Below are 57671 nucleotides of genomic sequence, written 5' to 3'. Positions count from 1 at the left end.
CGGCGAGCGGCAAGACAATCAAAGGCTTGGTGAAGGGCTCTGCTACACTGAAGGGAACCTACTCCAACAAAACGATCAGCATTCCGGTGACTATTGAGCAGAAGATTACGAAGCTGCTGGTGGAACCAAGTACACTTGAGATGAATCTTAGAGGCTCCAAGACCATTAAGGTTACCGGAGTTTTCACTAATGGCAAAACGGCGGTGTTTTCCGGGGCAATGAACTGGGAATCATCCAATCCGGCTGTTGCTACTGTTACTGGCGCTACTGTAAGAGCTGTTGCCGAAGGCACAACAACGCTGACCGGATCCTATCAAGGAATCTCCGCAACCGTCAAAATTACTGTAGTTCCCAAGCTGACCAAGCTGACCGTCAGTGAAAACAGGCTGCAACTGGCACCGGGAGCCTCCCAGGGCATAGTGGTAACGGCGCAGTATGATACCGGTAAAACGGAGATTGTAACAGGAGCCGTAGCATGGACAAGCACTAAGCCTTCCGTGGCCAGAATCAATACCTCTGGGACGATTACGGCAGTCAGCAAAGGAACTACCTCATTCAAAGGCAAGTTCAACAACAAAACAGTGTCGGTTTCAGTTACGGTTAAATAACCTAAGTTACAGCGTGAATCCGCAATAAAACATCAGGACCTGCAAAGCCTCTTCACGGCGGTTTGCAGGTCTTTTTGTGCTCATAAAAATTCTCCTCCCCTATAGTAATCCCTACTAAACCAATGTATAATATCTGAAAAAGTACATAACAAATCTATTTAGGGGAGATGAAGCAGGTGGCCAAGCAAAAGGTATTATCCATCAAAACGATTGTAGCAATTGGCATCGGTTCGGCGTTATTTGTAATCTTGGGGCGGTTCGGCTCCATTCCTTCCGGCATTCCCAATACCAACATTGAGACTACATATGCATTGCTTGCGCTGTTCGCTCTTTTGTACGGACCGGTTGCAGGACTGCTGATCGGCCTGATCGGGCATACGCTGAAGGATGCGATTTTCTACGGATCACCTTGGTTTAGCTGGGTTATTTCCTCCGGGCTGGTCGGGTTGATCATCGGGCTGCTTGTGACGAGAATAGCAATTCATGACGGGGAATTCGGCAGAAAAGAGATCATTAACTTCAATCTGGCCCAGATTGCGGCCAACGCCATCGCCTGGTTCGTAGCAGCCCCGCTGCTCGACATTCTCATTTATGCAGAGCCGGCTAATAAAGTATTTACGCAGGGACTGATCGCCGGAGCGTCCAACATCGTCACGGTGGCAGTCATCGGTACGCTGCTTGCGGCGGCATACGCTAAGACGCGGACAAAGCAGGGTAGCCTCAGAAAGCTTGGATGAATTATAATAATTATCGAAGGCCGGTGCCCGTCACCGGCTTTTCTGTTTTTACAATACTGCACGCAGGCAAAGAGGAAGGTCATTCATGAGTAAAACGGTACTCGAATTCAAGGATTTCACGTTTAAATATCGTGCCCAGCAGGAGCCAACCTTGCGCGGAATTAACCTTCGGATTCACGAAGGGGAGAAGGTGCTGATTGTCGGACCTTCCGGCTCAGGCAAAAGCACGCTGGCTCACTGCATTAATGGCCTGATCCCTTTTGCTTATGCAGGGGAAATGAGCGGAGCCTTGAAGCTCATGGGGCAGGACACCAAGGAACTGGGGATCACCCAGCTTTCGAAAGCCGTTGGAACGGTGCTGCAGGACCCGGATGGGCAGTTTGTTGGTCTCACGGTTGGAGAAGATATTGCCTTCAGTCTGGAGAATGCGGCAACTCCGCAAGCTGAGATGAAGGATAAGGTGGCGGCTGCAGCCAGAGCTGCCGATATTCAGGAGCTGCTGTCAGCATCCCCGCAGGAGTTATCCGGCGGACAAAAGCAGAAAACGATGCTGGCCGGAGTGCTTGTCGGCAATGTGGATATTCTGCTGTTCGATGAGCCGCTCGCCAGCCTTGACCCGTTCACCGGCACCAAAGCCATTGAACTGATTGACCGGGTGCAGCGGGAGACCGGCAAGACGGTCATTATCATCGAGCATCGCCTCGAAGAAGTACTGCACCGTGCGGTTGACCGGATCATCGTCATGAACGACGGAGCGATAGCTGCGGATATGCCGGCTGCTGAGCTGCTCTGCTCCGGCCTGCTCCCGGAAACGGGCATTCGCGAGCCTCTCTACATAACTGCCATGAAATATGCCGGCTGCAGGATTACGCCGCAAATACAACCGCAGCATTTGCACGGGCTTGACCTGGAAGAAAGTGTGGACATGCTCAGACAGTGGTATGACAGCAGCAATAATACACCGGAAGTCCGGGAGAATCCCCCGCTGCTTGAGCTGAAGGAGGTTTCCTTCGGCTATGACAAAAACACTCCGGTTCTGCAGCGGCTTTCATTCAGCGCCCGCCGTGGCGAGATGCTCTGCATCGCCGGAAGGAACGGCGCAGGCAAGTCCACTGTATCGAAGCTGATTTGCGGCTTTTACCGGCCTTCTTCCGGGTCGATTCTGCTGAACGGACGTGATATTGGCCGGGATACGATTAAAGAGCGGGCAGAGCATATCGGCTTTGTGATGCAGAATCCGAATCATATGATCTCCAGAACGCTGATCTATGACGAGGTGGCCCTGGGGCTTCAATTGCGGGGCGTGGATGAAGAATTGATCAGGGAGCGGGTTCATGAAACTCTGAGAATATGCGGCTTGCATGCCTTCCGGGAATGGCCGGTTTCGGCGCTCAGCTATGGGCAGAAGAAACGTGTTACAATTGCTTCGATTCTTGTGCTGGAGCCGGAGGTAATCATCCTGGACGAGCCGACGGCTGGACAGGACTTCAGACATTACAACGAAATGATGGAGTTTCTGCTTGCACTTAGCGGCCGGGGGATTACGGTAATTATGATCACGCATGATATGCACCTGATGCTGGAGTATGCCCAGCGGACGATTGTGCTGGCGGAGGGCGTGAAGCTGGCGGACGACCGCCCGGAACGGATTTTATCGGACAAGAGTATTGTAAGTAGCGCCAACCTGAAGATGACCTCGCTGTTTGCTCTGGCAGAGAAGGCTGGAATGGAGCAGCCGGAGGAATTCGTCCGCCGTTATATCGCTCATGACAGGAAGGTGCGGCGCGGATGAAGGCCAAGATGCTGACGTTTACCAAGCAGGATTCACCTGTTCACCGGCTGACTGGGGCGACCAAGCTGATTGTGTTTACGGTCTGGTCGGTTTCAGCGATGGTCACCTATGATACCAGATGTCTGCTTGTAATGCTGCTGATCAGTCTGGCAATCTTTAGAATCTCCCGGGTCCGGTTCCAGGACTATGCTTTTGTGCTCTATTTTATATTGTTCTTTTTTCTGCTGAATCATCTTGCGATCTTTATATTTTCTCCTTTGGAGGGTACGCGGATTTATGGTGCGAGGCATGATCTCCTTCATTTAGGTGGACGATATACCTTGACGGCGGAGCAGCTCTTCTATCAGTTCAATATCGCTCTGAAGTATGCTGTAGTAATTCCAATGGCGCTTCTGTTCCTGCTGACGACAGACCCCAGTGAATTTGCGGCATCGCTGAACCGGGTCGGGGTGAATTACAAAATTGCTTATTCCGTCTCGCTGGCGCTGCGGTATATCCCGGATATTCAGCGTGATTATGAGAATATCTCATTCTCGGCCCAGGCGCGGGGAATCGACATTTCCCGCAAGGAAAAATTGCCGAGGCGGCTGAAGAACATCGTTTCGATTCTGATGCCCCTGATCCTGAGCAGCATCGAACGGATTGAGAAGATCAGCACTGCGATGGAGCTGCGCGGCTTTGGGAGCAATCGCAAACGTACCTGGTACAGTGCCCGTCCGTTCACCAGAAATGATTATGTGGTGGTTGCGCTGATTCTGGGAATGGCGGTGGCGGTCGCGGTGATCACCTTTTATGATGGCTCGCGGTTTTATAATATTTTTAAGTAGCGGGGCACTTGAAGTATAATGGTACAGCGATAATGTGCCCGGGCGGCAGAGCGCTGTGAAGCTCCAGGTCTTCCCTGAAGGCACGGCAGGATTTGCATGTCTATGTTTGGAGCCGTTTTTCCAGCCGGGTCCATACGGGCAGATAACACAGCGGCAGAACGCCAAGGGAGCAGACGACATTGAAGATCGTCTGGGCATGGGCGAGCTGTGCGGCGGGGCCGCCGCCGATCCAGGCCGCCACGGATTGCAGCGGCTGGATCAAGGGCAGGAACAGCAGTGCGCCGCCTACATTAAGCGCCACATGCGACCAGGCGACGAACACGCCGGAAGGCGAGCCGCCGATGGAGGCAATGACGGCGGTGACGCATGTGCCGACGTTTGCGCCAAGCACGATGGCGATGCCAAGCTCCGGCGGCATCACCCCGGAGGCGGTCAGACCCATCGCCATGGCGATGACCGCCGCACTGCTGTGCAGCATTGCGGTCAGGCAGGCTCCTGCCGCCAGGCCCCACAGCGCGCTGGTTGCGGCATGGTCCAGGAACCAGCGGAACAGCCCGCTCGCCTGCAGAGCGGGGCCGATCGACTGCATGACCGCGATGCCCCAGAGGACCATCGCGAAGCCGGCCACCGCCAGGCTGATGAACTGCAGCGGCGTGGAGAATCTGCGGCAGGCCTCCGCCGCACGCCGGGCACTGGCTGGCAGCTCGCCGAGCATGACGGCAGCAGCCCAGAGGCATAGCGAGCCCGCCAGCAGCGGCGTGGCCATAGAGCTAATCCGCAGTCCGATCAGCTCCGTGGTGAGGCAGGTGCCGATGTTGCTGCCGAGAATAATGCCCAGTGTGCGGGCATAGGAGAGCAGCCCGGCATTGACCATGCCAATGGTCAGCACGGTTACGGCCGTGCTGCTCTGCAGCAGCGCGGACAGCAGGCTGCTGGCGATCAGCCCCTTCAGCGGGGTGGCTGTTGCCGAATGCAGCCCCTTGGCCAGCAGCGGACCGGCCAGCCGCGCGAGCGCGGCTTCCATGAGCTTCATGCCGGCAAGGAAGATTACAAGACCATATATGACAGGGAACAGCACATCACGGATCATAGGGGGCAGGCTCCTTTGGCGCGGGGTTGTACACCAATATATGAATGGAATCATTGGGACATGTATGTAATCGCAGCATTTCACTGCAAATTAGAGAAATTCACAGATCATAAGGGAGTTGAAGTCATTGGCATCGGTTACTTTGGAGAAGAACCGCAAAAAAAGACTGGAGCAGGGCCATCCCTGGGTATATGCAGGGGAGGTAGCTTCGGTAGAGGGGGAGCCGCAGGCCGGAGGGCTTGTGGATGTCTTGAATCATCAGGGGCGTTTCCTGGCGGCAGGCTATTACAATCCGGCTTCGCAAATCCGGGTCCGCATTGTGTCGCAGGGACCGCTTGCGGCTATGGATACGGCATTTTTTGTGGAGCGTTTCACACAGTGCCTGCGGCATAGAGAACGCTTCCTGCCGGGGGCAGATGCGTACCGGCTCGTTTACGGGGAAGCGGATTTCCTGCCTGGGCTGATTGTGGACCGCTTCGGCGAGGTGCTGGTTGTTCAGTTGCTTACGCTTGGCATGGACAAGCGCCGTGCTGAGATTGTAGAGGCTCTGGTTCAGGTGATGGCTCCACGCGGCATCTATGAGCGCAGCGATGTCAGTGTCCGCGAGCTGGAAGGCCTTACGCAGACGACAGGCGTATTGTATGGAGAATGCCCGCGCCATGTGACGGTAAGCGAGAACGGACTGAAGCTGACCGTCGATATTGAAGAGGGCCAGAAGACGGGCTACTTCTTCGACCAGCGCGAGAATAGAGCCTCCATCGCTCCGCTGATGCTGGGCTGGGGCGGACGCAGCGGCATTGTGCTGCAGGAGATGGAAGGCGAAGACGGCCGGAAGATGGCCTTGCCGGTGAACAAAAGCGGCAAGGTGGTCACATTCCCGTATTGGGATGGGGCGACGGTGCTGGAATGCTTTGCCCATACGGGGAGCTTCACGCTGCATGCCTGCAAATATGGCGCCAAGAAGGTAACCTGTCTCGACGTCTCTGCGCATGCGATTGAGAGCGCCAAGACTAATGTGGAGCTGAACGGCTTCAGCGACCGGGTCGAATTTGTGGTGGACGATGCGTTTCAATATTTGCGCAATCAGGTGAAGGGCTTGGAGGAGCGGGCCGAGCGTGCTGCCGCCGGCAGTTCTGAGGGAGCCAAGAAGACTGATACGGCGAAGCCGATGACCGCAGGGGGAGGACGGACCTGGGATGTCGTTATCCTGGACCCGCCTGCTTTTGCCAAGACGAAAGGTGCGGTGGCCGGAGCCGTTCGCGGGTACAAGGACATCAATCTGCACGGGATGAAGCTGGTGAACGAAGGCGGTTATCTGGTTACTGCAAGCTGTTCTTACCATATGCAGCCTGATTTGTTCCTGGAGACGATTGCCGATGCGGCCAAGGATGCCGGCAAGGTGCTGCGCCTTATCGAATGGCGGGCCGCCGGCAAGGACCACCCGCAGATCCTTGGCGTGAACGAAGGACACTACTTGAAATTTGCCATCTTTGAGGTGCGCAGCAAGAACTAAATAAGTTGAATTTAGATTTTCATATTGGGGTCTGTTCGTACTGCGGGGAATGTTTGGATTTCCGGCCGCTGTTATGTTTGGATTTCCTGATTTAAACTGCTGGCCGCAGTAGAAATCCAAACATAGCCTATGCTTACGATGCCAGCTTTCCTACGGAAAGCTCTCAGGCGGACGCATTCGCTCCTCCAATTCCAAACTTCCCCTCCGTACTTTCCCCCTTTTTATGATTTTCAAATTTCATCTTATATAGCTTGTAGCCTAGTAGTAGAACAAGCAAAAGGAGCTGTCCCCAAATTAGATCTTTCTTAATTGGTTGACAGTCAAACATCAAAGATTGTAATCAAAAGTAAACAGGGCAGCGATTCTCCCGTTATTGGAGGATCGCTGCCTTGCTTTTTTGTTCGATGGAGGCTTGATTTCCCATGAGCAATCTTGAAGGCCGGTCAAAGATAGCGTTGTCCGATAGGTTAAATGGCGGCGTTCACCACAAGAACGAGGTGATTTTGGAAAGGTTTATAACTTTAGCGCTTAACCAGCGGAGCGGACGGAACGATTGTGGAAAAGCGGTAGCGGTCGCCTTGGTCTCCGGATTTTCACCGCTAAGGGAAATAAAAAAAATCTGGAGAGCACAGCGATTGGAACAACGTTCCGTTTGCGGAGCGTCCACGTAAGAGATAACGATGATCCAAGCCAAAACGCTCATTTTATATACTGCCTGCGGTACTGATAAGGAGTCACGCCATATTGATCCTTGAACAGCTTGATGAAATACTGGTTTTTCTTGTACCCGACCAGATGGGAGATATCGACTACGTGCAGGCTGGAATCTATTAATAGCTGTGAGGCCTTCTCCAGTCTTTTCATGGAAATGTAGGCGGACAGGTTTTCACCGGTTTCCTGTTTGTACAATTTGGACAGATATACAGGATGGAGGTGTACGATTTTGCCCAAATCCTCCAGGCTCAGGCATTCGCTGATGTGATCGGTAATATAGGTCTGAATCGTATGTACGATCTGATGATTGGCGCAGTCGGTGTTCTTGTTCCGTTCACTGATGCTCTGCATTATGGACTTAAAAGCCGTATCCGGCTCCGACAGTTGATGGAATAGTAAGGCCGCAGCCTCGGCAGGCTGCAAGGAGTCGGATGCATAATATACGGAATGGACGAATTCCAGAAGATAGAGCAGCTTTTGTTTTCTGGTGGTCAATTGGGCGAATTTCTTCAGCATATTTTTCCGCACAAGCTCCCACTGCGCAGCATCAAATTTGATGGGTAAATTCCAATCCTTCAATCGGGCAAAGTCACTGGCGTCCATATCCTCATGATGGAAAAAGCTATAAAAATGATGGCGTACCGTATTTCTTTTGGACAGCTCAAAGCTTGGGGAAAATTGAATATGCTCCACCTTGTCTTGCAGGCTGTTCATTCTGCTGGTTAAGACAAGCCCCGCCAATCCAGACGGCGTCCGCCAAATAAAAGCCTCCAGACCATCGCAGTTGTCCCTAAGCGTGATTTCAGCCTGCCCCCCGCCACCCGGAACTTGAAAAAAACAAAAGGATAACGTGTTGAAGGAAGGATCAGCGTGGCTGCCAGAATTGGTTGAGGACTGCTGCTCGCTGATAGCGGACAGCAAATAACCCAGCCCATCAAGCTCCTCCTTGTCCGGGGGAGTCTCACCGATGTGCTTAACAACACTCTGCATGGCCTTCTCCATATCCTCTTTATCCACCGGCTTCAGCAAATAATCGAGCGCCCCCAGACGGATAGCGCTTTGGGCATAATCAAATTGGGAATAACCGGACAGGATAATCACCTTTGTTCTGAGCATATGCTTGTTCACATGTTCCAGAAGATCAAGGCCGGAGACCTCGGGCATACGAATATCCGTAATCAGAATATCTGTCTGGCCCTGATCCAGAATCTCCTTGGCTTCAATGGAGTTGGTGGTGGTCTCAATGTGGTCAACTCCGTATTTGCTCCAATCCAGCAGATGCTTTAAATATTCCACGATATAAAATCCGTCATCAACGATTAACAGTCTCATGCTGCCCCGCCCCCATCAAGTGAAAAGTCAATGTAAATCAGTACCGACAAGCCTCCCCAGTCATTATTGAAAAATCTCAGCCCGCTTAGCGGACCATACGCATTGATCAATCGCTGATTGATATTCCAGAGGCCAATTCCCCGGGTTCCTTCAGGCGGCGCTTCCTGCTTGATTGCGGCTGCGAGCTGCTGCATATCACCAGGCGTCAGCCCTTTGCCGTCATCGGCAATAATAATGAGCGCCCCGTCATCGAGAGCTTTGATATCTATGGAAATGCGGCAGGCGCCCTGGCGCTCTTCAATCCCATGCTGAATCGCATTTTCAACAATAGGCTGAATAATAAGCGGCATAATGCGGTGCTCCCCCAGCTCGGGTGGCAAATTAATTTCATATTGGATTCTTTTGCTAAGCGACATGATGGACAGATAATGCCCGGCAAGCTGCAATTCAGACCTGAGTGTGGCGTCGTGCGCATCCAGCTTGGTCAAATAGCGGTAGTACTCGGCGAGATGCTTGCTCATTTGCATGACAGCTTCCGGCGAGGACTTAGCCATCGACATAATAAAGAACAGACTGTTATACAGAAAATGCGGATTGATTTGCGCCTGAAGCTGCTTGATTTCCGCGTTCTTTCTTAGCTCTGTTTCAATTTTCAGGGATGCGAACAGGGTCTGGATTTTGCTGACCATGTGGTTGAAGCTTTTAAAAAGATTATGGAACTCATTGACCGGGTTAGCGCTGATTCGGGTGCTGTAGTTCCCTGCCTCTACTTGATTGAACTTCTTATCCAGCAAATACACATTCCTGAAAAAATTCCGGTAGAACATGAGAATCACAATAAGGCCGATGATCAGAATGACCAGAATGCTCACGAAGAAAACCTGCTGCTGCAGGTAGAGCGGATTCATTAATTCACTCACCCGTGTATAGGTGACGAGATAGGTATCGATAGGTTCGATGTACTTGGACAAGACATAATAATCTTCATGGTTGATATGATAATCAAATTTTAAAATGTTCTGCGGATCAGATGTTATCGTTGCCTTAGCCTTCTGTTCGATTGTGCGGTCCACCGCTTTGTCGCTGAGCAGGATGCTTTTGTTTACGAGAAAAAAGGCATTGGAGCTTTCGCCGTTCACCGCCTTGTTCAGCAGACTGGTGAGATAATCCGTATTCAGCTTAACGCCTACAACATATTGAATATTGGCCGGATTCTTGGGCTGATGGATATACGGATAGACAGAGAAATAATACAGACTGTTATTGACGGTTTGCCACCCCCGGCGCTTTACCTTCTCAAAAGGCAGCTTATCCAGCGGATTATGTCCAGTAGAGATAAAAGTACCCTCGGCCCGCCAATAGATCCCGATGGATTCAATAGCTTGACTGGAGAGAAGGGGCTCGGAGATCCGGTCAAAAATATCATTTTTTTTCATCTGGGCATCATAGTTGCTTAAATCCTGTATCCGGCTCTGATAGAAGCGCACGGAGTTGTCAGCTGTGAACTGAATGCCGTACAGACTGGCTTCCGATACTACGCCATCAACAATGCTCTCTGTATAAGCAAGCTGGTTTTTGGAGGCATTGATCAAGCTATCCTGAATGGTTTTGGTGCCCAAGGAGTTCAGAATGAAGAACAAGCCCAAGGTAAGCAGAAGGAAAAAAACGAAGAAGTATATAAAGCGCTTCATATTTACTTTTCTGATCATCAACACTTCCCAAGTAAAGGTATATGAATATAATAAACCCTAAATTCCAAAAGAAAAGCCTAATGCGTCCGATAAAATGAAAGCGCTTATAAAGTGATTAAAACATTGGCTATGATGTTTAGATTGAGACATTTTAGAATGAAAGCGCCTTTGTTATCATGAACCTTGAAAAGAAACAGACTACAGGGAATGGTAAAAAGGGGGTAAGGAAAATTACTCAGGAGATGAACGCCCAAGCTAAAAAAAATCCGTGGAGAAAGGAAGTCAGGAAGCATTGGCCTTTATATGTGTTATGTCTCCCGGCCTTGATTTTTGTGCTGATCTTTGCCTACGGCCCGATGGTTGGTCTCGTCATAGCATTCCAGGACTACAAGCCCTGGCTTGGCATCACCCGCTCAGCCTGGATCGGGATGGATAACTTCGCGAGAATATTCGAGTATAAGGAATCAACGCAGGCCATCATCAACACGCTTATTATTGCAGTCATCAAGATCATCGTGGGGATTATCGTTCCAATCATTATGGCCATTCTGCTCAACGAAATCCGCCATATCGGAACCAAGAAAAGCATTCAGACCTTGGTGTATCTGCCACACTTTCTGTCCTGGGTAACGATAGCAGGGATCATGATTGATATTCTGGGGCTCGACGGCGGGATTAACCATTTGCTGACCAGCATCTTTGGAACAAAGCCCATCTTCTTTCTTGGGGACCCGGCGCTATTCAGGCCTACCATTATTATCAGTGACCTCTGGAAAAACTTTGGATTTGGCATGATTGTCTATTTAGCCACCATCACAGGGATTGATCCTTCCTACTATGAAGCGGCTGAAATAGATGGTGCTTCGCGGAGACAACAGATCCGGCATGTTACGCTGCCCGGCATGATGCCGATGATCATTGTAATTGCCACGTTAAGTCTTGGCAGCGTTCTTGATGCGGGCTTTGATCAGATTTTCAACTTGTACAATCCGCTTGTATACAGCACGGGGGACATTATAGATACCTATGTGTACCGCTCATCCCTGTTGAATGGACAGTATGGCTTCGGTACCGCCGTCGGCTTGTTCAAGTCAGGCATCAGCTTTATCTTGATCGTCATTTCCTACCGGATCGCCTATAAGGCCGCCAACTACAAAATTTTTTAGGAAGGAGGAAGGAGTGTGTATCATAAGTCCAAGGGGTATAAGGTATTTTCAGTATTTAATTATATCTTTCTGATTCTTATCGCATTATCGTGCTTTCTTCCGCTGCTCCATTTGCTGGCGCAATCCTTCAGCAGCAAGGCGGCGGTCAACGGCAGCCTGGTATCCTTCTGGCCGGTTGATTTTAATACGGATGCTTATGCCAAAACCTTTAAAAACTCGAATTTCACGGGCTCAATGCAAATTTCAGTGATTAGAACGGTTCTGGGCACCTCAATCGGGATGCTGATCATTACGATGGCGGGTTATGCTTTATCCAAGGATTTTCGCGGGCGCAATGCGCTGATGTGGATTTTCGTATTCACGATGCTGTTCTCGGGCGGCTTGATTCCTTCTTATATCCTGGTCACTAAGCTTGGACTCAAGGACACGATTTGGTCGCTGGTGCTTCCGGGTGCTTTTGGAGCGTATAACCTGATCCTGATTATGAATTTTTTCAAAACCATTCCCAAAGCGCTCGAAGAGGCGGCATTCATTGATGGGGCTTCCTTCTTCGGTATTTTCCGGAAAATCTATCTTCCGCTGTCCCTCCCCGGCCTGGCTACCGTTGGCTTGTTTATCATGGTGGGGCACTGGAATTCATGGTTTGACGGGATCTTATATATGTCCAATACGAACAAGTATCCACTCGCTTCCTTTTTGCAGACGGTAGTTGTCCAGAGCAATGCCCAGAGCATGGCCATGAGCCAGTCAGAGGCGGCGGCGATGTCGGAGCAAAGCATAAAGGCCGCACAAATCTTCATCAGCACACTGCCGATTATTCTGGTGTACCCCTTCCTGCAGAGATATTTTGTCAAAGGGATTGTGCTGGGAGCCGTGAAGGAATAACCAAATTACTTAATAGAATAGGGGCCTAATTTATGAAAAAGACAGGGATAACGCTCTCCGCTTTACTGCTGATGACAGGACTGCTTGCAGGCTGTTCTTCGGACAATAAAGGGTCGAATTCGGCAGCCGAGGCAACGCTTAAGGACGGCAAATATGATCCGCCGATCAAGATCACCATCGCGAAGCAACTGGACGAAAATGCCGGCAAATATATCAATGGCGAAAGCCTGAACGATAATGTGCTGACCCGCTGGGGGACCAAGAATCTCGGGATCACTGTTGAAACGACGCTGCTGGGCGGTGATGCGGCTCAGTATAACACCAAGCTGCGGCTCGCGCTTACCGGCTCCGAGAAGCTCCCGGATGTTCTGCCTGTGTATGATACTTCGCTGGAGAATGATTTGATTCAATCAGGACTGGTCAAGGACATCACTGAAGACATCAAGAAATATATGCCGGACCGGTTAAAAGAAATCTATAAGCAGTATCCAACCACGTTCAATCCGGTGATCCAGGACGGCAAGGTGTACGGCATGGCGATTTCCCCCAACCTGACCGAAGGTGAAGTGATGCTGATCCGCCAGGATTGGCTGGATAAATTGAAGCTGAAAGCTCCAACGACCATTGATGAATTTGAAAAGGTAATTGCCGCCTTCACGAATGATGATCCGGACGGAAACGGTAAACAGGATACCTACGGGTTTGATTTCTCCGGTAAAGATTCATACAACACAGGTTGGGTCAGCGACCCGGTTATGATCTTCAGCGCATTTACAGGTAAGAATCTTCCGGGCTCATGGCATGAAGAGAACGGCAAACTTACCTACGGGTCGGTGGCGGAAGGCAATAAGGAAGCGCTGGCCAAACTCCGCGACTGGTATTCGAAGGGTTATTTGAATAAAGAATTGGCGACTCAGGGCGCTTGGGATGCTCTCGCTGACTTTACCGAAGGCAAAGCTGGGATTATTATTGGCCGTCCTTGGCTGTATGGCAGCGTGAAAGACGTTGAAGCCAATGTTAAGGGTGCGAAAATCAGCGCTTATCCAACGATCAATGGGGTTAGCGGAGACAAGACTTATCAATCGGGTCAATTGAATGACGGTGTGTTCATGTTCAATAAAGACTTCAATAATATGGAAGCGTTCTTCCTCTATTATGACAAGCTGTACGATGCCGCCTTTGGTACCGGGGACTTCAAATACGGTTATGCTCAAGGCTATGACTATGACATTGTGGACGGCAAGGTTACCTTTGACTCCAAGAAATTCAACACGCCTCTGGATGCTGTCCAAGGGGTAGGGAAGATGGCATTCACCAAAAATACGCCTAGTGTCGATGGTCCCGGGAAATCCTTCGATGAGCTTGCGAATGGCGCCAAGGCGGATACCGGAGTGCTGATGAGATCGGATGCACTGGATCAGACGATGAAGGACGGTTATGTGATTTCTTATAAGAACAGTGAGTCCCTGCTGCCAAGCGCGTTCAACGGTCCGCCAACCAAGACGATGCAAAGCTCATGGGAGCAGCTTACGACGATGGAAAAGGAAACCTTCACCAAGATTATCTACAGCAAGGAGCCGCTCAGCGCTTATGATGATTTTGTAAAACAATGGAACGAAAAAGGCGGTACCCAAATTACGGAAGAGGTCAACGCATGGTATGAAAACGCCAGCAAAGTTGATGTAATGTCCAATATGGGCTTGAAGTAAGCGGCATAGAAAATAACAGCGCGGCGCTGGCAGGTTGTCCCTTCTGGGAATGATCTGCCGGCGTTTTTTAATGCTTTTGTAAAGATATGGACTGTAAGTTTCTTGAATTTTGTGGCAAACGCACGTTCCGGTTATTGTTAGTATGCTATAATAATGGGACGAAGAAATGCAGAGCTACGGAAGGAGCTTGTCGTTATGCCGGTAACCTTGTTAACAGGCCGCTCGGGCAGCGGAAAGACTACGAAAATATGGAGAGAAGTAACCTCCGCTCTGGAGCAGGGGCCGCTGGGCGCGCCGATTATTGTGCTTGTTCCGGAGCAAGGCTCCTTTGGAGCGGAGCGGGGACTGCTGACAGCGGGGAAGGTGCGGGGAAGCGTCCGGGCACAGACGCTCAGCTTCTCGCGGCTTGCGTACCGGGTACGGCAGGAAACCGGAGGCAGTGCCAGTCTGCCCATTTCCGAGGAAGGCAAGAAGATGCTTATTTACAAAATCATCAGCCGCCGCAAGGAGGAACTGAAGCTCTTTGGCGCTTCGAGCGACAGACCTGGCTTTGTGGAGCGGCTGAGCCAGCTGCACACGGAGCTGAAGCGCTGCTGCCTGGGAGCAGCCGATCTGGAGGAGCAGTTGTCAAGGATGCGGGACTCCACCCTAAGAAGCCCGATTCTTGCCAGCAAGCTGGATGATCTGCATCTGGTGTTCAGCGAGCTGGAGCAGGAAATGTCCCGGCTGTACATTGACGAGGAAGACCGGCTGAATGAGCTGGCTGAGCATATAAAGGAATCCACATACATACGCGGAGCGGAGATTTGGGTGGATGGTTTTCATGGCTTTACTCCCCAGGAGTTTATCGTGCTCCGCGAGCTGATGCAGTATGCCTCCAGTGTGACGATAGCGCTGACCCTGGACCGCATTTATCCTTCGGGGATGCAGCCGCATGAGCTGGATCTGTTTCATCCTGCGGCTGTAACCTACATCAAGCTGCGTGGAATGGCCGAGGAGATGGGCCTGACGGTATGGGACGAGCAGCTCGCTCCGCCGGTGCTGCCGCGGTTTTCCGGAAGTCCGGTTCTCGCCCATTTGGAGCGGGGCTTTGGCCGCCGGAACCGCTGGAGCGGCGAGGCTGCAGAGGCTGCGGGTGCCATTACCCTCACTGCCGCAGCTTCTCGCCGGGCCGAGGTTGAAGGAAGCCTGCGGGAGATGATCCGGCTGGTTCGCGACGAAGGGGCGCAGTATGGCGAAATGGCTGTGTTTATGCGAAATATTGCCGATTATGAACAGCTTGTGGTTCCGCTGTTCCAGGACTATGGCGTCCCCTTCTTCCTTGACCAGAAGATGAATGAGCTGCATCACCCGCTGGTAGAATTTATCCGCTCTGCCATGGATGTGGTCCGCCGCCGCTGGCGTTATGAGGATGTGTTCCGCTGTGTGAAGACCGAGCTGCTGCTTCCGTTTGACCATAGCGTGACCCGTGAGGATATGGACGAGCTGGAGAACTATGTGCTGGCCTGCGGCATTCAGGGCTACCGCTGGACGGATGGACGTTCCTGGAAGGGAATTCCCAGCCTTTCGCTGGAAGGCGAGAGAGCTGTGGACGAAGCGCAACTGGCGAGAATGGAGGCCTGCCGGGCGATTATTACAGGCCCGTTGCAAGCCTTTGAGAAGCAGGTTAAGAAAAGCCGCAGCGGCCTGGATCTATGTAAAGCAGTATATGCCCTGCTGCAGGATACGGATGCGGCGCGCAAGCTGGAGCGGATGGGTGTGGAGGCATTAGAGGCTGGACGGCCTGAGTCGGCCCGCGAGCACAGTCAGCTCTGGGGAGCGGTGCTGGGGCTGCTGGATCAGATTGCCGAGATGATGGGCAACGAAAGAATGGAATTTGATGTTTTCGCCGGGGTACTGGAGACGGGGCTGGCTGAGCTGAAAATGGGGCTGGTTCCGCCTGCGCTGGACCAGGTGCTGGTCGGCAGTATGGACCGGACCCGGGTTTCGGGTGTGAAGTACGCCTTTTTGCTGGGGTTCAATGAAGGTGTCGTTCCCGCGCAGTTCAAGGATGACGGCATTCTCTCGGAAGGGGAGCGATTGCTGCTGGAGAATGCCGGAATGGAGCTTGCTTCGGGTTCATCCCGTAAGCTGCTGGACGAGCGTTTTCTGATTTACAATGCGCTCACTGCGGCAAGCGGCAAGCTCTGGGTAAGCTACGCTACTGCGGATGAAGAGGGCAAGGCCCTGCTGCCATCCGAGATTATTCGTAACTTGCAAGTGATGTTTCCGGGAGCGCTCAAGGAGCAGTTTGTTTCCGGGTTCCCTGCGGCTGGAGCGGCTGAGGAAGCCGGGATGGCCGAAGCGCTGCATATGAGCTTTGTCGGAGCGCCGGAGCAGACGCTGCGGATGCTGATTATGCAGCTTCGGCAGTGGCGCCAGGGCGCCCAGATTCCTGAATTGTGGTGGGATGTCTACAACTGGTTTATTGCGAGCAAGGAGTATGGACCGCAGTTGGAACGGCTGCTCGGCTCCCTGTTCTACCGCAATGAAGGAATCCGGCTGAAACGGGAGACCAGCCTGCGGCTTTACGGCGGAACCACGCTGCGCGGCAGCGTGTCCCGCATGGAGAAGTTCGCCGCTTGCTCCTTCTCGCATTTTGCTTCCTATGGCCTGAGATTGAGAGAGCGCCAGCTATACAAGCTGCAGGCGCCGGATATTGGGCAGCTGTTCCACGCCGCCCTCAGTGATATGGCGCAGCGGCTGCAGAAGCAGGGCCGCGGCTGGGGCAGTCTGACGGCGGAGGAATGCCGCCGTGAGGCGGGTGAGACCGTGGACAAGCTCTCGCCGCTCCTGCAGGGCGAAATCCTGATGAGCAGCAAGCGCTACGGCTATATCTCGCGCAAGCTCAAGAGCATCGTCAGCCGCGCCTCCGTCATTTTGGGCGAGCATGCCAGACGGGGCAGCTTTGAGCCGGTAGGGCTGGAGCTGGATTTTGGTCCCGGCAAGGACCTGCCGCCGCTGAGAATTACTCTGCCGAACGGTTGTGTCATGGAAGTGGTGGGCCGGATTGACCGGGTGGATATGGCTGAAGGCGAGCAGGGCATCCTGCTGCGCGTTATTGACTATAAATCAAGCCAGAAGGATCTCAAGCTGCATGAGGTCTATTACGGGTTGTCGCTGCAAATGCTGACCTACCTGGATGTGCTGCTTACCTATTCGGAGCAGTGGCTGGGCAAGACCGCCCTGCCGGCCGGAACGCTCTATTTTCATGTGCATGATCCGCTGCTGGCTTCGGCGAACGGCATGAACCGTGAGCAGGCGGAGCAGGAGCTGCTCAAGCGTTTCAAAATGAAGGGCCTGCTGACGGCTGACCGTGAAGTGGTTTCACTTATGGATACTACGCTGGACAAGGGTTATTCCTCGATTGTGCCGGTAGCGCTGAAGAGTGATGGCGGATTTTACAGCAGCGCTTCGGTGGCTACCCCCGAGCAGTGGGGACATTTGCTGTCTTCGGTGCGCAGCACGATTTCTGATATCGGGACACGCATTACCGAAGGCGATGTGGCGATTGCGCCTTACCGCATTCAGCAGGAGACGGCCTGCACCTTCTGCGCTTTCCGGCCGGTATGCCAGTTCGATGAGGCCGTGGAAGGCAATGCTTACAACAATCTGGGTAAGCCGGGCAAGGAAGTTATCTGGGATCTGCTGTCCCGCGAAGGAGGAGAGAAGCCATGAAGCGAAGAGCTGAAATAGAGCCCAAACCGGAAGGAAGCCTATGGAGCGACGACCAGTGGCGCGCCATTGCCGAGAGCGGTGACGATATCCTGGTCGCGGCAGCGGCAGGCTCCGGCAAAACGGCGGTGCTGGTGGAGCGGATTATCCGTAAAATCAGCAGCGGGGAGAGCGGGTTCAGCGTGGACCGGCTGCTGGTAGCCACATTTACGAAGGCTGCCGCCTCCGAGATGCGCCAGCGCATCCGTGAGGCGCTGGAACGGAAGCTGGAGGAAGCGGAGTCCGTGGATGGTGAAGGAAGCCAAGGCAATGAGCATCTGCGCCGCCAGCTTGCTCTGCTCGGCAAAGCCTCGATCACGACGCTGCATTCCTTTTGCCTGGAGGTGATCCGGCGTTATTACCAGCTTATTCCGATTGATCCGGGCTTCCGGATTCTGAATGAGCATGAGGCGGAGATGATGCGCCAGGAGCTGCTGGAGGAGCTGCTGGAAGAGAAGTATGGAGAAGTCCGCGAGGACGGGGAAGATACTGTCTTTGTACGGCTTGCTGACTGGTTCAGCGGCGAGCGCAGCGATGATGCCGTGCATGCACTGGTACAGCGTCTGCATGATTTTGCGCGCAGCCACCCCTGGCCGGCAGAGTGGCTGCGGGATACGGCTGCCGATTTCTCGCTGCCGGATACGGAGGCCTTAAGCCGTACGCCTTGGGTGCAGAGCATTCTGGCGGAGGCGAAGCTGACGCTGGACGGGGCTGCCAGCCAGCTCCGACAGGGCATGGAAATCGCTTTACAGCCTGGCGGACCGGCTCCTTATGCCGAGAATCTGGCGGCGGATCTGGAAATGGTCCAGTCGCTGCAAGAGGCGCTGGAGTTCCGCCCGTGGGCGGAGCTGTATGATATTTTTATAGAAATATCGTTTGGGAAGCTGAAGGCCTGCAAGAAGGATTCGACAGACCCCGGGCTGCAGGAGACGGTTAAGGAGCTGCGCGACAGCGTGAAGAAAAGCTTGCTGGAGCTGCAAAAGTCGCTCTTTGGACGTCCTGCCGGGACGTTCTTGAGAGAGCTGCATGAGGCGGCTCCGCTGATGCAGGAGCTGGCCGAGACGGTGATTGAATTCGGAGAACGGTACCGCGCCGAGAAAGCAGGCCGGGGACTGGTCGATTTCAGTGATCTGGAGCATTACTGTCTGCAGATTCTGCGTCATGAGGATTCTGTACCCGGCCATTCCGTACCTTCGGATGCGGCGATGGAATACCGTGACCAGTTCGACGAGGTGCTGCTGGACGAGTATCAGGATACGAACAGCGTGCAGGAGGAGATCGTAAGGCTGATCTCCCGCGAATCGCCGGGCAACCGGTTTATGGTCGGGGATATGAAGCAGAGCATTTACCGTTTCCGGCTGGCCGAGCCGGGATTGTTCCTGGATAAATACCAGAGCTTCGGTTCAGGCGGAGATGGCAGCGAAGCGGAGGAGGGTACTGGAGAAGGCGCTGGGCCGGTTAAGTCTGCTGGGGGCTCAGTCATTGATCTGGCCCGTAATTTCCGCAGCCGCCGGGAGGTTGTAAATGCTGTAAATATGATCTTCCGGCAGATCATGGACCGGACGGTTGCCGAAATAAGCTACGACGAGCGTGCGGAGCTGGTCTATGGAGCAAGCTTCCCGGGTGCGGAGGATAAGGGGCCGGATACTTATTTTGCCCCCGAGCTGCTCATTATCGACCGGGGAACGTCGTCCGCCGGACGCGCGGAGGAAGCCGCTGAGGATGGAGACCTTCCTCCGCAGGAGAATGAAGCCATTGAGAGCGAAACCGCTCAGCTTGAGGCGCGCGCCATTGTCCGGCGCATCTCGCAAATGACCGGCATGGCCGGCGGCGAGCCGCTGCTGATCTATGATAAAGCGCTGCGCATCATGCGGCCGGTTGTGTACGGCGATATCGTGATTCTGCTGCGGTCGGCGCGGATCTGGACACCGCTGATGATCGAAGAGCTGCGGCTTGAAGGCATCCCGGCGTATGGAGACCAGACGAAAGGCTATTTTCAGGCGACTGAGGTCGAAGTTGCCCTAGCGCTGCTGCAGATTGTTGACAATCCGCGCCAGGACATCCCGCTGGCTGGGGTGCTCCGTTCTCCTGTGGTGAACCTGCGCGAAGAAGAGCTGGCAGCGGTGCGGCTGTGCAGCAACGGTTCGTTCTTCGATGCTGTGCTGGCGGCTGCGGGAGTGCAGCCTGCGGCAGGAAATGAGACGGAAACGGCCCAAACCGGGACGGCTGCTGTAATAGATCACTTAATTGTAGCTGACGAAGCAAGAATCGCGGGAAGCAGCGGCGGCGTGGAGAATGCGGCGGGCGTTACAGCCATGCCGGAGATTTCCTTGAAGCTTCAGGCGAAGCTTAAGAAATTTTTGACGCTGCTTGAAGGCTGGAGAAATGCGGCCCGCCAGGGCAGTCTCAGCACCTTGATTTGGCGAATTTATGGAGAGAGCGGATATCTGGAATGGGTCGGCGGCCTGCCGGGCGGATTTCAGCGCCAGAATAATCTTACCGCTCTGTATGACCGGGCGGTACAGTTTGAAAATGACACTTCCTCGCGCGGGCTGTTCCGTTTCCTGGTATTTATTAACCGTCTGAGAGAAAACGGAGGGGACCTGGGAGTGGCCGGAGGAACGGGCGAAGAGGCCGGCGGCGTCAGAATTATGACCATTCACAAGTCCAAGGGTCTGGAGTTTCCTGTGGTATTTCTGGCCGGAATGGCTAAGCCATTTAACCGCCAGGATCTGCATTCCCCTTTCCTGATGCATAAGGAGCTTGGGTTTGGGCCGCGTTTTGTGGAACGGGAGACCCGGGTCAGCTATCCGACACTGCCCTATCTGGCTATTAACCGCCGTTCGCGTCTGGAGCTGCTCGCGGAGGAAATGCGTGTGCTCTATGTCGGGTTAACCCGGCCGCGCGACAAAATGATTCTCGTCGGCACGGTGAGAGATTTGCCGCGTACCCTCGCGGGCTGGAGCAGCGTGCAGGACCATGAGGAATTGCTGCTGGCGGATCATTTGCTGGCCCGTGGCCGCAGCTATCTGGATTGGGTGGGACCGGCGCTGATCCGCCATCCGGGTGCGGCTATTCTGCGCAAGCTGGCCGGAGCCGAAGGACCGGTATCTACAGTGCTGCATCGGGATGCTTCCAACTGGAGTATTTCAACCTTGAACGCCTCTGAGCTCAGCTCCGGGTCTATTCTGGCCAAGGATGGTAATGCGGAGACGGACGAAGAGCGGTATGTAAATCTTGAAGCCATGCGGCACGGCCGCCGTGTACCTTCCAAGAGTACTCCTGCAGAGGCGGAAATCACCGCAAGATTGAAGTGGAAGTACCCATATGCTGCTGCTTCAGGCATTCCGGCCAAAACCTCCGTAACGGAGCTTAAGGCCATGCTGTCCATGCAGGAGCAGCCTTCGTACGATTTGCTGGAGGAGGCTCGGCATACGGCAAGAGCAGGGGGGGCTGTGTGGAGTAGGGCAGGTGGAGACAGCCTGCATCTGCAGCGCCCGAAATTTATGGAAAAGCGGGGCTTGTCGCCTGCGGAGCGGGGAACGGCCTATCATACGGTTATGCAGCATGTTCCGCTGGAGGGGCCGGTGGTGGACCGAGCTGATCTGGAAGACACGGTGGCGCGCCTAACACGGCTTGCGATTCTTAGCGATGAGCAGGCCGAAGCGGTTGAGCTTGCTGAAGTAGAGGCTTTTTATAGTGCGGAAATCGGCCAGAGACTGCTGAAGGCTCCCTGGAAAAGAAGAGAGCAGCCCTTCAGCTACATGGTTCCGGCGAGTGAAGCCTACAGTGATCTTGCCTATCTGCGTGAAGCGGCTTCGGGACTTGAAGCTTCTGACGGCAGCACGGCCTTTGGGGAATCCGTCATGATTCAAGGCGTGATAGACTGTCTGTTCCGCGAAGAGGGACGTTTGATTCTGTTGGATTACAAGACAGATTCGGTAGAGAAGCAATTAGGCGGCTTGGAAGCATTGAAGGAGAAATACCGTTTTCAACTGGAGCTGTACAGCAAGGCGCTGCTTGATATTTTGGGCGAGCCGGTCAGTGAGATCTGGCTGTACTTTTTTGACGGCGGACATGCCGTGAGGCTGTGAAGATAGAATTGGGCTTGTCTAATAAAAAGGGTAGAAGTGTAGGGCTATCGCTTACGAAATGAACTAGAAACAGGTACAACAAGGAGAACCGTGAGTAGGTTCTTCGATCAGAAATAACGGCAGAAATGCAGTTGTTGGAGCGAGATTGGGTGGTCTGACCAGGAATAACGGTAGAAATGCCGTTGTTGGAGTGAGATTGGGTGGTATGACCAGGAATAACGGCAGAAATACCGTTGTTGGAGTGAGATTGGGTGGTCCGACCAGGAATAACGGCAGAAATGCCGTTGTTGGAGTGAGGAGGGGAAGTGGGGAAATTCCACCTCAGAACCTGGCAAATAGGATAAAAGCTTCCGCAACCATGTATTCCTGAAGCATTTGAGCACAGGTGTTCAAAAAAATCCGTAAGCGATTGACCTGGGTAGAAGTGACGGGAAGTTTGGATACTTACGGAGCGGCAGCGTTCGCCTGAGAGCTTTCCGTAGGAAAGCTGGCCGTATGATTAGGCTATATTTGGACTTCTACTGCGCCCAGCGGTTTCAATCAGGAAATCCAAATATAACAGCGGCCGGAAGCCCAAACATTCCCCGCAGTTACGACCAGACCTTAATAAGAAACTCTTAGTTCGATTTATGTAGGAATCTATTAATCTATCAATCTATTAATGCCGCGTGATTGGCGGGGAAAAGAGGGCGAACATGCGCATATTGCATACGGGGGACTGGCATCTTGGCCGGACGCTGGAAGGAAGAAGCCGGCAGAGGGAGCAGGAACAGTTCATTGATGAGCTGGTGGAGATTGCCGATTCCTCCCAAGCGGATCTTATATTAATGGCGGGTGACGTCTATGACTCAGTGAATCCTCCGGCAGCGGCGGAGCAATTGTTCTACGATGCTGCCGCCAGACTGACGGCGAACGGCAGGCCGCTCGTAGTAATCTCGGGCAATCATGATCAGCCGGAGCGCGTAGCTTCCGTGTCCCCGCTTGTCCGCAGACAGGGCATTACTCTGGTGGGCCTGCCTACCTCGGAGCCGGTGACGGTTCACGCTGTCCGCACAGGAGAAATCGCCAAAATCGCTGCGCTCCCCTATCCCTCCGAAGCCCGGCTCGGCGAACTGCTCGCCGGGGACAGCGCAGAGGAGGAGCTGCGTCTCGCCTATAGCGCCCGGGTCGGCAGGCTAATGAAGCTGCTGGGCCGGGAATTTTCGCCGCAGACGGTGAATCTGGCGATGAGCCATATCTATGTGCTCGGCGGCGTAGAGAGCGATTCGGAGCGGCCGATTCAGGTCGGCGGGGCGTACACTGTAGATCCCTCTGCGCTATACTGCGGCGCCCAGTATACAGCGCTTGGACATCTCCACCGCGCCCAGCGGGTCAAAGGCGATGGCATGATCCGCTACAGCGGGTCGCCGCTTGCTTACAGCTTCTCGGAAGCCGGGCAGGCCAAATCGGTGGCGATGATTGAGGTTGCTCCAGGCGGCGAGCCATCTTTTGAGGAAATCTATCTCCGCTGCGGCCGTCCGCTGGTGAGATGGAAATCCTCCGGCGGGCTGCAGGAGGTCTACAACTGGCTGGATGAAGGCAGGGATGCTGAGGCCTTTATTGATCTGGAGCTTCGCCTCACGGAAGCGATGTCGCTGAATGATATCCAGCGGCTGCGCAAATCACGCGAGGGGATTATACACATCCGGCCGATTTATCCGCAGATGGAGCAGGAGCTGGAGGAGCTGTCCCGTTCGCGTATGCCGGTGCAGGAGTTGTTCCGCAGATTCTACCAGCGGCAGACCGGCGGGGCGGAGCCAGAGGACAGCCTGATTGAGCTGTTCCTGGAGCTGGCGGAAGAAGACCGGCGCGAGCCTGCGGAAGGGGAGGAGAACTAAGGTGAAGCCGATTCTATTAAAAGTAGCCGGGCTGCAGAGCTATCGAGAGCAGCAGGAGATTGATTTTGAGAGCCTGACCGAGACCGGGCTGTTCGGCATTTTCGGACCGACGGGCAGCGGCAAGTCCAGTCTGCTGGATGCGATCACACTAGCCATGTATGGCAAGGTAGAGCGTGCGGTGAATGGGACTCAAGGCATCATGAATCATTCCGAGGATCAGCTTAGCGTGGCTTTCACTTTTGAGCTTGTTTCCTCTGCCGGGCCGCGCCGTTACCGGGTCGAACGTAAATTCAAGCGCACCGGAGATCAAACGGTCAGCAATACGATCAGCCGCTTCATCGAGGTTACAGCAGATGGCGACCAGGTGATGGCTGACAAGCTCGCGGATGTAACGAGATGTGTGGAAGAACATATTGGACTCAAAATGGATGACTTTACCCGTGCCGTGGTGCTGCCCCAGGGCAAATTCGCCGAGTTCCTGTCGCTGCGCGGTGTAGACCGCAGACAGATGCTTCAGCGTCTCTTTCATCTGGAGCAGTACGGCGACGGGCTGGCGCTGAAGCTCAGCCGCCGGGTCAAGGAGAACGAGGCGGCGCTGCGGGCGCTGGAGGCCGAGCAGCAGGGGCTCGGCAGCGCCGGGCAGGCAGATGTTGAGGCTGCGGCCGAACGCCTGCAGGCAGCGGTCCGCCATGCTGCGGATTGCCGCCTCAGATTGGATGAGGCTGTGCAGCGGGCGGAGCGCTACGCCCGAATCCGCGAGCTGCAGGATGAGCGCGTTCGCCGCGAAGGCCAGCGGCAGGTTTTGCTGTCGCAGGAGGCGGATATCCTCCTGCTCGAACAGAAGCTCGGCAAATCTGACGAAGCCGAGAAGATGCTGCCCGCGCTGAAGGCCTGGCGCAGCGCGGAAGAGGCCTGGAAGAGCCGTCTGGCCCGGGCCGAGGGCCAGGAGGCTTCCGCCGCCGCCGCCGAACGGCAGGCGGCGGGGCTGGCTGCGGCCGAAGCGGCGGCACAAGCCGCGCTGGCCGCAGAGGAGCCTGCCCTCCGGGAATCGGAGGGCGTGTACCGCCGCGCGCTCGAGCTGGAAGCCGAGCTTCGCGCGCTGCGGCAGGAGCGCGCCGCTGTGCTGGAGCGCCGCGACGAGGCCTCCCGCGGGCTGGCTGCCCGGCGGGAGGGCATGGCTCGGGAGCGTGAGCTTTTGGCCAAGGGCCAAAAGCGGCAGCAAGAGCTGCAGATGAGTCTGCAGCCGCTCGCGGTCCGCTCCCAGGAGCGGCAGTCGCTGCAGGATGCGATGCAGCGGCTGCAGGTCCTGCGTTCCGCCTCCTCCCAGTGGGAGATGGCGGAACGTGAGCGCGCCGAGCGCGCCGCGGTGCTCGCGGCGGCGGAGGCGCGCCTTGCTGCCGCCGAGGAACGGCGGCAGTCGCTGGAGGCGCAGCGCGGCGGGGGGATCGCCGCCGCAGCGCTGCACCTGGAGAAGCTGCGCGCCGGAGAGGCCGCAGCAGAAGCCGCCGTGGACAGCCTGGAGCTTCATGGAAGCACAGTGGCGGCGGCACTCAAAGGACAAGAGCTGCACAGGCTCTCGCTGTCGCTCGCCCGTGAACTTCAGGATGGGCAGCCTTGCCCGGTCTGCGGCAGCCTCCATCACCCCTTGCCTGCGCTGGAGGAAGACAGCGGCGCGCAGGAAGAACTGGAAGCCCGGCTTGAGCTCAGCCGGACCCTGGGCAGACGTGCGCTCGAAGTCCGCCATCAGTTCCATAACTTACTGGAGCAGACCGGGGCATGGCTGGAGCAGGTTTACGGCGAAGGAGCTGCGGAGCTCATGAAGTCGCCTGCCGCTGCAGGACTGGAGCGGAGTAGCGGAACTGAAGCTACAGTTCTTCCTGGTCTGTCGGCATCTCATGCACCATCTGATCTCTTAGTAGCAACTGATCAGTCAGCATCTTATGCATCTGATCTCTCAGCTTTGCCCGATGCTTCTGATCCGTCAGTCGCTGCTGCTCCTACCCATCTGTCGGCAACTCCAGCATTTCCTGATCTCTCAGTCGCCGCAGGTCTTTCCAATCTCACGGCAGGTTCAGCTTCTTCTGACTCCTCTGGAGTCTTTGTTTCTGATCCTTTCTCCACCACCTCACCTGTCCCAGATGAGGTGGCGCTGGCTCAGCTTGAAGCTGAGCTTGCCGGGCTGAAGGCCCGCTCCGGGGAGCTGCGCCGCACAGCGGTGGAGTGGCAGCGTTCTATGCAGGAGCAGCAGCAAATGAGACACAAGGAAGCTGCCGGGGTGGAAGCTGAAGCAGGCTGGCTGCAGGGCATCACTGCCAAGACCGGTGAACTGGGCCGGCAACTGGCAACGCTGCGTGAAGAGTGGAGCCGGCTCTTTCCTGAGCTGGAGCCGGATGCTGCGGAGCAGGCGTACCGTGAGATGCTGAAGAAGGACGAGCAGGCCGATGATATCAGAGGAAGGCTGGAGATCAGCGTCAAGTTCCTGGAGGAGAAAAGTGCTGCCGTGCAGGCTTTGCAGGAGGAAATAGCGAGTCTTGACAAGGAACTGGCCCAGTGGAATGCGCAGCTCGAAGGCAAAGAGGCGCTGGAGCAGGAGAAGGATCAGCGCCTGCAGCAATGGACAGGCGGCCGCTCCGCTGCCGCTTTGCTGGCGGAGTGTGAGAAGCGTCTGCAGGAGCTGCAGACTGCGCTGGAGAGCAGCAAGCAGGGCCACCGGCTGGCGGCGGAACAAGCGCAGGATGCGGTGAAGGAGGCGGCTATCGCCCGCCAGGCGGCGGAGTCTGCCCGCGAGCATTGCGCAGCCGCTGCTGCCCAGTGGGAGAACAGCTTGCAATCTTCTCTGTTTGCTTCGGCTTTGGAAGTGGAGGGTGCTGCCTTAACGCCGGAAGAACGCACCGGGGCCGCTGCCCGTGTAAAGGCTCATCGTGACGATGAAGCAGAGGTCGCATTGCAGCTTCGGAGCATAGAAGAGAAGCTGGGCGGAGCCTTCGTGAGCGGGGAGGAATGGCAGGAGAGCCAAGAGACCCTGCGCAGATGCAAGGAAGAAGACGAGAGTGCTTTGCAGAGCCGTGCGCGCGCGGAGCGTGATTTGGAGGACCTGCAGCACCGCCACATCCGCTGGATGGAGCTTGAAGGAGAACGTGTGGAGCATGCCTCGCTCCAGGATCGGCTGTCCAAGCTGCAGACAGTGCTGCGCGGTAATGCCTTTGTGGAGTACATTGCCGAGGAGCAGTTGATGCAGGTATGCCAGGCCGCCTCGCAGCGGCTGCGCTTCCTGAGCAAACAGCGTTATGCGCTGGAGGTGGACTCCGGCGGGGGCTTTGTCATCCGCGATGACGGAAACGGGGGAGTCAGACGTCCGGTCTCGACTTTATCCGGGGGAGAAACCTTCCTGACCTCCCTGTCGCTGGCGCTGGCCCTATCGGCACAGATTCAACTACGGGGACAGTATCCGCTGCAATTCTTTTTTCTGGATGAAGGCTTTGGCACACTCGACCCGGATTTGCTGGATACAGTTATTACTTCTCTTGAAAGATTGCATAATGATCAGTTGTCGGTCGGCATCATCAGTCACGTTCCCGAGCTGCGGGCCCGCTTGCCGCGCAAGCTGGTAATCGTGCCGGCAGAGCAGGGCGGCGGGGGTTCGCGGATTCTTTTGGAAAAAATGTGATGAGTGGGGTTGAGTGTGACATCTGTCACAGAGACACCTTCAACCCCCTGTTATAATACAGCTAAGCCGACATCATTTTGAAACACCTCGGCGGACGTATGACCGGGAATTTCCTCCTTTTCATACGTCCGCCGCCGAATCAGCTTTCTGAGCTGTGAAGGGTGTTTCTTTTTTTTGTCTTTTTTATTTTATTCACTTTGGAATGCCTGGATCAAAATAAACGGAAAAAGTCCCGCAATTTCGTATTAGATCTCCATAATCCACGAGTTAAGGGGAATTCCTCCCTGTATAATCGTCCATTCTACCTCGGAAAGGGTTAGCGGCCAAATATAACGGAATGATTTCCCCCTATTTTCCTGGAGCACATGTTCTTACCCAGAATAGAGGGCGATTTTCCTGCTATATAAGATGAACTTTATCTTTACATAGAGGTACTAGTCGTAACTGCAGGGAATGAGCGGGTTTCCGACCGCCGCCTGACTTCCCATCCGCATCTCACATATTTTTGAAAAGCGCTGCTTCTCTCTGCTGCACCTGCTGTATCAGATACAATTGCTGCGGTGCATAGAACACAATATCTCTCCAAAGTGAGCCTGTACCTATCTCTGTACCTCACTCTGTACCTTTATTCTGTACCTGATACAGTTCGGTAAAGACTACCCACAATCCTCACATCTACCGTCCCGTTAACGACTGCCCGGATGACTGCTGCCCGCAGCTTTCCCAATCCGGAATTATCCTGTATGATTAGTTACATAATGAATTTCAGGACAGCAACGTTAACAAATTATAGGAGGAAGTCCCTATGGAAACTGTGTTTAGCAAAATCATTGAAGGATCAATCCCATCCAAGAAAGTGTTTGAGAATGAGCGGATTCTGGCGTTTTATGACATTGAGCCTGCCGCTCCGGTGCATGTGCTGATCATTCCGAAGAAATACATTGCTTCCATGAAGGATGTTACGCCTGAGGATCTGCCGCTGATCGCAGAGATTCACGCTGTGGCGCAGCAAATTGCTGTGGAGCTTGGGATTTCCGAGAGCGGGTACAGACTGATTAACAACTGTGGACCGGACAGCGGACAAGCTGTGCCTCATCTTCATTATCACTTGCTTGGCGGAGCCAAATTGGGTGCCCTCGTCGGAACCTCGACATCTCACGCGTAACAGATCTTTAATACGGAAGCGCCAGCCCAAAAAAAGAATGACACGAAGGTTGACACCATATTTCGCTTTGACCTATAATGAAATTTGATGAACCGTGTTGTTATGCTCTTGGACGGTCTGGTCGGAGGGAGGGAAAACTGGTGTCTGAAACGAAAGTTCGTAAAAACGAGACAATTGATGCTGCACTTCGTCGCTTTAAACGTTCCATTGCTAAAGATGGTGTCTTGGCTGAGGTGAAGAAACGCAAGCATTATGAAAAGCCAAGCGTAAAGCGCAAGAAGAAGTCTGAGGCTGCTCGTAAGAGAAAGTTTTAGGAGGATTACCCAAGCATGAATCTTAGCGAACGATTGAACGAAGATATGAAGCAAGCGATGAAGAGTAAGGACAAGTTCACACTCTCAACGATTCGAATGGTTCGTTCTACAATAAAGTATCTTGAAATAGATTTGAAGAGAACATTAGACGACAGCGAAGTGCTTGATATCCTTAGTCGTGAAATCAAACAGCGCAAAGATGCCCTCCAAGAATTTGAATCAGCGGGTCGCGACGAGCTTGCCGCGAGTACGAAGGCAGAAATCGAGATTATCATTAAATACCTTCCTGAACAGCTTTCCGAAGAAGAAATTAAAGTAATTGTACAGCAGACCATCCAGGAAACCGGTGCTTCTTCGAAAAGTGAAATGGGTAAGGTGATGAGCGCACTGATGCCTAAGGTAAAGGGTCGCGCCGATGGTAAACTTGTGAACCAAGCGGTTCAGCAATTTCTGCAATAATATAACGCTAGCACCCCTTTGATAAGGGGTGTTTTTCATTATATCGTTTTTTGAAACTCCTTTACATAATAGGCGTACTAAGCATTAAGAATTGGAGATATGCTAAGGAAAGGGGGTTAAAGCTTGAATAAATTTCGGAAAATAGCTGTGGCAGCCATCTCTGTCCTTTTGCTGCTGCTGCTCTTTGTGCCTTTGCCCGGAACAGCAAGCGCAGATGACACTCCGCCGCGCGCGCCGGGAGCAGCCGTCGGTGAGACCAAAAGCGGTCCGGTATTTATCATTCCGGTTGACCAGGAGATTGAGCGGGGGCTGCAGAGCTTTCTGGAGCGGGGATTTCAGGAGGCGGCCAATTACGGGGCGGTTCTGATTGTGCTGGAGATTGATACACCGGGCGGACTTGTCAATTCCGCCGAGCAAATCGGCACGCTGGTAAGGGACAGTAAAATCCCAACCGCTGCCTATATTAAAGGCGATGCCGCTTCCGCCGGCAGTTACATAGCGCTGAATGCGGGCAGCATCATCATGAAGCCCGGCAGCATGATCGGCGCGGCTTCGCTCGTAGATGGCAGCGGAAAAAGCGTAAACGACGCCAAGATGGTATCCTACTGGAAATCCAAAATGGTTGGCGCAGCTTCACTGAATGGACGTGATCCTGAAATTGCTGCCGGAATGATGGATGTCAATCTTAGTGTCAACAAGCCTGAGCTTGGTGTGAGCAAGTCGAAGGGGCAGATTATCGCGCTCAGCAGCAGCGAAGCGCTCAAAGCCGGATATGCGGACAGCATTGCAAGCACGCCGGAAGAGGCGATTACTTGGCTTGGGTATTCCACTGCCGACATTTTTCGCGTGGAGCATACCGGTGCGGAAAAAATGTCGCATTTTCTGACAAATCCGATTATTATGACGATTCTGCTCTTCGTCGGGATCGCAGGAATTGTCATTGAATTGCTGGTGCCGGGATTTGGCGCTCCGGGCATTATAGGTACACTGGCCTTTGCCCTCTATTTTTTCGGCAACTATGTGGCGGGTTTTGCCGGTGCGGAGACCTGGCTGCTGTTCATCCTGGGCCTGGTCATGCTTGTACTGGAGCTGTTCGTCCCAAGCTTCGGTATTCTGGGGCTGTTGGGATCGGTCAGCCTTGTAGCGGGTGTTGTACGGGCTGCTTACAGCTATACGCATGCTTTGTTCAGCCTGGGCATCGCTTTTGCAGCAGCGGCAGTGGTTATAATTATTGTAGCCGTCACCTTCAAGGAGCGGGGCATCTGGAACCGGTTTATTTTGCAGGACAGCTTAACTAAGGAGCAGGGCTTTGTGCCTGTGCTGGAGAAGCTGAATCTGATCGGCTCTATGGGGGTCAGTCTTACGCCGCTTCGTCCAGCCGGAACGGCTATGGTGGGCGGTGAACGCGTGGATGTGGTTACAGAAGGCAGCTTTATCAGCGCGGGTATGCCCATTTCTGTTGTGAAGGTCGAAGGCGGACGTGTCGTTGTGAAGGAAGCGGAGAATTAATGGATTTTAAAAGGTAACGGAGGATGAATAATATGGGTCAAGCTTCTATAATTACATTTTTGCTGATTGCGGTTGTTGTGATCATTGTACTGAGCGTGTTCTTCAGTTTCTTCCCGGTGATGCTGTGGGTATCCGCGTGGGCGTCCGGTGTTAGAATCAGCATTATCACGCTGGTGGCGATGAGACTGCGCCGGGTTACGCCGAGCCGGATCGTCAATCCGCTGATCAAAGCGACGAAGGCGGGGCTGGGACTCAGCATTAACCAGCTCGAAAGCCACTACCTGGCGGGCGGTAACGTGGACCGGGTTGTTAATGCGCTAATCGCTGCGCAGCGTGCGGATATTCCGCTTGAGTTCACACGCGCTGCTGCGATTGATCTTGCCGGACGCGACGTGCTGCTGGCAGTGCAGATGAGCGTCAACCCCCGGGTCATTGAGACCCCGGTTGTCGCAGCTGTAGCCAAGAACGGTATCGAGGTTAAGGTAAAGGCGAGAGTAACCGTCCGGGCCAATATTGACCGTCTCGTCGGCGGTGCAGGCGAAGAAACGATCATCGCCCGTGTCGGGGAGGGGATTGTTACTACAGTAGGTTCAAGCAGCTCCCATAAGGACGTGCTGGAGAATCCCGATTCGATCTCACGGACCGTGCTGTCCAAGGGGCTTGACTCCGGGACGGCTTTTGAAATTCTATCGATTGATATTGCCGACGTTGATGTGGGCAAGAATATCGGCGCTTATCTGCAGACCGAACAGGCTGAGGCGGACAAACGCATTGCCCAGGCCAAAGCGGAGGAACGCAGAGCGATGGCTGTTGCCCATGAGCAGGAAATGAAGGCCCGTGTCGTTGAGATGAAGGCGCTGGTGGTCGAATCCGAATCCCAGGTGCCGCTGGCTATGGCAGAAGCGCTGCGCTCCGGCAAGCTTGGTGTCATGGACTATATGAATCTCAAAAATATTGAAGCCGATACACAAATGCGCGGTTCGCTCGGCAAAATGGGCGACGGTGAGGATGGTAGCCGTCCAACCAATAAATAAAGGGATGTGAATTCCCATGGGCAGCTTAATTTATGTAGCGGTGGTAATTATCGTCGCGATCATCTCCAGTGTGAACAAAGCGGTCAAAAATAAAGGCAAAGGCGCTCCGGGCGGAGGCATGCCGACGTTTGGCGGAGGGGATGGCTCTCATCGCCGGGTCCGGCCCGTTGAACGGCAGCCGGAGGCAATGCGCCCTGTCCGGGACAGCAGCGGCTTTCCTGCTCCCGGTGACAGCTTTCCAAGCCGGACAGCGCCGCCTGCGCCGGAGAGCGAATATGACGCATCTCCAGCCTGGCCGGATGCGCCCGAAACCCCTTCTCCCGATTATGAAACCGGAGAAGGATTGTCTTTGGAGCAATCCGGGGAGGAAGACGGAGTCCGGGCGCGCTCAGAGCGAATGCAGCGGGAGCTGGAACGGCTGCAGGCCCAGTTTGATGGAGTGGCGGCCGCAGTGCCGTCAAGCACCGGAGCCGAGGCCGAAGCCGCTTCGGCAGCAGCGGCGGCTGGCCCGCCAAGACTCGCAGGCGGGCGTGAAGCGCTGCGCACGGGGCTGGTGTGGGCGGAGATTCTTGGTCCTCCCCGCTCCAAGCAGCCCCATTCCTCACGCAGATAAGCCTGCGCAGTTCAGAATATAAGCGGGATGATTGCAAGCCTTTGGACTCCTGATCAGGAGTTCAGGGGCTTTTTTTGTTGCGGCAGTGAGCTATGATGTGAGTTCCTCTCATAAAAAAAAGCGTTCCCGCATAAGGTGTACAGAAGGCAGGAAGGGGGAGAAGTCTACTTATGACCCGTATTGGCCGCAGGCTGCGGGGATGGACAAACGGGATGCTGGATCTTCCGCAGGATGTGCTGGAGGAGCTGCCCCGTATCACCCTGATCGGCAATAAGGAGCTGTATATCGAGAATCATCGCGGCGTGCTGCATTTTTCCTCCGAGCAGCTAAGGCTCGCGTTAGTGAAAGGTTCGCTGGAGATTGCCGGCGAAGGGCTTGTGATCCGCAATATTCTGGGTCAGGAGCTGGCCGTAGAGGGCATTGTCAGAGAAATCAGATACAAGGGAAGCGAGGAGAATTCATGAAGCAGCCGCCTCTGTCATCACTGCGGGGGTTCGTTACACTGCATGTGACGGGACCGCAGGTGGAAAAGTTTATTAACGCTGTAACCGAAGCGGGCATCGTCATCTGGGATGTGAGGCCTGCGGGGAATGGCGCTTCCCTGAGCCTGCTGCTGGATGACTTTTTTGTCCTTCGGCCGCTCTTGAAAAAGACAGGCTGCCGCATGCATGTCACAGGCAGGAACGGGCTGCCGTTCAAGGTGGCGCGTCTGTGGAAACGGAAGTTTTTTGGCGCTGGGATATTCCTGTTCGGCGCTGCGCTGCTGCTGCTGTGCTCGATGGTATGGACGGTCAAGATTGAAGGGAACAACCGCCTCGCGTCCGAGGATATTCTGGATGCCGCACGCCGGGAGGGAATCTATCCGTTTCAATGGATTTGGCGTATGGATGATCCGGACAAGCTCTCCAAGAAGCTGAACTCCGGGCTGCCGGGCGTATCCTGGGTCGGGGTGTCGCGGACGGGGACGAGCGTTACGATTCAGGTGGTTGAATCTGACCAGGCGGAGAACAGACCGCTGCTCAGCAAGCGCCATCTGGTCAGCAGAACCGATGCGGTTGTGACTGAAATCTATGCCGAGCAGGGCAGGCCGGTAGTAAGCCGCAATACCCGGGTTAAAAAAGGGCAAATTCTGATCTCCGGTATGATCGGAGACGAAGGGAACTCGCAATATGTGGTTGCCAAAGGCGAGGTTAAAGGCCTGGTCTGGCATGAATACAATATAGAGGTTCCGCTGAAAACAACCGGCAGCTCCTTCACAGGTGAGAGAAAGGACCGGACCTACCTGGTGCTGGGCAAATGGGCGATCCAGTTGTGGGGCTACGGCGAATCGGATTTTGCGGAATCACGGACGCTTACGGAGCATGATCCACTGACCTGGCGCACCTTCCAGCTTCCGCTGGGAGTGATGACCGAGAAGGAGATGGAGGTCAAAAGCACCACTGAAACCTTGACGCCGGAGGCCGCACAGGCAGAGGGGATTACGCGGGCGAAAAATGATATTTTGGCGCGGTACGGCACAGACAGCACCATAAAAAGTCAAAAAATTTTGCATGAGAAGAAAGACAATGGTAAAGTTTATATGAAAGTGCTCTTTGAAGTGGAAGAGAGAATTGCGGAGGAACTTCCGATAGTAAACAACTGAGGAGAATGAGGCTACTTGGCAGAACAGACTTCAAGCATTCGTATAGCTTTGCAAAATGCGGGAGAAGCGCAATCCCTGTTCGGCCCGCAGGATGGATTTCTGAAGATGATCGAAAGTGAAATTCCGGCGGTTATTGACTCGCGTGAAGCCGAAATTACGATACGTGGAGCGGAACGGGAAGTGGACATGCTGGAGCAGTTGTTTGGCGTGCTGCTGTCGCTGATTCGCAGCGGTTACATACTCAGTGAGCGCGATGTGCAGTATGCGGTCGAACTGGCTAAGGATTTCCGTGCCGACCAGCTGCTTGATCTGTTTAAGGGTGAAATCACGACAACCTTCCGCGGCAAGCCAATCCGCGTCAAAACCATTGGACAGAAGCATTATGTAACCACCATTAAGAAGCGTGATATTGTCTTCGGCATCGGCCCCGCCGGTACCGGTAAAACCTATCTGGCCGTTGTGCTTGCGGTTACGGCGCTGAAGGAAGGCTCCGTCAAGCGCATTGTGCTTACGCGTCCGGCTGTGGAAGCAGGAGAGAGCCTGGGCTTCCTCCCGGGGGATTTGCAGGAAAAGGTCGATCCATACCTCCGTCCGCTCTATGACGCCTTATACGACGTTATGGGGCCTGATCAGGTCGCCAAGGCGCTTGAGCGGGGACTGATTGAAATCGCGCCGCTCGCCTATATGCGGGGACGCACGCTGGATGATTCTTTTATCATCCTGGATGAAGCGCAGAATACAACACCCGAGCAAATGAAAATGTTCCTGACCCGCCTTGGCTTCGGCTCCAAAATGGTCATTACGGGCGATGTTACCCAAATAGACCTGCCGCGCGGCAAAAAATCCGGTCTGATCGAAGCCAAAGCGATTTTATCCGGTATTGAAGAGCTGGGATTTGTTTATTTTGCAGAACAGGATGTAGTACGGCATTCCCTGGTGCAGAAAATAATTGTCGCCTATGAACGCTCTGCCGAAAACCTCGAATAAAAAAGGGGACTGTCTTCATGGCCTCAAAGCAACCAACAAAATTAAGTGGATTTGTATACAGCAACAACGGCTGGAAGTATAGCGCGGCTACGCGCTATGCTCTTTTCCTGTTATTGGGGCTTATTTTCTACTTCAGCCTGTCATCAGACCTGGTACCCAAGAAGTACGATATCAAAGAGGGCACCCACAGCGCCAAAGAGATCACAGCCCCCAAGAAAATCCTGGACACCAAAGCCACGCTGAAGGCGCAGGAAGAAGCGGCTGAGAATGTGACCAACCGCTATACGATCATTCCGCTTAGGGCGGATAATCTAATAACCTCTTTACTGGACCGGATTGACCGGCTGAACCAGGATGATTTAATCTCGCAAAGCGACAAGACCGCCATATACCGGGAGGAAATCCCCCAGCGGGCCAATGATTTTATCTTGAATTTCGTGACCTCCAGCCGGAGTGCCGGGACTTATTCCGATACGCTGCTGGACGAGATGCAAAAGGTCATTAAGGACCAGACCTATGTTATTCCGGAGGAGACTTATATCAAAATACCGCGTCTGACCTCTCAGGATATCATTGAGATGAAGCCGGTTGCCCGCGATATCGTTACCAAGCTGATGAATGACCAGATTATGGACGCTCAAACTGCCCGCGCCAAGGTGGCGGAACAGGTCAGCGTCAGCTCGCTGAGCCAGCGTACCGCTCGTGAGGTCGTTCAGGAACTGGTACGGCTGGTCATTACAAGCAATAAGTTCAATGACGAGGTAGCTACCAAGGAAGCAAAGGTGCAGGCCCGCGAGAACACACCGGATGTGTATATTGAACAGGGTGAGCCGCTTGTTGCCAAGGGCGAGCTGATTACTCCGGAGCTGTATGCCCTTCTCGACGAAAATGGCCTGCTGAGCAACGAGGTCAACTACTGGCCGCAATTCGGCCTGCTGCTGCTCTCTGCACTGCTGTCCTTTGGGCTTTTGACGTTCATCCGCTATACGGGTGGAACATCGGGCTTCAAGTATAATAACTCCCAGCTGCTGATGCTGGTTCTGGTATTTGTAATTACGATAATCACGCTAAAGCTGGCTGCATTCCTGCAGGGGGATGCCCGGTCTTACGCTGGTTTCCTGGCCCCGGTAGCGATTGGCGCGATGCTGATTACCATGCTGCTGGATATGACCCTGGCCTATTTCTGCTCCATTTTGTTCAGCGTTCTTTCTAGTATTATTCTGAATGTGCAGCAGAATACCATATTTGATTTCAAATTCGGCTTCTTTGCCCTTATCGTTTGCTATGTCGCCATTTTTGCCACACACCGCGCCGGGCAGCGTTCTACGCTCCTTAAGGGCGGGATTATGGTATCCCTGTTCGGCTGCGTGTCTGTCTTTATGCTGACCGTACTCGGCGGAGGCAACTGGAACGAGACGCAGACTCTGTATGCCATCGGCCTCTCTTTTGCCAGCGGATTGCTGACTGCAGTGCTGGTTATCGGGCTGATGCCTTTCTTCGAGGCTTCCTTTGGCATACTGTCAGCACTGAAGCTGGTGGAGCTGTCGAACCCCAACCATCCCCTGCTGCGCAAGCTGCTTACGGAAACGCCGGGAACCTATCATCACAGTGTAATGGTCGGCAACCTGTCGGAAGCGGCGGCGGAGGCGATAGGCGCGGATGGCCTGCTCTGCCGGGTGGGCTCCTATTATCATGATATCGGCAAGACGAAACGGCCTTTTTATTTCATAGAGAACCAGAACAATATGGAGAATCCGCATGATTCGATAGAACCGATGCTCAGTAAGTCGATCATTGTGGCCCACGCCCGGGATGGGGTGGAGATGCAGAAGGAGTACAAGCTGCCGAAGCCGATCCGCGACATTGCCGAGCAGCATCACGGCACGACGTTCCTGCATTATTTTTATCATAAGGCATTGACGCTGGCTGAAGAAAAGGGCGTGGAGCCTGACTTCACCGAAGAGGATTTCCGGTATCCCGGACCGAAGGCGCAGTCCAAGGAAGCGGCCGTAGTCGGAATCGCCGACAGCGTGGAAGCAGCGGTACGTTCGCTCCGCAAGCCTACAGTCGTGCAGGTGGAGACGATGATTGAGAAAATTATCAAAAGCCGGCTGGATGATCATCAATTCGACGAGTGCGACCTGACGATCAAGGAGCTGGATATCATTGCTCGGACGCTGAAAGAAACGGTGATGGGCATTTTTCATTCACGGATTGAATATCCCGAGGATGTGAAGAAACCGAAAAAAGAGGAAGGGGCTATAACAACATGAGCCTAGCAATCGTGTGGAGCAACGAACAGGAAGAACATCATATAAGCGATGAATTGATCGCCCTGCTGGAGAGCATTCTGCAAAAAGCGGGAGAAGCCGAAGGGATTGACGAAGGTGAAGTGGATCTTACTTTTGTCAACAATGAGCGCATCCACGAGCTTAATCTGGAGTACCGGGGAATTGACCGTCCGACGGACGTGCTTTCCTTTGCCATGAATGAATCCGGAGAAGACGAGCTTGAAATTATTTACGATCTCGAAGACGGTGAAGAGCTGGAAGATATGCCTTATGTGCTGGGGGACATCATTATCTCGGTGACCCGGGCGCAGGAGCAGGCTCTGGAATATGGGCATTCCCTGGAACGGGAGCTTGGGTTCCTGTTTGTTCACGGGTTCCTGCATCTGCTGGGCTACGATCATCAGGATGCAGATTCCGAAGCGGAGATGATGGCGAAGCAGGAGCATGTGCTGGCTCAGGTCGGGTTGACTCGCTAATGGTCAAGAATACGGCAGTGGGCCACAAAAAGTTCTGGCACTCCTTTCGGTTTGCGGCGCAAGGCATTGCCTCCGCGTTCAAATCCGAGCTGAATATGAAGGTGCACAGCGTCGTGGCTGTACTCGTGCTTGCTGCCGCCGCCATCTTCAGACTTCCTCCGCCGAGTTGGATGCTGCTACTGCTCGCTATAACACTCGTTCTGACCGCCGAGCTGCTGAATACGGCGATTGAAGCGACGATTGATCTGGTCTCGCCGGACATTCATCCCCTGGCCAAGACCGCCAAGGATACCGCCGCAGGCGCCGTACTGCTCACGGCGGTGTTTGCTGTCATTGTAGGAATCTACGTGTTTTATCATCCCGTGATGGACTGGATCACCGGACTTATGTCATAATCAGTTTACAACTTCAGCTTGTGGGTGAGGCGGACCTGCGTTTTGCACTCCGTCTTTAATTGTCTTTACGCGCCGAAGCGAGTTTTATTACGCAGTTTAATCAAGGAGCATAGCTCCATAAAACTAAGCGTATGCTTACGAAGTAAGTTTTATTACGCAGTTATTCAAGGGGCATAGCTCCATAAAACTAAGCGTATGCTTCCGAAGCGAGTTTTATTACGTAGCTTAATCATGGGGCATAGCTCCATAAAACTAAGCGTATGCTTCCGAAGCGAGTTTTGTACGAAGCGAATCGAAGAAGTATATGCTAACAAAACTAAGCGTATGCTTCCGAAGCAAGTTTTATTACGCAGTTTAATCAAGGGGGCATAGCTCCATAAAACTAAGCGTATGCTTCCGAAGCAAGTTTTGTACGAAGCGAATCGAAGAAGTATGTGCTAACAAAACTCTGAGGAGGACAACTATGGATTCTGCTCAACTGCTACAAGAAGCGATCAAAGCACGGGCGAATGCCTATATACCCTATTCCCGCTTCGGTGTCGGCGCAGCGCTGCTGGACAAGGATGGCCATGTTCATCACGGCTGCAATGTCGAGAATGCCGCTTTTGGTCCGACGAACTGTGCCGAGCGGACCGCCATGTTCCGCGCCATTGCGGACGGCCACAAGGCTGGATCTTTCAAGGCGATTGCCGTCATTGCCGATACCGATGGCCCGGTGTCTCCTTGCGGCGTGTGCCGCCAAGTGATGGTGGAGCTGTGCCCTCCGGATATGAAGGTCATTCTCGGCAACCTGAAAGGCGACGTCCAGGAAACCACCGTCCGTGATCTTTTGCCGGGCGCTTTTGGACCGGCTGATCTGGAGCAGGGACAGGCTCCTGAGTGAATTCGGATTACTTGGGTGAATAGTTTGAACTCCGCTTATGCTCACATATGCTGACCGACTTAATTGTATTTCGTACAGTTAAATCACAGATATTTACGCTCCAAGGGGATTTAATTGCAGTTGCTGCAGTTATTTTGGCTAATTGCTGAACAAACGGCCCATATTGCCAAAAATAATTGCACGAAATACAGCTAAACCAGCAAAGTTGTAGATTCAAGCAGGAATAACTGTACAAAATACAATTAACTAAGGGTTATCGCTACTGTGTCTTTAACAAATTTAGATTTTTCACCACAGTCAAGCGTGTTCCCGCAGGGAACGTAAGCGCTCCACCCGCCAAAGCTCTTCTCCCGATGCGCCGAAAGCCACACTCACGCCCATTTCCGGGTGTCCAGAGGGCCGGGGCCCTTGGGGTCCCCCTTGGCTAAGGGGGATTTAGGGGGATCGAAAAAGCTTTTGCAAAGGTTAGACTCATAAATTTAGGAAGGAAGATCATATGAAATTCAAATCAGGGTTTGTCGCCATCATCGGCAGACCGAACGTAGGCAAATCGACACTCATGAACCAGGTGATCGGACAGAAGATCGCCATCATGTCGGACAAGCCGCAGACAACCAGAAACAAAATTCACGGTGTATACACCGCGAACAATTCCCAGATTGTATTCCTGGACACGCCGGGTATTCATAAAAGACAGTCCAAGCTGGGCGATTACATGAATCAGACGGCGATGAGCACCCTGCATGAAGTGGAAGCGGTGCTGTTCCTCGTGGATGCATCCGAAGGCATGGGCGGCGGTGACCGCTACATTGCCGAGCAGTTGAATGAAATCAAGACGCCGGTCATTCTGGTGTTGAACAAGATTGATAAAATTGAGCCGGAAGCGCTGCTTCCGCTGATTACCGAATACAACAAGCTGCATAAGTTTGCGGAAATTGTGCCAATTTCAGCCAAGCTGGGCAGCAATGTGAACACACTGCTGGACCAGGTGGTGAAGTATCTGCCGGAAGGCCCGCAGTATTATCCTGACGACCAGATTACCGATCACCCGGAGCAATTCGTCTGTGCGGAGCTGATCCGCGAGAAGATTCTTCATCTGACCCGCGAAGAGGTGCCGCATTCCATCGCGGTAGCTATCGAGGACATGCGCGTGGAGGAGAACGGTGTTGTGCATGTGTCCGCGGTGATTTTTGTTGAGCGCGATTCCCAGAAAGGGATCATTATCGGCAAGCAGGGCGCAATGCTCAAGGAAGTCGGCAGACGGGCCCGCACGGATATCGAGAATCTGCTGGGATCGAAGATTTTTCTGGAGCTGTGGGTAAAAGTGAAAAAAGACTGGCGCAATCAGGAACGCGTTCTGCGTGATTTGGGCTTCCATAAGGACCTTTAAACTCCGTGTCTGAGGCTGTTTGGCAGGAATTGCAAGGATAGATCCTGGCCTATCGCACATCCTATTTCTGAAGAGACATCGTGTTTCCGAAGAAAGGATGAATACGAATGCGAGATTTTTCGTGGAAGTATTTTGCAATGACTGGAGATGTCGATGCTTATCTGCTGTACAAAGAAGCTGTAGGCCCGCTTGAGAGCAGCGGCGCGCTGCTTGCGGAGGAAGAGAAGGCCCTTGATGAAGAAGCGCAATAAGGACTGGTTGCTTGCCGAGTGGCTGGGGGAAGAGGCATGTTATACAGGGTGGAAGGGATCGTCATCCGCAGCATGGACTATGGTGAGGGGAACGCGATCATTACGCTTTGCACCGAGAACGCCGGTAAAGTAGGCGTTCTTGTGCGTGGCGCCAAAAAGGTCAAAAGCCGCCATGCTGCTCTGATCCAGCCGTTCACTGTTGGTGAATTTGTGTTTTTCCGCAATAATGGAGGGCTCGGAACACTGAATGCCGGTGAAATTGCGAAGTCCCACCATTCGCTGCGCGAGGATTTGGTAAAGGCGGCGTATGCTTCCTATGCCTGCGAGCTGCTTGACCGTGTGCTGCATGACGAGGAGACCGGCAGCTTCTGGTTTCGCCAGCTTGCTGCCTGTTTGAATGCGCTGGAGGAGGACAAGGAGCCCGGTGTCATAATCAATGTGTTCGAGATGAAAATCCTACAGGCTGCAGGCTACGGCCCGCAGCTTGATGCCTGTATCGTTTGCGGCCAGGATAAGCCTGACGAGGAACTGCGGTTAAGCCCCCGCCTTGGCGGGGTGCTGTGCCGCAGCTGCAGACATAATGACCCTCCGGCGATGGAGGTGTCGCCCCGTGCGCTCAAGCTGCTGCGCTTGTTCGCTGCGCTTGATCTGACACGGCTTGGCAGCGTCGATGTGAAGGAAGGGACCCGGGCCGAACTCAAGAAAATCATGCGGGCCTTTATGGACCATCAACTGGGGCTGAAGCTGAAATCGCAGAATTTCCTGGATCAGCTCGATAAATACAACATTTGACGAAATGCGAAATATCCGTTACTATAGGTTCAGTTTCTTTTTATAGTTGCGCCGTGATCACTCCTAACATGGAGAAACGTGCAGCGATCGGGGAAGTAGTGAACATCATTGTCGCTTAAGCGAGCCGGGGAGAGTGGAAGCCTGGCGGGACAACGTTCATGAACATGGCACCCGGGAGCACGGGAAGCGGCTGAATGAAAGTGGATTTCGTCATTTACTGACGTAATCAAGTAGGGTGGAACCGCGGGAGTATATTTCAGGCTCTCGTCCCTATGTCTGTATAACAGGCATGGGGGCGGGAGTTTTTTTGCCATGTGGTGGGGACGTGAAATAGTATGCGCCTGGCACTGCAGGGATAGAAGAATGCCGCCTCCATCGCGCAGCAGCACTAAGCATGGCAAGAAGCGAAGTCAAACTTGTAAAAGCGAAGGAGACGGTAGTATGAATTTTCAGCAGATGATTTTGACGCTGCAGCAGTTCTGGTCCGCTCAGAATTGTATTCTCGTCCAGCCGTATGATACGGAAAAAGGGGCGGGAACGATGAATCCCATGACATTCCTGCGTTCACTCGGACCCGAGCCGTGGAAGGTTGCTTATGTTGAGCCTTCACGCCGCCCGTCAGACGGACGTTACGGAGAGAACCCGAACCGCTTGTACCAGCATCACCAGTTCCAGGTCATTATCAAACCTTCACCGGACAATATCCAGGAGCTGTACCTGGAAAGTTTGAAGGCGCTTGGCGTGGACCCATTGCTCAATGACATCCGTTTTGTTGAAGATAACTGGGAGAATCCGTCGCTGGGCTGCGCAGGCCTTGGCTGGGAAGTATGGCTGAACGGCGAGGAGGTTACACAGTTTACTTACTTCCAGCAAGTCGGAGGAATTGAGACCAAACCGGTTGCTGTTGAGATCACTTACGGAATGGAACGGCTCGCCTCCAACATCATGAAGAAAGAAAATGTGTTTGATCTGGAATGGGTGGACGGCATGACCTATGGTGATGTGTTCCATCAGCCGGAGGTTGAGCACTCGACCTACACATTTGAAGTCTCCGATGTTAAAATGCTGTTCACACTCTTTAATACCTACGAAGAGGAAGCACGCAGAGCTATGGAGCGCCATCTGGTATTTCCGGCTTACGATTATGTGCTGAAATGCTCGCATACCTTCAATCTTCTGGATGCGCGCGGAGCAATCAGCGTGACCGAACGCACGGGCTTTATTACAAGAGTTCGCAATCTTGCCCGTACTGTAGCGGCGACATATCTTGAGGAACGCGAGAAGCTTGGCTTCCCGCTGCTGAAGAAAGAAGGTGCTGACCTTGTCTAAAGATATATTGTTCGAGATCGGTTTGGAAGAGGTGCCTGCGCGCTTCATCCGCGCTGCGATGGAGCAGTTGAAGGACAGAACAACTAAATGGCTGGAAGCTTCGCGTATTTCCCATGGCGGAGTCAGCGCATATGCCACACCGCGCCGCCTTACTGTTCTGGTGAAGGATGCCGCCGAACGACAAGAGGATATCAGCGAAGAGGTGAAGGGCCCTTCTCGCAAAATCGCGCTGGACGCGAGCGGCGAGTGGAGCAAGGCCGCACTCGGCTTTGCCCGCAGCCAAGGGGTGTCGACGGAGCAGTTTACCTTTAAAGAACTGGCCGGAGTGGAATATATCTACGCCACCAAGAACAGTGACGGTGTAAATACCTCCTCGCTATTGTCCGAAGGACTCAGCGGCATTGTCAGTTCGATGACCTTTCCGAAAAATATGCGCTGGGGAGCGTATGATTTCAAGTTTGTGCGCCCGATCCGCTGGCTGGTGGCCCTGTTCGGTCAAGAGATTATCGATCTTGAAATCACCGGCGTTAAAGCCGGCAATGTGAGCAGGGGCCACCGGTTCCTGGGTACGGAAGCAGTGATTGCCGAGCCGGCGCAGTATGTGGAAACGATGCGCAGCCAGCATGTGCTGGTGGATGTGAAGGAACGCGAAGAGCTGATTCTGAACCAGATTAACAAGCTGGCTGCTGAGAAAGGCTGGACGATTGCCATCAAGGAAGACCTTCTGGAAGAGGTATTGTTCCTGGTGGAAACTCCAACCGTACTGTTCGGCACTTTCGATCCTTCGTTCCTCAGCATCCCACAGGAGGTGCTGATCACCTCGATGCGTGAGCATCAGCGTTATTTCCCGGTCTTTGACGCGGCAGGTACGCTTTTGCCATTCTTCGTCACTGTGCGTAACGGGAATGCCGAATCATTGGATGTCATTGCCAGGGGGAACGAAAAGGTGCTGCGTGCCCGCCTATCGGATGCTAAGTTCTTTTATGGAGAGGATCAGAAACTGCAGATCAGCGACGCGCTGGCCAAGCTGGAAAATATCGTTTATCACGAAGAACTGGGCAGTGTCGGAGACAAGGTTCGCCGGATACGGGCCATTTCCGACCGTTTGGCCGTAAGGCTTGCACTGTCCGAGACTGCAACCGCAGAGGTAAGCCGGACCGCCGATATTTGCAAATTCGATCTGGTTACCCAGATGGTCTATGAATTCCCTGAGCTGCAAGGCACGATGGGTGAGGATTATGCGCGTAAAGCCGGTGAATCCGAGACGATTGCAAAAGGCATCTTTGAGCACTATCAGCCGCGTTTTGCCGGAGACGCCGTTCCTTCGACAGAAGCGGGTCTGGTAGTCAGCATTGCCGATAAAATCGACACCATTGTCGGCTGCTTCTCCATTGGCATTATCCCGACAGGCTCACAGGACCCTTACGCGCTTCGCCGCCAGGCGGCAGGCATTGTACAGATGGTGCTTGAGCATAAACTGCCGATCACTTTGCAGGAAATTTTCGACACAGCGGTAGAGGTTCACGAAAATTTACGTTCAGAGAAACATTTTGCTACTGACCTGCGTATAAACCTTTACGAATTCTTCGGTTTGCGTGTAAAACGCCTGTTATCCGACAATGTCCGTTATGATGTTGTGGATGCGGTAATTGCTGCAGGCTTCGATGATATCGTGGACGTGGTAGGCAGAAGCCGTGCGCTTATGGATACCGTGAACGGGCAGGCTGATTTCAAAGTTACCGTCGATTCGCTGACCCGGGTTAGCAATTTGGCTGCCAAAGCAGACAATGGTGCTACTGTGGAACCGTCTTTGCTGCAGGAAGAAGCCGAACGGAAGCTGTATGAAACCTGGCAGGCTATTCACACGCCATATCAGGTCGCGCTGAGTGCCAGAAATGCAGCGGAAGCTTTGAAAATTCTGTCCGGACTTAAGGATGCTGTTACCGGATTCTTCGATTCCGTAATGGTTATGGCTGAAGACGAGAAGATCCGCGCCAACCGTCTGGCGTTGCTGGCCGCCATTGATGCCGACTCCAAAGCCTTCGCCGATTTCGGCAAGCTGGTGTGGTAAATTCCTACTGACACACCTTAAGGGTGCTGTCTGACACGGAAAATGTACAATTTTGTGCAGCTTATGGTATAGAACGATGGTTTAGGGTATAAATATACGGAACGGTGCCAATGAACAGGTTGACATCCGTTCCGTATTTATGCTTTACAAAGAAGGATTTCTGTCCGGCAAAGCGTATATATATTACACGGGAAATTGGTGATGTCATGGAGAGGCCCCAAGGAAGAACGATTGTGGTCGACGGGGATGCTTGTCCGGTCAAACAAGAGATTATTTCTGTTGCCCGAAGCTTTGGCATACCGGTAATTATGGTCTCTTCGTACGATCATGTGCTGAAGGCTGAAGAAGGTGTCTCGGTTGTCCAGGTGGAGCGGGGAGCCGACAGCGCTGATCTGTATATTGCCAATCATATTTCTGCGGGGGATATAGTTATTACGCAGGATTATGGCCTTGCTGCACTGGCGCTCGCCAAACGCTGCAAGGTGCTTTCGAACCGCGGGCAGGAGTATGAGGATTCCAAGATGGATTTTATGCTGGAGGGCAGGCATGCCAGAGCGGTTGAACGCCGGAGAGGCCATTATTCCAAAGGGCCGAAAGCGATCACCGCCGAGGAAAAAAATTATTTTCAACATAAACTGACAAAACTTTTAACACTTTTGCAGGAGAATGTCCAGCTATAGCGAATTATATTTATTTGTTAAGAGATGAAGGTGGCTAAAAGTGGCTAACGGACAAGGTAATATTCCGGAAGAGGTTATCGAAAGCGTGCTGGCGCGGCATGATATTGTCGATACAGTCGGTAAGGTTGTCCATTTGTCCAAGCAGGGGAAATATTTATGGGGCCTCTGCCCGTTCCATTCGGAGAAAACCCCTTCCTTCACGGTAACCCCTGAACGGGGCGTCTTTCATTGCTTTGGCTGCGGTATGGGTGGAAATGCCATCAAATTCAGGATGGAAATCGAAGGATTATCCTTCCCCGAAGCAGTCAAAATAATGGCGGAAGAAAGCGATATCCCTGTTCCCGAGGGTAAGGGGGGGTTCCTGTCTCCTCCTGATCCGGAGCGTGACCGTCTCATTCAGGCGTACGAGCTGTCTGCGAAGTTCTATCATTTTCTGCTGAAGAATACGGAATACGGCACTGCCGCAATGGATTATTTAAGAGCCCGTAATTTCAGCGACAAAATGATTGACCAGTTCCAGATCGGCTATGCGCCGGACCGCTGGGACACACTGCTGCAGTTCCTGGAGAAACGGGGGTTTGATCTCGCTGAGATGGAGAAAGGCGGGCTTCTGTCTGCCAGGGGCGAGGGCAAAGGGTATCTCGACCGCTTTCGCGGACGTGTTATTTTTCCGATTGCGAACCGTATGGGCAAGGTAATTGCCTTTGCGGGAAGAATTCTCGGAGACGGGCAGCCGAAATATTTGAATTCCCCCGAGAGCAGATTGTTTAACAAGAGCCGGATTCTGTACAACTTGCACCAGTCCAAAGCATCCATCCGCAAAACGCGGCAAATCGTCCTTTTTGAAGGATACGGCGATGTCATTTCGGCTTGGGAAGCAGGTGTGCATAACGGTGTGGCTACCATGGGAACATCACTTACGGATGGACATGTGGCGCTGATGAAGAGCCTGGGCGACGAAATTGTTCTGGCCTATGATGGCGACAAGGCTGGACAAGCCGCAGCGATGAAAGCTATTCCGATGCTGGAGGACAATGGCCTGCGGGTAAAGGTAGCCGTGCTTCCAAGCGGACTGGACCCCGATGAATTCATTTCCCGGCATGGCGGAGAGCGCTTCAGGGATCAGGTAATTGATTCGGCGGTTTCATCCATAAAATTTAAGCTTATATATCTGAAAAAAAACCATATACTCCTAGAGGAAGACGGCAAAATCGCCTACGTCAAGGAGGCGCTGGAGATTATCGCCACGCTGCATTCCTCCACAGAACGAGAGGTGTACCTGCGGGAAATCGCCTCCGAGCTGGATCTGTCATATGATAGCTTAAAGCAGGACTGCAATTTACTTCGGGCATCGATGCAAAAAAACATCCCTGAAGGGGATAATAACGACAAAAGGTGGAATAATGGTAGGCATAAAAAAGGGCAGGTGCAAGTACCAACGTTGCTGCCCGCTTATCATGCTGCGGAACGGCGACTTCTGTCCATAATGATTCAGGACCCTGAAGCCGCTGCTTATGTGGGAGAACGCCTCGGTGAAGAGTTCAACATCGATGATCATGCGGCCATTGCCGCTTATCTATATGCCTATTACGCGCAAGGCAAGCCCCCCGGCATCAGCCGGTTTTTATCATCGCTTCAGGATGACCGTCTGGAAAAAACCGCAACAGCAATTTCCATGATGGACACTCCTCCAGACTGGAACACTCAGGTCTTGGACGATTGTATCCGTGAAGTGCGGAAGTACCCCGTAACGCGCGGGATGGAACAGAAACGCGAAGAGATGATTCAGGCTGAGAAGTCCGGTGACTTTTTGCGTGCGGCACAAATAGCAAGTGAGATTATTGCCCTAGAGAGACAATGAGCAGTTGACAGGATGTACCTAGGGAGGAGGGAGTCGAATTATGGCGAACGATCAGCACACTGAACTGGAAGCGGAATTTACTCTGGATCAGGTTAAGGATCAGCTTATTGAGCAAGGCAAGAAAAGATCATCATTGAACTACAAAGATATTATGGAGAAATTGTCGCCGTTTGATCAAGACCCCGAGCAAATGGAGGAATTCTACGAGCAACTGAGCGACCACGGCATCGAGGTTGTGAATGAGAATGATGAAGAGGTCAATACGCTTCGTCCGAACGATGACAATGAAGGCAGCGATAATGATGACTTCAGCTTCGACGATGATTTGTCACTCCCGCCGGGAATCAAGATCAATGACCCTGTACGGATGTATCTGAAGGAGATCGGACGCGTGCCGCTGCTGTCGGCAGACGATGAGGTAGAGCTGGCGATGAGAATCAAGAACGGCGACGAGGAAGCGAAGCGCCGGCTCGCTGAAGCGAATTTGCGGCTCGTGGTTAGTATCGCCAAACGTTATGTCGGACGCGGCATGCTGTTCCTGGATCTGATTCAGGAGGGCAACATGGGTCTGATCAAAGCGGTGGAGAAATTTGACCACAACAAAGGCTTCAAGTTCAGTACCTACGCCACATGGTGGATTCGTCAGGCCATTACCCGGGCGATTGCGGATCAGGCGCGGACGATCCGGATTCCGGTGCATATGGTGGAAACGATCAATAAGCTGATTCGTGTCTCCCGTCAATTGCTGCAGGAGCTGGGCCGCGAGCCATCGCCGGAGGAAATTGCCGCCGAGATGGAACTTACGGTCGAGAAGGTTAGAGAAATTATGAAGATTGCCCAGGAGCCGGTATCGCTGGAAACACCGATCGGTGAAGAGGATGATTCGCATTTGGGTGATTTCATCGAGGATCAGGAGGCGCTTGCTCCTGCGGATGCGGCAGCCTATGAACTGCTGAAGGAACAGTTGGAGGACGTGCTGGACACGCTTACTGAGCGTGAAGAGAATGTGCTTCGTCTGCGTTTCGGTCTGGATGACGGACGGACGAGAACGCTCGAGGAAGTGGGTAAAGTGTTCGGCGTTACCCGTGAGCGGATCCGTCAGATCGAAGCCAAGGCGCTGCGCAAGCTGCGTCATCCAAGCCGCAGAAAGCGGTTGAAGGATTTCCTCGAATAGTATCACATGACCCGGACCTTTTGCTGCACGGTGGCAGGAGGTCCTTTTAGCTTAAATGAAGCTGGAGACTCAAGGTCCGAAAGAGGGATGAGCCGTTGAATCTGGAAAAACGTGAAATTATTTTAAGAGAAATTCAGTACTGGAGAAGAAGCAAGGTGCTGCCGGAGCAATATTGCGATTTCCTGACCAACCTTTATGATGAAGGGACCGAGGTAAAGGACAGCAATCCGATTTCACTCCAGAATCTTCAACAGGGCAGCATCAAAGTATGGCTGTTTGGTTTTGGAATTATTTCCTTGATTTTCTTGATTAGTCTATATTTTAGCGTTTTTCCCTGGCCATTGCAACTTGGTACGGCGCTCTGTGTCTTAATTGTCTGTTACGGATACTCGGCGATTTACCAGGACCGCAACAAGATGATCAGTCTGGTGCTGGCAGGGGCCGGGAGTGTGCTTACGCTGGGCTTCGGATTATGGCTGATTGATCTGCATAACCTGGACACTGACCTGTGGAGGCCTATACTGATTGCAGGCTGCGGACTTTTGTGGGTGGTTTTAGGATTTTTACTGCGGATTGGGCTGCTTCATTACTGCGGCTTTGCCTTTTGGGCGCTGCTCTATGCCGGTTTTTTTGGCCAAAAAAGTCCGGATGCCTCCATCCTTGAGCTGGAGCTGCTCTGGCTGCCGATCTGTGTGCTGATGATCTGGCTGAGCTGGCTTCTGTACCATCGTGTAAACGGTGTATCGGGCGTATATTTGGGGGTTGGTGTCTCTTTGTGGATTATGCCTGAAATTGATGCACTGATGCTAAGGCAGGATTATCCGCAATGGGTTTCGCTTTTATTGATACTGAAGATTGCGGCAGGACTTGCTCTGCTGTTTATTTTCCGAAAAAAATGGATAACGTGGGTGGCTTCATGAACAACACAAAATTATCAAACCGGCTTCAGCTTGTGCTGGAGCAGGTTCCACAGGGCAGCATTGTCGCCGATATCGGTTCAGACCATGCGCTGCTGCCTGTAGCGGCTATAGAAAGCGGGCGGGCGCTGTCCGCCATTGCCGGCGAAGTAACCACGGGGCCGTTCGAAGCGGCCCGCAGAGGGGTAGCTGAGGCTGGGTTAGGCAAGGTTATCTCTGTCCGCCGCGGAGACGGGCTGGAGGTGCTGGAGCCGGGAGAAGCCGACTGTATTACCATTGCCGGAATGGGCGGGTCGCTGATTGCCGCCATTCTGGAACGCGGCCGCAGCCTGGGCAAGCTTGAAGGTGTGAAGACGCTGGCGCTGCAGCCGAACGTGGGCGAGGATGTTTTGCGCCGCTGGCTATTGAATCATGGCTGGGTGCTTACTGCGGAGCATATCCTGGAGGAAGACGGCAAGATTTATGAAATTCTGAAGGCAGTTCCTGAAGCTGCTGCCGATGTTACGAATGATCAGCTATACCGTGATTTGAAGCTGGCCTCAGGCATCGAATGTGACCGTGAGCTGCTCCTGGAGATGGGACCTTATCTGCTGCAAGCACCAAATGCAGTGTTTCACAAGAAGTGGCAGGGTGAAATTGCCAAGCTGGAAGGGATTCTGACTTCGTTGTCACGTTCCGGCCAGGCGGCGGCAGAGGACAAACGCAATGAGATCCTGGCGCGGATCAAGCGAATTACGGAGGTGCTGGAATGTTTGCCAAAGGACAAACTGTAATCGGGTATATGGAGCAGCTTGCTCCCAAACATCTGGCGGAGGAATGGGATAATGTCGGCCTCCAGCTTGGTTCTCTGCAGAAGGAGATTACGGGAGTGCTGGTCGCGCTTGATGTCAATGACGCGGTTGTGGATGAAGCCATCGCTCAGGGCTGCAACCTGATCATCGCGCATCATGCGATTATTTTCCGCCCGATCAAGGGAATACAGACTGATAACCCGATGGGTAAGCTGTATGAGAAGCTGATCAAAAATGATATAGCCGTATATATAAGCCATACGAATCTGGATGTGGCCGAAGGCGGAATGAACGACTGGATGGCCGAAGCGCTTGGTATTCAGGACGGTGCGCCAATTAAGGATATCCATACCGAGCAGCTCTCGAAGCTGGTGGTGTTCGTGCCGAAGGAGCATCATCAGAAGGTGCTGGATGCCATTCTGAATGCCGGGGCAGGCTGGATCGGCAATTACAGCCATTGCAGCTTCAATATCGAAGGCTACGGGACCTTTATGCCCAGAGAGGGCTCCGAGCCTTATCTCGGTGAGCAAGGCAAGCTTACGCATGCCGAGGAGATCCGTATTGAGACGATTGTTCCTCAGCCTATCCGTAATAAGGTAGTGCAGGCGATGCTGAAAGCCCATCCTTACGAGGAGGTGGCCTATGATCTTTATTCGATGGACCTCAAGGGCCGCAGCTTCGGCCTGGGCAGAGTAGGCAAGCTTAAGGAGCCGACCACCCTGGGCGAATTCGTTGAAACGGTCAAAAGCGGCCTTAAGGTTGACAAGGTGCGCGTGGTTGGGGACCTGGACCGTCCCATCCGCAAAGCGGCGGTGATGGGCGGATCGGGCGCTAAATATTACAACAGCGCCATCTTCAAGGGTGCCGACGTGCTGGTGACCGGGGATATTGACTATCATACGGCTCAGGATGCTTTTTTGGCCGGCATTACGCTGATAGATCCGGGACATAATGCGGAGAAGATTATGAAGGAAAAAGTAGCCGAGTGGATTTCGGGCAAGCTGACTGAGCATAAGTATGCTACAGCGGTGCATGCCTCGCAGGTGGACACAGAGCCTTTTAAATTCCTGTAGATTCCTTTAATTTACACTTGTGCCGGCTTACGCAAGTCTGTATAATATACAATGTTGTACGGGAAGTTTGACAGACAATCGCCGGCGGCGTGAAGACGCTGCGGGAGGAAAGTCCGGGCTCCATAAGGCAGGGTGCTGGATAACATCCAGTCGGCGCGAGCCGAAGGATAGTGCCACAGAAATGGACCGCCGATGGCCGCTTTCGGGCGGCACAGGCAAGGATGGAACCGAGGTGTAAGAGACCCCGAGGAACGCTGGTGACTTCGTTCCTGGTAAACCCCATCTGGAGCAAGACCTAATGAGACGCAGCATCCTCCTTAACGGGAAGGGGCAGCCTTCGCCTGAGGCGCGTCTAGGTTGGTCGCTGGAGCTGTGCAGTAATGTACGGCCTAGATAGATGATTGTCGCTTATGGTGGGAGGGTAGTTCCCGTTCGAACCACGACGAGCACAGAACCCGGCTTACGGCAAACTTTCCTAACTGACAACTTCTAAGCATTTGTAGATGTAAGCAGCCTATAAGACAGCGGCCCTCCGAGGAGGGCCGCTTTTTGCATACCAGAGATTGGAGTACTGCTGTCTGATCCTGAATAATCAGTGAAGATGCGACAGCTCGCTCTGCTCATATAGAGCCAGCGCTTTTTCCAGCCGCTGCACGGCAAGCCGGACCAGCTCCGGCGGGGTGTGGGTGAAATTGAGCCGCATCGTATTTGTGAGCGGCTGCGCCGAAAAGAAGACCTCTCCGGGTACAAAGGCAACGCCCTGCTCTACAGCAAAGGGAAGCAGCCTCGTAGTGTTAATCTGCTCGGACAATGTCAGCCACAGAAACATGCCGCCGCGTGGCTCGTGGAACCGGGTACCCTTCCAACTGCGGGAGGAGAGCTCGGCGGACAAGAGCTTCATCCGCGAACAATATTCACGCGAGATCTTGCGGATATGCCCTTCGAGATCAAAGAACCCCAGCAGCTCAGACAGCGCGCGCTGATCAATGGCGCTGGAGTGCAAATCCGCCGCCTGCTTCGCTTTGGTGATCACTTTGATCAGTTCAGCGGGACCGGCGATCCAGCCTGTGCGCAGCGCGGGGGCGACGATTTTGGAGAAGGTTCCTGTATAGACTACACAAGGCTCACTGCTGCTGCTTCTGTCAATCTCCGCCAGGGTAGGGGGATAAGCGCCCGGCGCCTCATCGGAGGTGATCTCTCCATACGGATTGTCTTCAAGGATAAGCACATTATAGCGCCGGCATAGCTCCACGGTCTTCTCCCGGCGCTCCTTGCTCCAGGTGGCTCCCGATGGATTGTTAAACGTTGGAACAGCATACAGCAGCTTGGGGCGCTGCTTGCGAAGCTGCTCCTCCAGGTGGTCCGGCAGCATGCCATGTTCGTCACTCTGGACAATATGGATGTCCGCACGGTAGGAGCCAAGCACCTGCAGGGCGGCAAGATAAGTAGGCGCTTCCACTAGTACGGCATCACCTGGATCAAGCAGGATTTTACACAGCAAATCAATGGCCTGCTGGGAACCTGTTGTCAGTATCATTTCAGAGGCGGCCACAGGAATCCCCTGCTTGGTCAGCCTTGCGGCAATTTGCTCCCGCAGCGGGGCGTATCCTTCAGTTAATCCGTACTGTAGCGCTGATGTATCCGTAGATAGAGCACGGCTGTATGCATCACGGACCGCCTCCATCGGGAACAGATCTTCTCCGGGCAGGCCCCCGGCCAAGGAGATAATGTCTTTGCCTTGAGTAAGCTTGAGAATTTCACGGACTGCCGAAGAACCCAAATGGTTAGCAGCCGTTGAGAAATTAATCTTCATAAAAAATGCTCCCCGCTTTTGAATTTTGTTGTATCATAACGGCATAGCGGTATAACAGTAAAGCATTGAATATAACAGTAAGGAGGACGGAAGGATGCATATCGATTTGCTTCGCAGCGGCACGAAATCCTTGCCGCAGCAAATTTGCGATACACTGGCTCAGCGGATTACTTCAGGGCTGCTGCAGCCGGGTACCCGGCTGCCTTCCGTCAGAGGTCTGGCAGTCAGTCTGAGGGTGAGCCAGGTTACTGTGAGCAAGGCCTACGCCGATCTGGAGAAGCGGGGACATATTATTTGCAGCCAAGGCAAAGGCTGCTTTGTCGCGGAGCATGAACGGAATGGCTCCGATACCGGCACAGGCTGGCAGAACGTTTATGACGACTATTTGCCGCGGGCGCAGCTGTGGAGGAATTTTGATTACTCAGAGGTGGAGTACCCGTTCCATATGGCATCAATTCATGGCGAGCTGCTCCCCCTCAGGTCTATCGGTGCGACGATGGCCCTACTAGTGACAGAGCAGCCCGAGCTGATGGCTTCCTACGGCAATTTCCAGGGCAATCTGGAGCTGCGGGAAATCATGCGCAAGCACCTGCAGCCGCGCGGCATTACTCTTAGCTCATCTGATCTGATGATTACCAGCGGGACGCAGCAGGGGATTGATTTGGTAGCCCGGACCTTTGTCGGTCCCGGGGATACGGTTTATCTGGAAGCGCCGAGCTATACCGGGGCGATTGATGTTTTTGCCGGGAGAGGTGCGGAGATGATCTTTGTGCCGATGGATCAGGAGGGAATGAGGATTGATGTGCTGACGAAGCTGTGCGACCAGAGACCGCCCAAGCTGATTTATACGAATCCCACCTTTCAGAATCCTAGCGGCGTCACGATGAGCATGCCAAGAAGACAGCGGCTGCTGGAGCTTGCCCGCAGCTACCGCTGTCTCATTGTGGAGGATGACCCGTTCAGTGATCTGTATTTCCGCACACCTCCGCCGCCTTCGATCAAATCCATGGATGAGGACGGACATGTGGTCTATATGAAAAGCTTCAGCAAGGTGCTCGCCCCCGGCTGCAGAATCGCTTGTGTTGCCGCAGCTGGGAATATTCTCTCCAGACTCATCGCCGCCAAGTCGGCGAGTGATCTCGGCAGCCCGCTGCTGACACAAGGGGCAGTCCTTCCGTTCATCTCCCATAAATACGAGAGCTATGCCGGCGAGCTGCGGGCTGCTCTGCGCAGACGTATGGAGAAGGCGGCGAAGCTGCTGAAGCAGTACGCCCCTCCGGGCGTTACCTGGAATCTGCCCGATGGCGGATTGAATCTTTGGCTGCAGCTCCCATCCGCAGCGGGCATCGACAGGCTGCATATGCTGGCCGAACAGGAGGGCATTTCCTTTCTTCCCGGCGATGTGTGTTATGCCGGTGATACTCCCTCCCGGCATATCCGGCTGTGCTATGCGCAAATGAAGGAAGCCGACATGGAGCGGGGGCTGAGGCTGTTCCTGATCCTGCTGGGCAAGCATCTCAGCTCTTTGTCTTAATAGCTGTTTTGAAGGCTCTGCTGAAGTGATTTGAGCTGCCGGCCGACTTGCTGCGGAAACAACTGCAACGGCACTTCGCCTCCGGTGGCTGCCTGAAGTGTTTTGTAGATATCGACTTGGCCCCAGCCATAATATTTGTCATGACCGGGGGTGCCGAGATCCACCGCATTGGTAGTCATCAGATCCATCACTTCTTTGTTGGTCAGGGCCGGATTCAGCGAGCGGATGAGTCCGGCGAGCGCTGCCACATGAGGGCTTGCCATGGACGTGCCGGATAAAGCCGCATACTGGTTGTCCGGGTAGGTGCTGGCAATGCTCTCTCCCGGGGCAGCGACATCAATATAATCGCCATAATTGGAGAAGGAAGCTCTATCGCCGGAGGCATTTGTTGCAGCAACTGCAATTACCTCCGGGTAAGCTGCCGGATAGCCCGGACGTTCGGTGTTGTCGTTGCCGGAAGCGGACACGAGCACCACGTCACGGTCATAGGCATACTTAATCGCATCATGCAAAAACTGTGAATCGGCGTAATTCCCCAAGCTCAGGTTTATCACCTTCGCTCCTTTGTCCGCAGCCCAGATAATTCCTTCGGCAACGGAGTAGGTAGTGCCTGCTCCCGAGTTGTCGAGTGCTTTTACCGGAAGGATCTTATTGAACCAGCTAATGCCGGCCACGCCCTCCTTGTTGTTCGTCAAAGCTCCGATGATGCCTGTTACATGGGTGCCATGTCCGACATCGTCATCAGGCTTCGAGCCTTTTGTGATCGCATTATACCCGGCCAGCAGTTGGCCCTTGAGGTCAGGATGGCTGGCCTGCACACCGGTATCCACCACAGCCACTACTACATCCTTGCTGCCTTTGGACAAATTCCAGCCCTGCTCGGTTTCGATAGCCGGCAAATTCCACTGATAGGTCGAGAACAGCAGATCATTTGGCGTAAGCACATTCGCTCCGGTCTTTTCGTTCACCGCATCATTGGTTAAATACATATAGTGAGGCTCTGTGTATTCGGGTTTCCATTTTTTGGAGAAATAGGATTTAAGCTCTGTATAGTTCATTTTCTCCGAGCGAAAAATATAGGCATACCCCAGCTTGCGCGGCTCCTTGGACTGAATATCTGCGGCAATGGTCTGAAGCTGTCCCGCAGTAGGATGGCCGTTCTGGAACCGGACAACGATTTCATTCTCATAATAATGGCTGGCGTTCTCGTTGTCATGGCCCGTTTTGACGGTGATATCCTTCAAGGTATCGGTGTGAACCGATTCAACGCGGTATTTGCCTTCCTTGGGATAAGGGATGAGGCGCAGGTTCTTGAGCTGATGTTCGGCAACCCGGTCCAGAATCTTCTGATTGATCAGGGCAATAACACCGAAATGTCCGGCCTTATCGCGCTGAGCCATAAAGTAATATTTCTTCTTCCCGATAATAAAGGTAGGGGATTCATAAGCCTGATGCCGTTTGATCGCAGTTTTCGCGGTATTCAGGTATTTCAGCAGTTGTTGATTCTCCTGATCGCTGCCCTCCGGAAGCGAGGACTTGAAGGTGCTCGTCTTCTCTGTGCGGAAATCAATCCACATCAGCATGGTGATATGTCCGTGTCCTTGCTGGAGACGTTTGGCATATGCTGAAATATCTCCGGGCGAAGCGCCATCCGTCTCAGTGAGCATCGTGCTTAAATGCTTGCTGACATCCACCCTGTTCAGACGGTCGGTAGCGCTGACATCCTGGGTAAGCGATGTTTTCTTGATCGCTTTCTCCTGTGCCGGATTAGGCACGGCGGTTTGGTGAAGCCCCCCGGTCCCTTCAGGCCGAAGGGTAAATGTTAGTAGGACTGCCGAGATTGCAGCGGTGACCAGACCGGCTATTAATACATTTTTTCGTGACATATTTTCCGCCCCTTCATGGCATCGTAATACCTGTAGCTTTAGAAGAGAGCACCTGTTTTATGCATCAATTAGAAGAAAGCAGAGGACAGAGAAGCCGTTGCTGCTTGTCAGAAAAGGATACCGCCGTCCAAAGATTTATGTTAATATCAAAAAAGTAAGTGCTTACCGAGCTAGGACTAATAAGGGGGACCAATTGCCATGTCAGCAGCCAACGTGCAGAAATTGTGTGAAACGACGAGAGAAAAGCTAAATGCCGTAATCGGAAAAATGGAATTATTCCTGAACCAGCATGCGCTGCCGCAACTGGTAACTGAAGATGATGAGGAAACCCTGCTGTTTTATCAAGGCTTCTTGTCCGATCTCCGCCATCTGCTGGTGTTCTCGGAAATGTCCTATGAGAAGCTGGGGGTAGCCCTGCGCCGCGCCACTTTTGACGAAGCCTTTGCGCAAAAAGCGCTTTATAACGTATACCATTTCGGAGTGAACAACTTCTTCTATCCTAAGAATGAGAGCTATTCCGAAGATGGGCGTTATGCCTACACCGGCCAGGATGCTATCCGCTTCCGTAAGAAGCCGGTTCGTCCGGTACGTGACATTATTCTGGATATCACCAAGGTTTATGAAGAGCTTCGTGATGATCTGAGCTATTATGAAAATGATTATTTGACCGAAAAGCGTATGCAGAACCAGGTGTAGCAGCTGCTTATCTGTTCAGCTACAGCCAGGACCGTGTCTGTCATGGAAGGATGACGGCACGGTCCTTTTTGTGCTGGGCGGGCTGGTAACCCTTTTACAGCATAGAGGCAGCCGGCCAAGGGCATAATGAAGTCGAGGTGATAAACATGACAAACGCAAAAACGCTTGTGAAATGCAGTGTTAGCAACTG

The 57671-nt window shown here is 53.4% G+C and carries 44 protein-coding genes and 1 other RNA gene (2 of these 45 running past the window's edge); 40 read left to right on the top strand and 5 right to left on the bottom strand.

Annotated elements, in window-relative coordinates; all coding sequences use genetic code 11:
- The 4 genes from ACX1DY_RS08425 to ACX1DY_RS08410 all read left to right on the top strand — a co-directional run.
- Window positions 1–608, top strand: the 3' end of a protein-coding gene (locus ACX1DY_RS08425) for an Ig-like domain-containing protein (RefSeq protein WP_458963733.1). It extends 1639 nt beyond the left edge of the window; only the last 608 of its 2247 coding nucleotides appear in the window; the start codon falls outside the window, past its left edge; its stop codon occupies window positions 606–608.
- A 167-nt stretch (window positions 609–775) separates the two neighbouring features.
- The gene (locus ACX1DY_RS08420) at window positions 776–1345 is read left to right on the top strand and encodes an ECF-type riboflavin transporter substrate-binding protein (RefSeq protein ID WP_458963732.1); all 570 of its coding nucleotides are present in this window, start codon (window positions 776–778) and stop codon (window positions 1343–1345) included.
- An 85-nt stretch (window positions 1346–1430) separates the two neighbouring features.
- A complete protein-coding gene (locus ACX1DY_RS08415; protein WP_458963731.1) occupies window positions 1431–3137 on the top strand; it encodes an ABC transporter ATP-binding protein in 1707 nt (568 codons plus the stop codon).
- Window positions 3134–3964 carry an energy-coupling factor transporter transmembrane component T family protein gene (locus ACX1DY_RS08410; protein WP_458963730.1) on the top strand — a complete coding sequence of 277 codons (831 nt, stop codon included), beginning with the start codon at window positions 3134–3136 and terminating at the stop codon, window positions 3962–3964. Before ACX1DY_RS08415 ends, ACX1DY_RS08410 begins: the two co-directional genes overlap by 4 nt.
- A gap of 100 nt (window positions 3965–4064) precedes the next feature.
- Here the strand turns inward: ACX1DY_RS08410 and ACX1DY_RS08405 are convergent, their stop codons facing one another.
- A complete protein-coding gene (locus ACX1DY_RS08405) occupies window positions 4065–5054 on the bottom strand; it encodes a Na/Pi cotransporter family protein (RefSeq protein ID WP_458963924.1) in 990 nt (329 codons plus the stop codon).
- Between the two features lie 127 nt (window positions 5055–5181).
- On the opposite strand from ACX1DY_RS08405, the gene ACX1DY_RS08400 reads away from it, so the two are divergent.
- Window positions 5182–6567, top strand: coding sequence for a class I SAM-dependent rRNA methyltransferase (locus ACX1DY_RS08400; RefSeq protein ID WP_458963729.1), 1386 nt, complete (start codon window positions 5182–5184; stop codon window positions 6565–6567).
- A 699-nt stretch (window positions 6568–7266) separates the two neighbouring features.
- Here the strand turns inward: ACX1DY_RS08400 and ACX1DY_RS08395 are convergent.
- Window positions 7267–8613 carry a response regulator gene (locus ACX1DY_RS08395; RefSeq protein WP_458963728.1) on the bottom strand — a complete coding sequence of 449 codons (1347 nt, stop codon included), beginning with the start codon at window positions 8611–8613 and terminating at the stop codon, window positions 7267–7269.
- Window positions 8610–10322, bottom strand: coding sequence for a sensor histidine kinase (locus tag ACX1DY_RS08390; RefSeq protein ID WP_458963727.1), 1713 nt, complete (start codon window positions 10320–10322; stop codon window positions 8610–8612). The genes ACX1DY_RS08395 and ACX1DY_RS08390 overlap by 4 nt, the downstream gene beginning before the upstream one ends.
- Window positions 10323–10546: 224 nt before the next feature.
- Here ACX1DY_RS08390 and ACX1DY_RS08385 point away from each other — a divergent pair, with 224 nt between their 5' ends.
- The 32 genes from ACX1DY_RS08385 (at window position 10547) to rnpB (ending at window position 52030) form a co-directional block, all read left to right on the top strand.
- On the top strand, window positions 10547–11470 hold the full coding sequence (locus ACX1DY_RS08385) for an ABC transporter permease (RefSeq protein ID WP_458963726.1): 924 nt from the start codon (window positions 10547–10549) through the stop codon (window positions 11468–11470).
- 15 nt (window positions 11471–11485) lie between these two features.
- Entirely contained in the window at window positions 11486–12355 is an 870-nt protein-coding gene (locus ACX1DY_RS08380) for a carbohydrate ABC transporter permease (RefSeq protein WP_458963725.1), read from the top strand.
- 32 nt (window positions 12356–12387) lie between these two features.
- A complete protein-coding gene (locus ACX1DY_RS08375) occupies window positions 12388–14064 on the top strand; it encodes a type 2 periplasmic-binding domain-containing protein (RefSeq protein WP_458963724.1) in 1677 nt (558 codons plus the stop codon).
- Window positions 14065–14259: 195 nt separating this feature from the next.
- The gene (addB, locus tag ACX1DY_RS08370) at window positions 14260–17781 is read left to right on the top strand and encodes a helicase-exonuclease AddAB subunit AddB (RefSeq protein ID WP_458963723.1); all 3522 of its coding nucleotides are present in this window, start codon (window positions 14260–14262) and stop codon (window positions 17779–17781) included.
- Window positions 17778–21911, top strand: coding sequence for a UvrD-helicase domain-containing protein (locus tag ACX1DY_RS08365; protein ID WP_458963722.1), 4134 nt, complete (start codon window positions 17778–17780; stop codon window positions 21909–21911). Before addB ends, ACX1DY_RS08365 begins: the two co-directional genes overlap by 4 nt.
- A gap of 695 nt (window positions 21912–22606) precedes the next feature.
- On the top strand, window positions 22607–23788 hold the full coding sequence (locus tag ACX1DY_RS08360; RefSeq protein WP_458963721.1) for an exonuclease SbcCD subunit D: 1182 nt from the start codon (window positions 22607–22609) through the stop codon (window positions 23786–23788).
- A gap of 1 nt (window position 23789) precedes the next feature.
- Entirely contained in the window at window positions 23790–27455 is a 3666-nt protein-coding gene (locus tag ACX1DY_RS08355) for an AAA family ATPase (RefSeq protein ID WP_458963720.1), read from the top strand.
- Between the two features lie 805 nt (window positions 27456–28260).
- A complete protein-coding gene (locus tag ACX1DY_RS08350) occupies window positions 28261–28620 on the top strand; it encodes a histidine triad nucleotide-binding protein (protein ID WP_458963719.1) in 360 nt (119 codons plus the stop codon).
- A gap of 140 nt (window positions 28621–28760) precedes the next feature.
- A complete protein-coding gene (gene rpsU, locus ACX1DY_RS08345) occupies window positions 28761–28934 on the top strand; it encodes a 30S ribosomal protein S21 (RefSeq protein WP_005547957.1) in 174 nt (57 codons plus the stop codon).
- A gap of 15 nt (window positions 28935–28949) precedes the next feature.
- The gene (locus tag ACX1DY_RS08340; RefSeq protein ID WP_458963718.1) at window positions 28950–29393 is read left to right on the top strand and encodes a GatB/YqeY domain-containing protein; all 444 of its coding nucleotides are present in this window, start codon (window positions 28950–28952) and stop codon (window positions 29391–29393) included.
- A 177-nt stretch (window positions 29394–29570) separates the two neighbouring features.
- Window positions 29571–30902, top strand: a complete 1332-nt coding sequence (locus ACX1DY_RS08335) for an NfeD family protein (protein WP_458963923.1) — start codon at window positions 29571–29573, stop codon at window positions 30900–30902.
- 32 nt (window positions 30903–30934) lie between these two features.
- Window positions 30935–31936, top strand: coding sequence for a flotillin-like protein FloA (gene floA, locus ACX1DY_RS08330; RefSeq protein WP_458963717.1), 1002 nt, complete (start codon window positions 30935–30937; stop codon window positions 31934–31936).
- A 16-nt stretch (window positions 31937–31952) separates the two neighbouring features.
- Window positions 31953–32549, top strand: coding sequence for a hypothetical protein (locus ACX1DY_RS08325; RefSeq protein ID WP_458963716.1), 597 nt, complete (start codon window positions 31953–31955; stop codon window positions 32547–32549).
- A gap of 170 nt (window positions 32550–32719) precedes the next feature.
- Window positions 32720–33013 (top strand): sporulation protein YqfC, encoded by a 294-nt coding sequence (gene yqfC / locus ACX1DY_RS08320; protein ID WP_458963715.1) that lies wholly within the window; start codon window positions 32720–32722, stop codon window positions 33011–33013.
- A complete protein-coding gene (gene yqfD / locus ACX1DY_RS08315) occupies window positions 33010–34191 on the top strand; it encodes a sporulation protein YqfD (protein WP_458963714.1) in 1182 nt (393 codons plus the stop codon). The genes yqfC and yqfD overlap by 4 nt, the downstream gene beginning before the upstream one ends.
- A 15-nt stretch (window positions 34192–34206) precedes the next feature.
- A complete protein-coding gene (locus ACX1DY_RS08310; RefSeq protein ID WP_458963713.1) occupies window positions 34207–35178 on the top strand; it encodes a PhoH family protein in 972 nt (323 codons plus the stop codon).
- 17 nt (window positions 35179–35195) lie between these two features.
- On the top strand, window positions 35196–37451 hold the full coding sequence (locus ACX1DY_RS08305) for an HD family phosphohydrolase (RefSeq protein WP_458963712.1): 2256 nt from the start codon (window positions 35196–35198) through the stop codon (window positions 37449–37451).
- Window positions 37448–37945: an rRNA maturation RNase YbeY gene (gene ybeY, locus ACX1DY_RS08300; protein WP_458963711.1), complete on the top strand. Its 498-nt coding sequence runs from the start codon at window positions 37448–37450 to the stop codon at window positions 37943–37945. Before ACX1DY_RS08305 ends, ybeY begins: the two co-directional genes overlap by 4 nt.
- The gene (locus ACX1DY_RS08295) at window positions 37945–38340 is read left to right on the top strand and encodes a diacylglycerol kinase family protein (protein WP_458963710.1); all 396 of its coding nucleotides are present in this window, start codon (window positions 37945–37947) and stop codon (window positions 38338–38340) included. The genes ybeY and ACX1DY_RS08295 overlap by 1 nt, the downstream gene beginning before the upstream one ends.
- Window positions 38341–38788: 448 nt before the next feature.
- Window positions 38789–39223: a cytidine deaminase gene (locus tag ACX1DY_RS08290; RefSeq protein ID WP_458963922.1), complete on the top strand. Its 435-nt coding sequence runs from the start codon at window positions 38789–38791 to the stop codon at window positions 39221–39223.
- 496 nt (window positions 39224–39719) lie between these two features.
- Complete coding sequence (gene era, locus ACX1DY_RS08285; protein WP_458963709.1) at window positions 39720–40613, top strand: GTPase Era; 894 nt, start codon at window positions 39720–39722, stop codon at window positions 40611–40613.
- Between the two features lie 107 nt (window positions 40614–40720).
- Window positions 40721–40864, top strand: coding sequence for a YqzL family protein (locus ACX1DY_RS08280; protein WP_458963708.1), 144 nt, complete (start codon window positions 40721–40723; stop codon window positions 40862–40864).
- A gap of 36 nt (window positions 40865–40900) precedes the next feature.
- Window positions 40901–41656 (top strand): DNA repair protein RecO, encoded by a 756-nt coding sequence (recO, locus tag ACX1DY_RS08275; RefSeq protein ID WP_458963707.1) that lies wholly within the window; start codon window positions 40901–40903, stop codon window positions 41654–41656.
- Between the two features lie 441 nt (window positions 41657–42097).
- Entirely contained in the window at window positions 42098–42985 is an 888-nt protein-coding gene (glyQ, locus tag ACX1DY_RS08270) for a glycine--tRNA ligase subunit alpha (RefSeq protein ID WP_458963706.1), read from the top strand.
- Window positions 42978–45056, top strand: coding sequence for a glycine--tRNA ligase subunit beta (gene glyS / locus ACX1DY_RS08265; protein ID WP_458963705.1), 2079 nt, complete (start codon window positions 42978–42980; stop codon window positions 45054–45056). Before glyQ ends, glyS begins: the two co-directional genes overlap by 8 nt.
- A gap of 206 nt (window positions 45057–45262) precedes the next feature.
- Window positions 45263–45736: a YaiI/YqxD family protein gene (locus ACX1DY_RS08260; RefSeq protein ID WP_458963704.1), complete on the top strand. Its 474-nt coding sequence runs from the start codon at window positions 45263–45265 to the stop codon at window positions 45734–45736.
- Between the two features lie 40 nt (window positions 45737–45776).
- Entirely contained in the window at window positions 45777–47597 is a 1821-nt protein-coding gene (gene dnaG / locus ACX1DY_RS08255) for a DNA primase (protein ID WP_458963703.1), read from the top strand.
- 40 nt (window positions 47598–47637) lie between these two features.
- Window positions 47638–48771, top strand: a complete 1134-nt coding sequence (gene rpoD, locus ACX1DY_RS08250; protein WP_458963702.1) for an RNA polymerase sigma factor RpoD — start codon at window positions 47638–47640, stop codon at window positions 48769–48771.
- Between the two features lie 95 nt (window positions 48772–48866).
- On the top strand, window positions 48867–49691 hold the full coding sequence (locus ACX1DY_RS08245; protein ID WP_458963701.1) for a hypothetical protein: 825 nt from the start codon (window positions 48867–48869) through the stop codon (window positions 49689–49691).
- Complete coding sequence (locus ACX1DY_RS08240) at window positions 49688–50461, top strand: tRNA (adenine(22)-N(1))-methyltransferase (protein WP_458963700.1); 774 nt, start codon at window positions 49688–49690, stop codon at window positions 50459–50461. The genes ACX1DY_RS08245 and ACX1DY_RS08240 overlap by 4 nt, the downstream gene beginning before the upstream one ends.
- Entirely contained in the window at window positions 50437–51552 is a 1116-nt protein-coding gene (locus ACX1DY_RS08235) for a Nif3-like dinuclear metal center hexameric protein (protein ID WP_458963699.1), read from the top strand. The genes ACX1DY_RS08240 and ACX1DY_RS08235 overlap by 25 nt, the downstream gene beginning before the upstream one ends.
- A 62-nt stretch (window positions 51553–51614) precedes the next feature.
- An RNA gene (gene rnpB, locus ACX1DY_RS08230) (RNase P RNA component class A) lies at window positions 51615–52030 on the top strand.
- A gap of 114 nt (window positions 52031–52144) precedes the next feature.
- Here the strand turns inward: rnpB and ACX1DY_RS08225 are convergent.
- Window positions 52145–53365 (bottom strand): aminotransferase-like domain-containing protein, encoded by a 1221-nt coding sequence (locus ACX1DY_RS08225; protein WP_458963698.1) that lies wholly within the window; start codon window positions 53363–53365, stop codon window positions 52145–52147.
- A 94-nt stretch (window positions 53366–53459) separates the two neighbouring features.
- On the opposite strand from ACX1DY_RS08225, the gene pdxR reads away from it, so the two are divergent.
- A complete protein-coding gene (pdxR, locus tag ACX1DY_RS08220) occupies window positions 53460–54899 on the top strand; it encodes a MocR-like pyridoxine biosynthesis transcription factor PdxR (protein WP_458963697.1) in 1440 nt (479 codons plus the stop codon).
- On the opposite strand, the gene ACX1DY_RS08215 is transcribed toward pdxR, so the two are convergent.
- A complete protein-coding gene (locus ACX1DY_RS08215; protein WP_458963696.1) occupies window positions 54896–56785 on the bottom strand; it encodes a S8 family peptidase in 1890 nt (629 codons plus the stop codon). The genes pdxR and ACX1DY_RS08215 overlap by 4 nt on opposite strands.
- A 198-nt stretch (window positions 56786–56983) precedes the next feature.
- Between ACX1DY_RS08215 and ACX1DY_RS08210 the strand changes: the two genes are divergently transcribed.
- Window positions 56984–57481, top strand: a complete 498-nt coding sequence (locus ACX1DY_RS08210) for a YpuI family protein (RefSeq protein WP_458963695.1) — start codon at window positions 56984–56986, stop codon at window positions 57479–57481.
- A gap of 146 nt (window positions 57482–57627) precedes the next feature.
- Window positions 57628–57671 carry the 5' end (the start) of a DUF1540 domain-containing protein gene (locus tag ACX1DY_RS08205; protein WP_458963694.1) on the top strand. The gene runs 178 nt beyond the window's last position, so the window shows 44 of its 222 coding nt (coding positions 1–44); the start codon lies at window positions 57628–57630; the stop codon falls past the right edge of the window.

It is taken from the genome of Paenibacillus sp. BAC0078 (assembly GCF_054483875.1).
This window is presented reverse-complemented; position numbering and strand designations above follow the sequence as displayed.

Bases quoted from the DNA above. Each gene is read 5' to 3' on its own strand.
- rpoD (WP_458963702.1), top strand. From the start codon at position 47,638: ATGGCGAACGATCAGCACACTGAACTGGAAGCGGAATTTACTCTGGAT.
- ACX1DY_RS08210 (WP_458963695.1), top strand. From the start codon at position 56,984: ATGTCAGCAGCCAACGTGCAGAAATTGTGTGAAACGACGAGAGAAAAG.
- ACX1DY_RS08305 (WP_458963712.1), top strand. From the start codon at position 35,196: ATGGCCTCAAAGCAACCAACAAAATTAAGTGGATTTGTATACAGCAAC.
- ACX1DY_RS08295 (WP_458963710.1), top strand. From the start codon at position 37,945: ATGGTCAAGAATACGGCAGTGGGCCACAAAAAGTTCTGGCACTCCTTT.
- glyQ (WP_458963706.1), top strand. From the start codon at position 42,098: ATGAATTTTCAGCAGATGATTTTGACGCTGCAGCAGTTCTGGTCCGCT.
- ACX1DY_RS08280 (WP_458963708.1), top strand. From the start codon at position 40,721: ATGCGAGATTTTTCGTGGAAGTATTTTGCAATGACTGGAGATGTCGAT.
- ACX1DY_RS08340 (WP_458963718.1), top strand. From the start codon at position 28,950: ATGAATCTTAGCGAACGATTGAACGAAGATATGAAGCAAGCGATGAAG.
- ACX1DY_RS08385 (WP_458963726.1), top strand. From the start codon at position 10,547: ATGAACGCCCAAGCTAAAAAAAATCCGTGGAGAAAGGAAGTCAGGAAG.
- ACX1DY_RS08360 (WP_458963721.1), top strand. From the start codon at position 22,607: ATGCGCATATTGCATACGGGGGACTGGCATCTTGGCCGGACGCTGGAA.
- ACX1DY_RS08410 (WP_458963730.1), top strand. From the start codon at position 3,134: ATGAAGGCCAAGATGCTGACGTTTACCAAGCAGGATTCACCTGTTCAC.
- yqfD (WP_458963714.1), top strand. From the start codon at position 33,010: ATGAAGCAGCCGCCTCTGTCATCACTGCGGGGGTTCGTTACACTGCAT.
- recO (WP_458963707.1), top strand. From the start codon at position 40,901: ATGTTATACAGGGTGGAAGGGATCGTCATCCGCAGCATGGACTATGGT.
- ybeY (WP_458963711.1), top strand. From the start codon at position 37,448: ATGAGCCTAGCAATCGTGTGGAGCAACGAACAGGAAGAACATCATATA.
- ACX1DY_RS08235 (WP_458963699.1), top strand. From the start codon at position 50,437: ATGTTTGCCAAAGGACAAACTGTAATCGGGTATATGGAGCAGCTTGCT.
- ACX1DY_RS08225 (WP_458963698.1), bottom strand. From the start codon at position 53,365: ATGAAGATTAATTTCTCAACGGCTGCTAACCATTTGGGTTCTTCGGCA.
- ACX1DY_RS08240 (WP_458963700.1), top strand. From the start codon at position 49,688: ATGAACAACACAAAATTATCAAACCGGCTTCAGCTTGTGCTGGAGCAG.
- yqfC (WP_458963715.1), top strand. From the start codon at position 32,720: ATGACCCGTATTGGCCGCAGGCTGCGGGGATGGACAAACGGGATGCTG.
- ACX1DY_RS08215 (WP_458963696.1), bottom strand. From the start codon at position 56,785: ATGTCACGAAAAAATGTATTAATAGCCGGTCTGGTCACCGCTGCAATC.
- ACX1DY_RS08395 (WP_458963728.1), bottom strand. From the start codon at position 8,613: ATGAGACTGTTAATCGTTGATGACGGATTTTATATCGTGGAATATTTA.
- era (WP_458963709.1), top strand. From the start codon at position 39,720: ATGAAATTCAAATCAGGGTTTGTCGCCATCATCGGCAGACCGAACGTA.
- ACX1DY_RS08325 (WP_458963716.1), top strand. From the start codon at position 31,953: ATGGGCAGCTTAATTTATGTAGCGGTGGTAATTATCGTCGCGATCATC.
- addB (WP_458963723.1), top strand. From the start codon at position 14,260: ATGCCGGTAACCTTGTTAACAGGCCGCTCGGGCAGCGGAAAGACTACG.
- ACX1DY_RS08420 (WP_458963732.1), top strand. From the start codon at position 776: ATGAAGCAGGTGGCCAAGCAAAAGGTATTATCCATCAAAACGATTGTA.
- ACX1DY_RS08405 (WP_458963924.1), bottom strand. From the start codon at position 5,054: ATGATCCGTGATGTGCTGTTCCCTGTCATATATGGTCTTGTAATCTTC.
- ACX1DY_RS08390 (WP_458963727.1), bottom strand. From the start codon at position 10,322: ATGATCAGAAAAGTAAATATGAAGCGCTTTATATACTTCTTCGTTTTT.
- ACX1DY_RS08365 (WP_458963722.1), top strand. From the start codon at position 17,778: ATGAAGCGAAGAGCTGAAATAGAGCCCAAACCGGAAGGAAGCCTATGG.
- pdxR (WP_458963697.1), top strand. From the start codon at position 53,460: ATGCATATCGATTTGCTTCGCAGCGGCACGAAATCCTTGCCGCAGCAA.
- ACX1DY_RS08415 (WP_458963731.1), top strand. From the start codon at position 1,431: ATGAGTAAAACGGTACTCGAATTCAAGGATTTCACGTTTAAATATCGT.
- floA (WP_458963717.1), top strand. From the start codon at position 30,935: ATGGGTCAAGCTTCTATAATTACATTTTTGCTGATTGCGGTTGTTGTG.
- ACX1DY_RS08375 (WP_458963724.1), top strand. From the start codon at position 12,388: ATGAAAAAGACAGGGATAACGCTCTCCGCTTTACTGCTGATGACAGGA.
- ACX1DY_RS08260 (WP_458963704.1), top strand. From the start codon at position 45,263: ATGGAGAGGCCCCAAGGAAGAACGATTGTGGTCGACGGGGATGCTTGT.
- ACX1DY_RS08350 (WP_458963719.1), top strand. From the start codon at position 28,261: ATGGAAACTGTGTTTAGCAAAATCATTGAAGGATCAATCCCATCCAAG.